Annotated in this window: 41 protein-coding genes; 18 read left to right on the forward strand and 23 right to left on the reverse strand. The window is 69.3% G+C overall.

Annotated elements, in window-relative coordinates; genetic code table 11:
- The first annotated feature begins 130 nt into the window (after positions 1 to 130).
- The gene (locus AC4NMM_RS12115; protein ID WP_096395793.1) at positions 131 to 661 is read left to right on the forward strand and encodes an Lrp/AsnC family transcriptional regulator; all 531 of its coding nucleotides are present in this window, start codon (positions 131 to 133) and stop codon (positions 659 to 661) included.
- Between the two features lie 21 nt (positions 662 to 682).
- Here the strand turns inward: AC4NMM_RS12115 and AC4NMM_RS12120 are convergent, their stop codons facing one another.
- The gene (locus AC4NMM_RS12120) at positions 683 to 1903 is read right to left on the reverse strand and encodes an acyl-CoA dehydrogenase family protein (RefSeq protein WP_096395791.1); all 1221 of its coding nucleotides are present in this window, start codon (positions 1901 to 1903) and stop codon (positions 683 to 685) included.
- Positions 1904 to 2102: 199 nt separating this feature from the next.
- Here AC4NMM_RS12120 and AC4NMM_RS12125 point away from each other — a divergent pair, with 199 nt between their 5' ends.
- Positions 2103 to 3170, forward strand: a complete 1068-nt coding sequence (locus AC4NMM_RS12125) for a phosphotransferase family protein (RefSeq protein ID WP_491924366.1) — start codon at positions 2103 to 2105, stop codon at positions 3168 to 3170.
- A 42-nt stretch (positions 3171 to 3212) separates the two neighbouring features.
- On the opposite strand, the gene AC4NMM_RS12130 is transcribed toward AC4NMM_RS12125, so the two are convergent.
- From AC4NMM_RS12130 to AC4NMM_RS12160, 7 genes are read right to left on the reverse strand one after another with little or no spacing between them, the layout of a single operon-like run.
- Positions 3213 to 4019: an SDR family NAD(P)-dependent oxidoreductase gene (locus tag AC4NMM_RS12130; protein WP_491924367.1), complete on the reverse strand. Its 807-nt coding sequence runs from the start codon at positions 4017 to 4019 to the stop codon at positions 3213 to 3215.
- The gene (locus AC4NMM_RS12135; RefSeq protein ID WP_491924368.1) at positions 4016 to 5665 is read right to left on the reverse strand and encodes a long-chain fatty acid--CoA ligase; all 1650 of its coding nucleotides are present in this window, start codon (positions 5663 to 5665) and stop codon (positions 4016 to 4018) included. The genes AC4NMM_RS12130 and AC4NMM_RS12135 overlap by 4 nt, the downstream gene beginning before the upstream one ends.
- The gene (locus tag AC4NMM_RS12140) at positions 5658 to 6371 is read right to left on the reverse strand and encodes an ABC transporter ATP-binding protein (RefSeq protein WP_096395781.1); all 714 of its coding nucleotides are present in this window, start codon (positions 6369 to 6371) and stop codon (positions 5658 to 5660) included. The genes AC4NMM_RS12135 and AC4NMM_RS12140 overlap by 8 nt, the downstream gene beginning before the upstream one ends.
- Positions 6368 to 7141: an ABC transporter ATP-binding protein gene (locus AC4NMM_RS12145; protein WP_096395779.1), complete on the reverse strand. Its 774-nt coding sequence runs from the start codon at positions 7139 to 7141 to the stop codon at positions 6368 to 6370. The genes AC4NMM_RS12140 and AC4NMM_RS12145 overlap by 4 nt, the downstream gene beginning before the upstream one ends.
- Positions 7138 to 8322 (reverse strand): branched-chain amino acid ABC transporter permease, encoded by a 1185-nt coding sequence (locus AC4NMM_RS12150; RefSeq protein ID WP_491924369.1) that lies wholly within the window; start codon positions 8320 to 8322, stop codon positions 7138 to 7140. Before AC4NMM_RS12150 ends, AC4NMM_RS12145 begins: the two co-directional genes overlap by 4 nt.
- Positions 8319 to 9212, reverse strand: coding sequence for a branched-chain amino acid ABC transporter permease (locus tag AC4NMM_RS12155; RefSeq protein WP_096395775.1), 894 nt, complete (start codon positions 9210 to 9212; stop codon positions 8319 to 8321). The genes AC4NMM_RS12150 and AC4NMM_RS12155 overlap by 4 nt, the downstream gene beginning before the upstream one ends.
- A gap of 15 nt (positions 9213 to 9227) precedes the next feature.
- On the reverse strand, positions 9228 to 10556 hold the full coding sequence (locus AC4NMM_RS12160; RefSeq protein ID WP_096395773.1) for an ABC transporter substrate-binding protein: 1329 nt from the start codon (positions 10554 to 10556) through the stop codon (positions 9228 to 9230).
- A 194-nt stretch (positions 10557 to 10750) separates the two neighbouring features.
- On the opposite strand from AC4NMM_RS12160, the gene AC4NMM_RS12165 reads away from it, so the two are divergent.
- The 3 genes from AC4NMM_RS12165 (at position 10751) to AC4NMM_RS12175 (ending at position 14893) form a co-directional block, all read left to right on the forward strand.
- Positions 10751 to 12112 carry an NAD-dependent succinate-semialdehyde dehydrogenase gene (locus AC4NMM_RS12165; RefSeq protein ID WP_491924370.1) on the forward strand — a complete coding sequence of 454 codons (1362 nt, stop codon included), beginning with the start codon at positions 10751 to 10753 and terminating at the stop codon, positions 12110 to 12112.
- A gap of 51 nt (positions 12113 to 12163) precedes the next feature.
- The gene (gene gpmI / locus AC4NMM_RS12170; protein WP_491924371.1) at positions 12164 to 13687 is read left to right on the forward strand and encodes a 2,3-bisphosphoglycerate-independent phosphoglycerate mutase; all 1524 of its coding nucleotides are present in this window, start codon (positions 12164 to 12166) and stop codon (positions 13685 to 13687) included.
- A gap of 63 nt (positions 13688 to 13750) precedes the next feature.
- Entirely contained in the window at positions 13751 to 14893 is a 1143-nt protein-coding gene (locus tag AC4NMM_RS12175) for a thiolase family protein (RefSeq protein ID WP_491924372.1), read from the forward strand.
- Positions 14894 to 15292: 399 nt separating this feature from the next.
- Here the strand turns inward: AC4NMM_RS12175 and thiL are convergent, their stop codons facing one another.
- A complete protein-coding gene (gene thiL, locus AC4NMM_RS12180; protein WP_096395765.1) occupies positions 15293 to 16204 on the reverse strand; it encodes a thiamine-phosphate kinase in 912 nt (303 codons plus the stop codon).
- A 283-nt stretch (positions 16205 to 16487) separates the two neighbouring features.
- Between thiL and AC4NMM_RS12185 the strand changes: the two genes are divergently transcribed.
- The 4 genes from AC4NMM_RS12185 to AC4NMM_RS12200 are packed head-to-tail and all read left to right on the forward strand — an operon-like array spanning position 16488 to position 19060.
- Positions 16488 to 16868 carry a hypothetical protein gene (locus tag AC4NMM_RS12185; RefSeq protein ID WP_096395763.1) on the forward strand — a complete coding sequence of 127 codons (381 nt, stop codon included), beginning with the start codon at positions 16488 to 16490 and terminating at the stop codon, positions 16866 to 16868.
- Positions 16865 to 17092 carry a hypothetical protein gene (locus AC4NMM_RS12190; protein WP_096395761.1) on the forward strand — a complete coding sequence of 76 codons (228 nt, stop codon included), beginning with the start codon at positions 16865 to 16867 and terminating at the stop codon, positions 17090 to 17092. The genes AC4NMM_RS12185 and AC4NMM_RS12190 overlap by 4 nt, the downstream gene beginning before the upstream one ends.
- Positions 17093 to 17096: 4 nt before the next feature.
- Positions 17097 to 18140 carry an isocitrate lyase gene (gene aceA / locus AC4NMM_RS12195; protein ID WP_096395759.1) on the forward strand — a complete coding sequence of 348 codons (1044 nt, stop codon included), beginning with the start codon at positions 17097 to 17099 and terminating at the stop codon, positions 18138 to 18140.
- Positions 18140 to 19060 carry an HpcH/HpaI aldolase/citrate lyase family protein gene (locus tag AC4NMM_RS12200; RefSeq protein WP_096395757.1) on the forward strand — a complete coding sequence of 307 codons (921 nt, stop codon included), beginning with the start codon at positions 18140 to 18142 and terminating at the stop codon, positions 19058 to 19060. Before aceA ends, AC4NMM_RS12200 begins: the two co-directional genes overlap by 1 nt.
- Positions 19061 to 19124: 64 nt before the next feature.
- Here the strand turns inward: AC4NMM_RS12200 and AC4NMM_RS12205 are convergent, their stop codons facing one another.
- From AC4NMM_RS12205 to AC4NMM_RS12215, 3 genes are all read right to left on the reverse strand, one after another.
- On the reverse strand, positions 19125 to 20474 hold the full coding sequence (locus tag AC4NMM_RS12205; RefSeq protein ID WP_096395755.1) for a CaiB/BaiF CoA transferase family protein: 1350 nt from the start codon (positions 20472 to 20474) through the stop codon (positions 19125 to 19127).
- Positions 20475 to 20585: 111 nt separating this feature from the next.
- Positions 20586 to 20750, reverse strand: a complete 165-nt coding sequence (locus AC4NMM_RS12210; RefSeq protein ID WP_172863971.1) for a DUF7838 family putative zinc beta-ribbon protein — start codon at positions 20748 to 20750, stop codon at positions 20586 to 20588.
- Positions 20751 to 20804: 54 nt separating this feature from the next.
- On the reverse strand, positions 20805 to 21788 hold the full coding sequence (locus AC4NMM_RS12215) for a nucleoside recognition protein (RefSeq protein WP_096395753.1): 984 nt from the start codon (positions 21786 to 21788) through the stop codon (positions 20805 to 20807).
- 171 nt (positions 21789 to 21959) lie between these two features.
- Here AC4NMM_RS12215 and AC4NMM_RS12220 point away from each other — a divergent pair, with 171 nt between their 5' ends.
- The 3 genes from AC4NMM_RS12220 to AC4NMM_RS12230 all read left to right on the forward strand — a co-directional run bounded on the left by AC4NMM_RS12220 (position 21960) and on the right by AC4NMM_RS12230 (position 26407).
- Positions 21960 to 22859, forward strand: coding sequence for an HVO_0234 family beta-propeller protein (locus AC4NMM_RS12220; RefSeq protein WP_491924373.1), 900 nt, complete (start codon positions 21960 to 21962; stop codon positions 22857 to 22859).
- 164 nt (positions 22860 to 23023) lie between these two features.
- Complete coding sequence (locus AC4NMM_RS12225) at positions 23024 to 23695, forward strand: HU family DNA-binding protein (RefSeq protein WP_491924374.1); 672 nt, start codon at positions 23024 to 23026, stop codon at positions 23693 to 23695.
- 210 nt (positions 23696 to 23905) lie between these two features.
- Entirely contained in the window at positions 23906 to 26407 is a 2502-nt protein-coding gene (locus AC4NMM_RS12230; protein WP_491924375.1) for a heavy metal translocating P-type ATPase, read from the forward strand.
- Between the two features lie 72 nt (positions 26408 to 26479).
- Here AC4NMM_RS12230 and AC4NMM_RS12235 read toward each other — a convergent pair whose 3' ends face one another.
- A complete protein-coding gene (locus tag AC4NMM_RS12235) occupies positions 26480 to 27430 on the reverse strand; it encodes an aminopeptidase (RefSeq protein ID WP_491924376.1) in 951 nt (316 codons plus the stop codon).
- 184 nt (positions 27431 to 27614) lie between these two features.
- Here AC4NMM_RS12235 and AC4NMM_RS12240 point away from each other — a divergent pair, with 184 nt between their 5' ends.
- The gene (locus AC4NMM_RS12240; RefSeq protein WP_491924377.1) at positions 27615 to 28682 is read left to right on the forward strand and encodes a type II glyceraldehyde-3-phosphate dehydrogenase; all 1068 of its coding nucleotides are present in this window, start codon (positions 27615 to 27617) and stop codon (positions 28680 to 28682) included.
- A gap of 70 nt (positions 28683 to 28752) precedes the next feature.
- Here the strand turns inward: AC4NMM_RS12240 and AC4NMM_RS12245 are convergent, their stop codons facing one another.
- The 3 genes from AC4NMM_RS12245 to AC4NMM_RS12255 form a co-directional block, all read right to left on the reverse strand.
- Complete coding sequence (locus AC4NMM_RS12245; RefSeq protein WP_172863970.1) at positions 28753 to 28929, reverse strand: hypothetical protein; 177 nt, start codon at positions 28927 to 28929, stop codon at positions 28753 to 28755.
- A 128-nt stretch (positions 28930 to 29057) separates the two neighbouring features.
- Entirely contained in the window at positions 29058 to 29357 is a 300-nt protein-coding gene (locus tag AC4NMM_RS12250) for a WNWW family protein (RefSeq protein WP_096395743.1), read from the reverse strand.
- Positions 29358 to 29471: 114 nt separating this feature from the next.
- Complete coding sequence (locus AC4NMM_RS12255) at positions 29472 to 30464, reverse strand: hypothetical protein (RefSeq protein WP_491924378.1); 993 nt, start codon at positions 30462 to 30464, stop codon at positions 29472 to 29474.
- A gap of 157 nt (positions 30465 to 30621) precedes the next feature.
- On the opposite strand from AC4NMM_RS12255, the gene AC4NMM_RS12260 reads away from it, so the two are divergent.
- Positions 30622 to 31725 carry a TrmB family transcriptional regulator gene (locus tag AC4NMM_RS12260; protein ID WP_172863969.1) on the forward strand — a complete coding sequence of 368 codons (1104 nt, stop codon included), beginning with the start codon at positions 30622 to 30624 and terminating at the stop codon, positions 31723 to 31725.
- A gap of 39 nt (positions 31726 to 31764) precedes the next feature.
- Here AC4NMM_RS12260 and AC4NMM_RS12265 read toward each other — a convergent pair whose 3' ends face one another.
- Positions 31765 to 32703, reverse strand: a complete 939-nt coding sequence (locus AC4NMM_RS12265) for a carbohydrate kinase family protein (protein ID WP_096395737.1) — start codon at positions 32701 to 32703, stop codon at positions 31765 to 31767.
- 219 nt (positions 32704 to 32922) lie between these two features.
- On the opposite strand from AC4NMM_RS12265, the gene AC4NMM_RS12270 reads away from it, so the two are divergent.
- Positions 32923 to 34635: a glycoside hydrolase family 13 protein gene (locus AC4NMM_RS12270; RefSeq protein WP_491924379.1), complete on the forward strand. Its 1713-nt coding sequence runs from the start codon at positions 32923 to 32925 to the stop codon at positions 34633 to 34635.
- Between the two features lie 25 nt (positions 34636 to 34660).
- Here AC4NMM_RS12270 and AC4NMM_RS12275 read toward each other — a convergent pair whose 3' ends face one another.
- From AC4NMM_RS12275 to AC4NMM_RS12290, 4 genes are all read right to left on the reverse strand, one after another.
- The gene (locus AC4NMM_RS12275; protein ID WP_491924380.1) at positions 34661 to 35842 is read right to left on the reverse strand and encodes an ABC transporter ATP-binding protein; all 1182 of its coding nucleotides are present in this window, start codon (positions 35840 to 35842) and stop codon (positions 34661 to 34663) included.
- A gap of 6 nt (positions 35843 to 35848) precedes the next feature.
- On the reverse strand, positions 35849 to 36823 hold the full coding sequence (locus AC4NMM_RS12280) for a carbohydrate ABC transporter permease (RefSeq protein WP_096395731.1): 975 nt from the start codon (positions 36821 to 36823) through the stop codon (positions 35849 to 35851).
- A 1-nt stretch (position 36824) separates the two neighbouring features.
- Complete coding sequence (locus tag AC4NMM_RS12285; RefSeq protein WP_096395729.1) at positions 36825 to 37829, reverse strand: carbohydrate ABC transporter permease; 1005 nt, start codon at positions 37827 to 37829, stop codon at positions 36825 to 36827.
- Positions 37830 to 37977: 148 nt separating this feature from the next.
- Entirely contained in the window at positions 37978 to 39408 is a 1431-nt protein-coding gene (locus AC4NMM_RS12290) for an extracellular solute-binding protein (RefSeq protein WP_157745993.1), read from the reverse strand.
- 316 nt (positions 39409 to 39724) lie between these two features.
- On the opposite strand from AC4NMM_RS12290, the gene AC4NMM_RS12295 reads away from it, so the two are divergent.
- Positions 39725 to 40552: a DUF8054 domain-containing protein gene (locus AC4NMM_RS12295; protein ID WP_096395725.1), complete on the forward strand. Its 828-nt coding sequence runs from the start codon at positions 39725 to 39727 to the stop codon at positions 40550 to 40552.
- 111 nt (positions 40553 to 40663) lie between these two features.
- Complete coding sequence (locus AC4NMM_RS12300; RefSeq protein WP_491924381.1) at positions 40664 to 42034, forward strand: glycoside hydrolase family 68 protein; 1371 nt, start codon at positions 40664 to 40666, stop codon at positions 42032 to 42034.
- Here AC4NMM_RS12300 and AC4NMM_RS12305 read toward each other — a convergent pair.
- Both AC4NMM_RS12305 and AC4NMM_RS12310 read right to left on the reverse strand, forming a co-directional pair.
- The gene (locus AC4NMM_RS12305; protein ID WP_491924382.1) at positions 42028 to 44178 is read right to left on the reverse strand and encodes a GH32 C-terminal domain-containing protein; all 2151 of its coding nucleotides are present in this window, start codon (positions 44176 to 44178) and stop codon (positions 42028 to 42030) included. The genes AC4NMM_RS12300 and AC4NMM_RS12305 overlap by 7 nt on opposite strands.
- A gap of 100 nt (positions 44179 to 44278) precedes the next feature.
- On the reverse strand, positions 44279 to 46774 hold the full coding sequence (locus tag AC4NMM_RS12310) for a heavy metal translocating P-type ATPase (RefSeq protein ID WP_491924383.1): 2496 nt from the start codon (positions 46772 to 46774) through the stop codon (positions 44279 to 44281).
- Between the two features lie 137 nt (positions 46775 to 46911).
- Here AC4NMM_RS12310 and AC4NMM_RS12315 point away from each other — a divergent pair, with 137 nt between their 5' ends.
- Positions 46912 to 47274 carry a DUF5518 domain-containing protein gene (locus AC4NMM_RS12315; RefSeq protein WP_096395717.1) on the forward strand — a complete coding sequence of 121 codons (363 nt, stop codon included), beginning with the start codon at positions 46912 to 46914 and terminating at the stop codon, positions 47272 to 47274.
- Positions 47275 to 47377: the final 103 nt, after the last annotated feature.

The following is a 47377-nucleotide window of genomic DNA, read 5'->3' on the forward strand; positions in this document are numbered from 1 at the left end:
TGAGGCGGTCGTTTTCGGGCATGAATCACTTTGAAAACGTACCGCCTCACCTTTCAATCCTTATCTGAACACCGCCGGCGACGGCGGCCCAAATACTGATTACCGTGACGGCTCCACCCTTACGGAGGGAATGCCCGAGAAACAGCCGCGTCCCGAATGGAACCTCTCCGAGCGGGACACGATCATCCTCCAGGAACTCGCTCGCGACCCGCAGCTCACGTCACGCAGGCTCCGGGACCTCCTCGACGAGGAGTACGACATCGACGTCTCTCACGTCACCGTCAACGAGTCGATCCGGCGAATGCGCGAGGACGGCGTGTTCCGGGAGGCGCTGGTCCCCAATGAGGAGCAGCTCTTCTTCTCGCTTTTCGAGTTCCAGTTCAACCCCGAGGGGTTCGAGGAGAACTGGCGGGACGCGCTCGAACACATCCGGTCAAGCCGCCACACGTTCATGTACTTCCTCTCCGACGGCGACTACCAGTGGAAGACCATCATGATGTTCAAAGACCGCGAACAGGAGTCGAAGTGGATCCACGAGTTCTACAAGGAGTACGGGGAACTCATCACCAACCTCCGTAACTCCGTCGTGACGAACGTCCTCAAGTTCGGGACCGACCCCGAGCTGTTCGAGGTGTTTCAGGAGGAGGGCGACGACGAGTGACCGGCGCCGTCGGTCGCCGGATCAGTCGAATTCGCCGAACCGCGTGACGGCCTCCAGCTCCTCGGTCGGCGGGTCCTCGAACGCGTCCCGCGCGATCGTCCGCCGGTGGACCTCGTCGGCGCCGTCGACGATGCGGAACTGCCGGACGTTCTCGTGGAAGCGCGCGATCGGCAGGTCGTACGCGATCCCGTTGCCGCCGCAGAACTGGAGGGCGTCGTCGATCGCCTCCTGCGTCACGTTCGCCGCGAACGTCTTCGCCATCGCCACCTCGATCCGCGCCTCGTGGCCGTCGGCGATCCGGCCGGCCGCGTGCCGGACCATCGTGCGGGCGGCGTGGAGTTCGGTCCGGCGGTCGGCGATCCGGAACCGCGGCCCCTGCTTCTCCGAGAGCGGCTCGCCGAACCCCTCGCGCTCGGAGAGGTAGGCGGTCGCGATGTCGAGCGCGCGGTCGGCCATCCCGGCGTACCGCATACAGTGGGTGAGCCGGGCCGGCCCGAGCCGCTGCTGGACGAGCGTGAACCCCTCGTTTGCCTCGCCCAGCGTGTTCTCGACCGGGACCCGGACGTTATCGAACCGGATCTCGGCGTGCGTCGTCCCCACTAGCCCCTCGCCGAGGTGCGGGATGTTCCGGACGATCTCGACGCCGTCGGCGTCGGCGGGCACGAGGATCACCGAACAGCCCGCGTACGGGTGCGCCTCCTGATCGGTCCGCGCGAACGTCAGGAACACGTCGGCGTCGAGTCCACCCGTCGTCCACCATTTGTGGCCGTCGATGACCCACTCGTCGCCGTCCCTCTCGGCGGTCGTCTTCAGCATCTTCGGGTCCGAGCCGCCGCCCTGCATCGGCTCGGTCATCGCGAACCCGGAGTCGATCTCCCCGGCCGCGAGCGGGCGGAGCCAGCGCTCCTTCTGCTCCTCGGTGGCCGCGATCTCGAGGGTGTGCATGTTCCCCTCGTCCGGCGCCGCACACCGAAGCGCGGTCGGGCCGAGCAGGCTGCGCCCCGCCTCTTCGAACACGGGGAGCATCTCGCGGAAGCCGAGTCCGAGTCCGCCGTACTCCTCGTCGACCTGCGGGGCGTAGATCCCCTCGTCGCGCGCGGCGTCGCGCAGCGCCTCGATCTCCGTCGGTGGGATCGGTCCCCGACCGAGCCACTCCCGCTCGACCGGGAGCACCGTCTCATCGACGAACTCCCTGACGGCCTCGGCGACCTCCGGTCCGCGTCCGATGTCGTCGTACTCCATACCGATTCTTATTTAGCAATGTAAATAGTGGTTCCGGCTATTCTCCCAAAATTCTATATTACGGGAAACTGATCCCCAATGTACCGAAAAATAGATTTACAATGTTAGTTGAATATGCGATAACCGATAAAAGACGTTCGGGTACAGATCGGTCAGCCGCCGTTGCCTCCGGCCCGCGTCGAACGGAGGACGACCGGCCGTGACCGACGCCGATTACCTCGACAGGCTGGTCGACAACGACGCGCTCGGGACGTACCTCACGGCGGAGTTCGGGCCGGTAGACACGTTCGCCGTCGAGCGACACGCGGAGGGGCACTCGAACGAGACGCTGTTCGTCACGTGGGGCGACCGCGAGCTGGTGATCCGGCGGCCGCCCCCCGGCGAGACGGCCGACACGGCCCACGACGTGCTGCGCGAGTACCGCGTCGTCGACGCGCTCTCCGACACCGGCGTCCCGGTTCCCGCGACGCTGCGCGCCTGTGACGACCCCGCGGTCCTCGGGAGCGACTTCTACGTCATGGAGCGCGCCGACGGCGACGTGCTGCGCGACGCCGAGCCCGAGCGGTTCGCCGACCCGGCCGCGCGCGAGCGGGTCGGGGCCGAACTCGTCGACACGCTCGCGGCGATCCACGCGGCCGACTACGAGGCGGTCGGGCTCGGCGAGTTCGGTCGCCCGGAGGGGTACACGGCCCGGCAGGTCGAGCGCTGGACCGGCCAGCTCGACTGGGCCTTCGAGACGACCGAGGCCGTCAGGGAGGTTCCCGACCTGGTCGCCGTCGGCGAGTGGCTCGCGGACAACGTCCCCGACGACCACCCGGAGACCCTCGTCCACGGCGACTTCAAGCTCGACAACGTGATGTACGGCCCCGGGACCCCACCTGAGGTCGTCGCCGTCTTCGACTGGGAGCTGTCCACGCTCGGCGACCCCCTCGCCGACCTCGGCTGGCTGCTGTTGTTCTGGTACGACGAGGGCGACCCGGACCCGGCGATGCCCGACCTGATGTCGACGTTCACCGCCCGCGAGGGGTACCCGACCCGCGCGGGGCTGATCGACCGGTACGAGTCGGCGACGGGCCGCGAGTTCGCCCACGAGCGGTTCTACCGCGCGCTCGCGGCGTACAAGATGGCCGCGCTCGGCGAGATGTTCCTCGCGCGGCACCTGAACGACGACAGCGACGACCCGCTGTACCCGAAGATGGAGACGCAGGTCCCCGAGCTCGCGGCGCGGACGCTCGCGTACGTCGAAGGCGAGACCGAGCGGCTGTAGGCTCCGCCGACGGCGGTCACTCGGGAGTCCACCGCCGGCGACTTACCGGGCCGTCCAGCCGCCGTCCGCGGCGAGCGTCTCGCCGGTGACGAAGCTCGCCGCGTCGCTCGCGAGGAAGACGACCGGGCCGGCTATCTCCGTCGGCTCGGCGAAGCGGTCGAGCGGCGTCCGGTCGAGGATCGACTGCCGGAGCCGTTCGTTCTCCTGAAGGGTCTCCGTCAGGTCGGTCGCGACGTACCCGGGGGCGACGGCGTTCACCCGAACGTCCGGCGCCCAGTCCATCGCCGCGCTCTTCGTCAGCCCGACGAGCCCGTGCTTCGACGCGACGTACGGGTGCTGTTTCGGGAGGCCGACCTCGCCGGCCACGCTGGCGACGTTGACGACGCTCCCCTCCGCCTCGCGCAGGTGCGGGCCGGCGGCCCGGAGGGTCCGGAACGCGCCCCGCAGGTTCACGTCGAGCACGCCGTCGACCGCGTCGGATTCGATCTCGGTCGGGTCGCCGAGCGCGTCGTCGGGGTTGAACCCGGCGTTGTTGACGAGGACGTCGAGCGAGCCGAACGCCTCGACGGTCTCCTCGACGAGCGCCGCCACGTCGTCGTCGTCGGTCACGTCGGCCGTGACGCCGCGCGCCTCGACGCCCAACTCGCGTGCCTCGTCGGCGACGGCCTCGACCTCCGCGGCCGTCCGCGCCGAGGGGACGACCGTCGCCCCCGCCGCGGCCAGCCCGAGGGTCACGGCGCGGCCGATCCCGCGCCCGCCGCCGGTGACGACGGCGACCTTCCCCGAGAGGTCGGGGAGGGCGTCGGTCGGCGCCAACTCCCCGCCGAGCGGCGCCTCCTCGTCGCTCATTCGCCACCTCCGTCGCCCGGCGCGTACGGCAGCGCCGGGTCCTCGACGGTCTCGCGGAGCGTCTTCTTGTCGAACTTCCCGGTCGCGGTCTTCGGGATCTCCTCGCGGAACCGCACGTCGTCCGGGAGCCACCAGCGCGGGAACTCCGCTTCGAGGAACGACCGGATCGCCGCCACGTCGAGCTCGCGGCCCGCCTTCGGCACGACGAACGCCAGCGGCCGCTCCTGCCAGCGCTCGTGCGGCGCCGCGATCACGACCGCCTCGGCGACGTCGTCGTGCGCCATCAGGGCGTTCTCTAACTCGATGCTGGAGATCCACTCGCCGCCGGACTTGATCACGTCCTTGGCGCGGTCGACGACGTCGACGTACCCGTCCTCGTCGACGGTGACGATGTCGCCGGTGCGGAGCCAGCGCGCGCCCCCGTCCTCGGCCGCGACGAAGTCCGTCTCGTTGGCCTCCGGGCGGTCGTAGTACTCGCCGACGACCGTCGGCCCGCGGACGAGCAGCTCGCCGAACGCCTCGCCGTCCCACGCGATCGGCTCGCCGTCGTCCCCGACGACCCGCATCTCCAGCCCGGGCGAGAGCAGCCCCTGCTTCGCCCGCTTGTCGAGCTCCGCCTCGCGGTCGCCGTCGGCGGTCCCCGAGGCCGGCCGCGAGACCGAGCCGATGCTCATCGTCTCGGTCATCCCCCACGCGTGTTCGATCGTCACGTCGTGTTCGTCCTCGTACCGCCGCATAACTTCCCGGGGCGCGGCGCTGCCGCCGACGACGATGCGTTCGAGCGAGGAGAGGTCGCCGCCGTGCTCGTCCAGGTGGTCGAGCACGTCGATCCACACCGTCGGGACGCCCGCGGTGAGCGTGACGCCCTCCTCTTCGATCAGCTCGACGAGGTCGGCGGGGTCCGGGGACGGCCCCGGATACACCTGCTTCGCGCCCGCCATCGTCACGGCGTACGGGAACTCCCACGAGTTCACGTGGAACATGGGGACGACCGGCATCACCACGTCCTCCTCGGCGATGTCGAGCGCGGCGGGCGTCATCACCATCATCGCGTGGGCGTAGATCATCTTGTGGGTGTACTCGACTCCCTTCGGCTTCCCCGTCGTCCCGGAGGTGTAACACATCCCGGCCGGGTCGTCCTCGGAGAGCGAGGGCCACGATTCCATCGGGTCGGCGTCCGCGATCAGCTCCTCGAACGACGACAGCGGCAGGTCCGCCTCCGTCTCCGGGATCGAGTCGTCCATGACGACGACCTCGCGGACGCCGTCGATCCGGCCCCACAGGCGGTCGAGGACCGCCACCGCGTCGCGGTCGACGATCAGCACGTCGTCCGCGGCGTCGTTAATGATGTACTCCACGTTGTCGTCCTGAAGGAGGAGGTTCACGGTGTGGAGCTGCGCGCCGGAGAGCGGGACCGCGTAGTACGCCTCCAGGTGCCGGTGCGTGTTCCACCCGAGCGTCCCGACGCGGTCGCCGGCCTCGACGCCGAGGTCCGCGAGCGCGGCCGCGAGCCGCCGGACGCGGTCGCCGAAGTCGGCGTAGGTGTAGCGGTCGACCCCGTCGTGAGTGCGCGAGACGACCTCGGTCTCCGGGAACAGCCGCGTCGCCCGCCAGAAGAACGGGCGGAGGGTGAGCTCCTCAGGCATCGGCGGTCCCCACGGAGAGGTACGTCTCGAGGAGGTCCTCTCGGTCCCGGATCTCCTCGACGGTGCCGTCGAAGACGATCTCGCCGGTGTCCATGATGTACCCCCGCTCGGCGAGCTCGAAGGCGAAGTCGACGTTCTGTTCGGTCAGGAGGACGGTGACGTTCTGGTCGACGACCGTCTGGACGATCTCCTTGAGGTCGTCGACGATCACCGGCGCGAGCCCCTCGGTCGGCTCGTCTAAGAGCAGCACGTCGGGCGCCTGAACGAGCGCGCGGGCGACCGACACCATCTGCTGTTCGCCGCCGCTGAGGTTCCGCCCGTCGCTGCCGCGGAGGTCGTCGAGCGCCGGAAACAGGTCATACATCTCCTCGACCGGCCGCGGGTCGTTCGCCAGGTTGTGCGCCAATCGGAGGTTCTCCTGGACGGTCAGGGTGGGGAACACCCGGCGGTCCTCCGGGACGAGCGAGATCCCGCGCCCGTTGATCTCGTCCGACGACAGCCCCGTGATCTCCTCGCCGCGGTACGTGATCGACCCCGAGCGCGGCGGGGACGCGCCGACGATCGAGCGCATCGTCGTCGTCTTCCCCGCGCCGTTGCGTCCGAGCAGCGCCACCACCTCGCCCTCGTCGATATCCAGCGAGACCCCGTGGAGCACGTGGCTGTTCCCGTAGTACGTGTCGATGTCGTCGACCGTGAGTATCGTCATACGCTATCACTCCCCAGATATGCCTCGGTCACCCGCTCGTCCGTCAGCACCTCCGCCGGCGTCCCGTCCGCGAGGATCGACCCCTCGGCGAGCACGACGATCCGGTCGGAGATGTCCGTGACGACGTCCATGTTGTGTTCGGTCACGACGAACGTGGCGTCGAGGTCCGCGTCGAGCTCGCGGATCAGCGAGACGATCTCCGTCACCTCCGTCGGGTTCATCCCCGCGGTGGGCTCGTCCATCAGGAACACGTCCGGCTCGATGGCGAGCGCTAAGGCGATCTCGACGGTCCGTTTCTCCCCGTGGCTCAGCGTGTCGCAGGAGGTGTCCGCGATGTCGGTGAGCCCGGTGAGCTCCAACAGCTCCGCGACGTCGGCCTCGATCGACTCGTCGCCGGTCGCCCGCGAGCGGAAGTCGAGCCGCGCCCCCTCGTGGCTGATCCGGGCGACCCGCACGTTCTCGCGCACGGTGAGCCCCTCGAAGATATTCGTGATCTGGTACGACCGCGAGAGCCCCGCCTGCGCCACCTCGTGCGGCTCCGCGTCGGTGACGTCGGCGAGCTCGTCTCCCTCCCCGCTCCGGAGCCATATCGACCCCGACGTGGGTTCGAGCACGCCCGTCAGGAGGTTGTAGAACGTCGTTTTCCCGGCCCCGTTCGGGCCGATAATGCTGGTGATCTTGTCGTCGTCGATCTCGATGGAGACGTCGTCGACGGCGGTCAGTTCGCCGAACTGCTTCCGGAGGTCTTCGGTCTTGAGGACGGTCGTCACGAGTCGTCACCTCTGTCGGTCCGCGCGTCGCTGTCGCCGCCCGATTCGGCTCCGTCGTCCGTCGCGGTCGTCGCCTGCCCGCCCTCGTCGAGGGCGCCGCCACCGCCACTACCTGCGTCGCCGGCGTCGCCGTCTCCGAACACTCGGTCACGGAGCAGCAGGAGGCCGCCGACGGCGCCCTGCTTGAAGAACAGCACGACGGCGATGAGCAGCGCGCCGAAGAACAGCTCCCAGTACGCTTCGAGCGCCGGGAAGCGGCTGATCGCCCACCGGATGTACAGGAAGATGAACGCGCCGACTATCGGGCCGTAGAAATACGTTGCGCCGCCGATCACGGTCGCGATGACGGCGATCGCGCTCGTCGACCAGTGCGTGAGCCCCGGGGACGCGACGCTCGCGAGCCCCGCGCGCAACACGCCGGCGATCCCGACGACCGCCGCCGAGACGATGAACGTCATCCACCGGTGATGGCCGACGTCGATCCCGAGCGCGGCCGCGCGGTCGGGGCTCTCGCGGATCGCCTTACAGACGGCCCCGAACGGGGAGTTGACCACGCGCCACACCCCGTACGCCGCCGCGACCACGGTGACGGCCGAGATGAGGTAGTAGATCCGTCGGCCGCCGATCCGGAGGCTTACGCCGCCGAGATCGACGGTACCGAGCAGGACGATCACCCCGTCGGTCCCGTTCGTCAGCCCCGCCGGGTCCTGGATGATGAGCGAGTAGCCCAACATCCCGAACGCGAGCGTGATCAGCGCGAAGTAGATCTCCTCCAACCGGACGCTGAGCCACCCGACGGGCACCGCGACGGCGACGACGAGCGCGAGGCCGACGACGCCGCCGAGAACGAACGTGACGAGCGGCGAAATCCCTGTGCCGACGACGTCGGCGATCACCGGGCCGAGGTCCCGCAACACGATCGCGATCCCGTACGCGCCGCCCGCGTAGAACAGGCCGTGACCGAACGAGAGCAGGCCCGTGTAGCCGTACAGCAGGTTGAAGCCGAGCGCGAACAGCGCGACGACGAGGAAGTCGGTGAACAGATAGACTTGGAACGGCGGCGCGAGGGCGACAAGCACCAGCGCGACGGCGCCGAGGAGGCCGAACCGCTCGCGGGTCCATCCCTCGGCGACCGCCGAGCCGAACCGGCTGACCCGGCCGCCCGTGTCGGTCGCGCTCATTCGCCGATCCCCCCGAACAGGCCCTCGGGACGGAGCAGCAGCACGACCACCATCGCGAGGAAGGGGATCGCGATGCTGCCGGCGCTGATGAACTGCGGGCCGAGGCTCTGCATCATGCCGATGAGCATGGCGCCGACGAAGGCGCCGCCCATGGAGCCGAGTCCGCCGATGACGACGACGATGAACGCGTCGATGATCACCTGGTCGCCGAGCGCCGGGCTGGTCGCCTGAATCGGCGCCGAGAGCGCGCCGCCGAGGCCGGCCAGCACGCTCCCGAGGAAGAAGACCCCGGTGTAGAGCCGGGGCACGTCGACGCCGAGCATGGCCGCCATCTCGCGGTCCGAGGAGGTCCCCCGGACCAGCGAGCCGAAGTACGTCCGCGTGATGAACAGCCACAGCGCGACGAGCACACCGACGGCCAGGCCGATGACGACCAGCCGGTACGCGTTGAACGTGCTCCCGCCGAGCGTCACGGAGAAGTTGAACACGTCCGGCGGGTCGATCGAGTACGACCCCGACCCCCAGATGAACCGGACCGCCTCGTGGATCACGAGGACGAACCCGAACGTGACGATGAGCTGGTCGAGGTCCGAGTCGACTCGGTCGTACAGCCGGCGGATCGCCGAGAACTCGATCGCGGCGCCGACGACGCCGACGGCGAGCGCGCCGACCACGACGGCGATCCAGAAGTTGTCGACGACGTTCGAGATGACGGCGAGGGTGACGTACGCGCCGAGCATGTAGAACCCGCCGTGCGCGAAGTTGAGCACGCCCAGCACGCCGAAGATGAGGCTCAGGCCGACGGCGATCAGAAAGAGCCGACTGCCGAGGCTCAGTCCGATGACGACGTCGGAGATACCGATCAGTGGAACGAGTGGTGTGAAACTCATGAAAAGGGGACGGGCTTAGATACCCGTCGGGAGGTCGGAGTCGCCGAGCGCCTCAGACAGCACGTCGGGACCCGCCTCGTATCGGTTCACGGGGTCGAGCACGTTGCTCTCCCACTCGTCGTCGTAGGTGACGGTGCCCCAGATTGACGCGACCGTCGCCTGGTTCGTCTCGCTGAACCGGTAGTCGCCGACGGGGCCCGAGTGCTCCATGCCGGTGAACTCGTCGACGAGCGCGCTGGCGTCCGTCCCTCCGGCCGACTCGATCGCCTCCTTGTACAGGTGGACCGCCCGATACGCGCCCTCTGCGTTGTACGTCGGGAGCGACTCGTACTCCTCGTAGTACGCATCGCGGAACGAGTTGTTCGTCTCGGTGTCGGGGACGAATGGGTCGTACCGAGTGGAGGCGTACTCACCCTCCGGGAGCGGACTGCCGTCGCTCGGGAGGTCCGTCCCCATCCCGACGCTGAACAGCGTGTGGTCGATCTGGTCGAACCAGCCCGCGCTCTCGGCCTGTCCGATGAACGTCGTGAGGTCGGCCCCCCACAGCGGGGTGAGTACCGCGTCGGGGTCGGCGTCGAGGATGGAGCTGATGAATGGCCTGTAGTCGCTCGTCGCCAGCGCCGGGAACTGCTCGGCCGTGAACTCGGCCTCGACGCCGAGCCCGTCGCAGTACGCCTGGAAGTAGTCCCAGGTCTCGTACCCGAACGCGTAGTCCGGGCCGATGGTGGCCCACTCGGTGGCGTCGAGCTCCTGGGCGACGCGCGCGGCCCCGTAGATGTCCTGCGCGAGGCTGTTGGAGTCGCGGAACACGTACTCGTTCCCGACGGAGTCCTCGTGCTCGCCCTGCGGCGAGGTGACGAACGGGGTCGCCGCGTGCGTGATCATGAACGGTATCTGGAGCTGCGAGATCTGCGGCGCGACGGCCTGGGCGACGCCGCTGGAGTCGAGCCCGAACAGCCCGTCGACGTTGTCCTCCTGAACGAGGCTGCGGATCTGCTGGATCGCCGTGTCGGCGCTCGCCTCGGTGTCGCGGACGATCACCTCGACGTCTCGGCCGTCGATGCCGCCGTTGTCGTTGATCTCCGACACCGCGAAGTCGATCCCGCGTTCGGCCTCCTCGCCGTACAGCGACGCGAACCCGGAGAGGATGTACGCGGCCCCGAGCGTCACGGGCCCGCCGTCTCCGCCGCCCCCGCCGGAACAGCCGGCGAGCCCGACGGCCGCGCCCGCGCCGGCGGCCTGAAGGAACCGCCGCCGTCCGACCGGCGACCGGCTTCCCGAACCCGTCTCGGCGGCGTCGCTCCGTTTATACTTGTTTTCGGTATCGCTGTCTTCGGTTACCATTGTTAACAATCGTCCGTGAGTGTCGCTCCCTACATAAATATGCGGGTCTGTAACATACGATAACCTTCCCCGTCGTACTTCCCCGTCCCAAACCCCAGTCCGGGCCCGAATCGGTCGGTCGAACGCGGGGAGGGATCGGCCGCCGTCCGGCGTGACCAATAGTAAAGTGCCTGTACAACGTTGTCATACTTCACATGAACGCGGTAAACCCAGCGACCGGGGCGCAGATCGAAACGTACAACGAACACGACGCGGACGACGTCGAGGCGGCGCTGGAGCGGTCGACCGCGGCGTTCGACGACTGGCGGACGCGTCCGCTCCGGGACCGCGAGCGGCTCCTCGCGAACGCGGCCGACGTACTCAGAGAGAACAAGCGGGAGTACGCCGAGACGATGACCCGGGAGATGGGGAAGCCGATCTCGCAGGCGGTCGGCGAGATCGAGAAGTGCGCGTGGGTCTGCGACCACTACGCGGAACACGCGGGCGCGTACCTCGAGGCGGACCACCACCCGAGCCCGCCGGGCTCGACGGTCAGGACGGAGCACGAACCGCTCGGCCCCGTCCTCGCGGTGATGCCGTGGAACTTCCCGTTCTGGCAGGTGTTCCGCTTCGCCGCGCCGTACCTCACGGCCGGGAACGTCGGCCTCCTCAAGCACGCGTCGAACGTGCCCGGCTGCGCGCTCGCGATCGAGGAGGTGTTCCGCGAGGCCGGCTACCCCGAGGACGTCTTCCAGACGCTTCTGATCCCGTCGGACCTCGTCGACGACCTCCTGACGGACGACCGCGTTCGGGCCGCGACGCTGACCGGGAGCGGGCCGGCCGGGCGCGCGGTCGCCGCGAGCGCCGGCGACCAGCTCAAGAAGACCGTCCTCGAACTCGGCGGGAGCGACCCGTTCGTCGTCCTCGACGACGCCGACGTCGCGGCCGCGGCCGAGACGGGAGCCTGGGCGCGGAACCTGAACGGGGGGCAGTCGTGCATCGCCGCGAAGCGCTTCGTCGTCCACACGGACGTGTACGACGCGTTCCTCGACGCGCTCGTCGACGAGATCGACGCGCTCACCGTCGGCGACCCGACCGTGGAGGCGACCGACGTCGGGCCGCAGGCGCGGGCGGACCTCATGGAGTCGCTCCACGAGCAGGTCACCGCGAGCGTCGACGCGGGCGCGACGCTCGTGACCGGCGGCGAGCCCCTCGACCGAGAGGGGGCGTTCTACCCGCCGACCGTCCTGACCGACGTCCCCGAGGGATGCCCCGTCGACACCGAGGAGACGTTCGGGCCGGTGGCCACGGTGTACGAGGTCGACGGCGAGGAAGCGGCGGTCGAGACGGCCAACGACACCGAGTTCGGGCTCGGAGCGAGCGTCTGGACCGAGGACCGCGACCGCGGCGAGCGCGTGGCGAGCCGCATCGACGCGGGCTGCGTGTACGTGAACCAGCTCGTCAAGTCCGACCCGCGGGTCCCCTTCGGCGGGATCAAGGACTCGGGCTACGGCCGGGAGCTCTCCGAGGCCGGGATCAAGGAGTTCGTCAACCGAAAGACCGTCTGGGTCGAGTGACGGGAGTGACCCCATCGAAGGGTAGTTACCCCCCGGGCGGCACGCTGGGGTATGGAGACGGCACTCGTCATCCTCGACGGCTGGGGGCTCGGCGACCACGACCGCCGCGACGCCGTGAAGGCGGCCGACACGCCGACGTTCGACGCGGCGACGGAGCGCGGGGCCGACGGCCGCCTCGTCGTCCACGGGCGGCGCGTGGGGCTCCCCGAGGGACAGATGGGCAACTCCGAGGTCGGCCACCTCAACATCGGCGCGGGCCGAGTGGTGAAGCAGGCGTACACCCGAATCACGGACGCGCTCGCGGAGGGATCGCTCTCGGACAACGACGCGATCGCCGACGCGCTCGACCACGCGGCCTCGACCGGCGGGAGAGTCCACTTCATGGGGCTCGTGTCCGACGGCGGCGTCCACTCGGACGTGGAACACCTGCTCGCGCTGATCGACGCCGCCGCCGACGCGGGGGTCCCGGCGACGAGCCACGCGTTCACCGACGGGCGCGACACGGCCCCCGAGATCGCCGACGAGTTCCTCGCCGACGTGACCGCGAAGGCCGACGAGCGCGGGACGGGCCACGTCGCGACCGTCACCGGGCGATACCACGCAATGGACCGCGACGAGAACTGGGAGCGCACGCGGAAGGCGTACGACGCGATCGTCGCCCGCGAGGCCCCGAACGAGGCCGACAGCGCGGTCGCGGCCGCCCGCGAGGCCCACGCCCGCGGCGAGACGGACGAGTTCGTCGAGCCGACGCTCGTCGCGGACGAGCCCGCGCTGGCCGACGGCGACGCGGTGGTCTTCTTCAACTTCCGCGCGGATCGCGCCCGCCAGCTGGTCCGGATGCTGACCGGCGTCCGGCCGGAGTGGGGGTTCGACCTCGACCAGCCCGAGATCCGCATGACGACGATGACCGAGTACGACGAGACGTTCGAGTTCCCGGTCGCGTTCCCGCCGGAGATCCCCGCGAACACGATCGGCGAGGTCGTCGCGGACGCCGGCGGCACGCAGCTCCGGATCGCGGAGTCGGAGAAGTACCCCCACGTGACCTACTTCCTCAACGGCGGCCGCGAGGTGGCGTTCCCCGGCGAGATCCGCACCATCGTCGAGAGCCCGGACGTCCCCACCTACGACCAGCAGCCCGAGATGTCCGCGCCCGAGGTGACCGACGAGGCCGTCGAGACGATCGCCGCCGACGACCCCGACCTGCTCGTGTTGAACTACGCGAATCCCGACATGGTGGGCCACACCGGCGACTTCGACGCCGCGGTCGAGGCCGTCGAGGCCGTCGACGGACAGCTCGACCGGCTGCTCTCCGCGGTCGCCGACGCCGGCGCGCACGCGGTCGTCACCGCCGACCACGGCAACGCCGACGACATGGGCACGACCGAAAACCCCCACACCGCCCACACGTTCAACCCCGTGCCGTTCGTCTACCTGACGCCCGACGGCGGCGACGGCGGGAAGCGCGTCCGAGAGGACGGGTCGCTGTGCGACATCGCCCCGACGCTGCTCGACCTGATGGACCGCGACCGACCCGCCGAGATGACCGGCGAGTCGCTGCTCGAGAATAAACGATAAACTTCGGATCGATTCTCGCTCGTTCCACGGCGTTTTAATACGCCGACTGTCGTGTAATTGTTCATGACAGACGAGACCACGCCGGTGATCGCGGCCGCTTACCGAACGCCGCAGGGGAAAGAGGGCGGCGTCTACGCCGACGTCCGCAGCGAGGACCTCTCGACGACGCTCATCGACCACGCGCTCGACGAGACGGGACTGACCAGCGACCACGTCGACGACCTGATGTGGGGCGTCGCGCAGCAGCGCACCGAGCAGGACAACAACGTCGCGCGGGTCATCGCGCTCCTCTCCGACTTGGGCGAGTCGGTGCCCGCCACCTCGATCAACCGGTGGTGCGCCTCCTCGATGCAGGCGGTCATCTCGGCGTCGGACGCGATCGCCGCGGGGAACCGCGAGTGCATCATCGCGGGCGGCGTCGAGAACATGAGCCGCGTCCCGATGGACGGCGACTCCTACGAGCACCTCCACCCCGAGCTCTCGGAGGAGTACAACATCTTCCAGCTGCAGATGGGAATGACCGCCGAGAAGGTCGCCGAGGAGTACGACGTGAGCCGCGAGGCGCAAGACGAGTACGCGGCCCGCAGCCACCAGCGCGCCGCGGAAGCGACCGAGTCCGGCCGCTTCGACGACGAGATCGTCCCCGTCGAGACCGACGACGGCCTCGTCGAGGAGGACGAGGGGATCCGCCCGAACACGACCGCCGAGAAGCTCGCCGACCTCCCGCCCGCGTTCACCGGCGACGGCAGCGTCACCGCGGGGAACTCCTCGCAGATCTCCGACGGCGCGTCGCTGACGGTCGTCACCAGTAAGGCGTTCGCCGAGGAGCACGGCCTCGACGTGCTCGCCGAGGTCGGCACGAACAACGTCGCCGGCGTCGACCCCACGGTCATGGGGATCGGCCCGGTGCCCGCCACCCGCGGGCTCCTCGAACGCGCCGGCACGGAGATCGACGACTACGACCTGGTCGAGCTGAACGAGGCGTTCGCCTCCCAGTGCGAGTACTCGCGGCGCGAGCTCGGCGTCGACGAGGAGATCTACAACGTCAACGGCGGCGCCATCGCGCTCGGCCACCCGCTCGGCGCCTCCGGGGCCCGGCTCCCCGTCACGCTGCTCCACGAGATGCAAAAACGGGACGCCGAGCGCGGCCTCGCGACGCTCTGCGTCGGCTTCGGGCAGGGCGCCGCGATCGAGTTCCTGCGGTAGAGAGCCGCGAGAAACAGTTGATTTCTGCGGTGGCGCGTGCCGGCGAGCGCCCGAAGGGCGCGAGTCGCACGCGCGAGGGAGTCGCGAGCGCTTTTAAGCGCGAGCGACGAGGCTGGGGAGGTGTGAGGCGCGGTTGCGGTGCTGTACGGGGTGGGACTCGAAGGGGCGGTCGCGAACCCGGCGCAGGCGACGCAAGCACCGCAACGAGGGAGCGATAGCGACCGAGTGAGGAGCGCAGCGAGCGTGCGCCGGGTTCGCGACCGGGGCTTCGGCGGTGGTCGTGTGGATCAGTTATTTATAAATTCGACTCTCGTACGGCCGAGCGACCGGGGCTTCGGGGGTGGTCGTCGTCAAACTGTAGTTGATCATTTATAAGCGAACCACTGAGACCTCGGTGACCTATCCGTCCCCGTGCGTGAACCCGCGGTCGGGCAGGGGGTCGCCGTCGGCGAGGACGCGCGGGCCCCCCACATCCGACTCCTCGACCACCCGCCCGATCCGCGTGAGCCCGGCCGGACACGCCTCTTCGACCTCATCAACCTCGTCTTCCGGCACCGCACAGACCAACTCGAAGTCCTCCCCGAAGTGCGCCGCGAGCTCGAACCGCTCCGCCGACCCCTCCGCGACCTCCTCGACCGCGGGGTGAACCGGGACCGCGTCGCGCTCCACCTCGATCCCGACCTCGCTCGCCTCCGCGAGCTGGTGGCACGACCGCGCCAGCCCGTCCGAGGAGTCCATCATCGCGGTCGCGCTGGGGGCCAGCGCCAGCCCCTCCGCCACCCGCGGCGTGAACCGGAACAGCTCGTTGGCGCGCTCGACCGCCTCGCCTGTCTCCCTTTTAAATAGCCGCAGCGCCGCAGCGGACCGCCCCCACTCGCCGGTGACGCAGAGCGCGTCGCCGGGGCGCGCCCCGTCGCGGGTGACGGGGCCGGACTCGGTCACGTCTCCGATCGCGGTGGTCGCCGTCGTGAACTCGACGTGCTCGTCGAGGTCGCCGCCGACGTACTCCGCGTCGACCGCCTCGGAGACGTCGACCGCGCCCGCGACGAACCGATTCAGCGCCTCGCGGTCGAACGCCTCGTCGGCGTAGACGGCGACCGCGGCGCTCGCCGCGGCACCCATCGCGGCCACGTCCGAGAGCGACGCGCCCACCGCGCGCCAGCCGGCGGTGTACCGCGTCGTCCCGGTCGGGAAGTCGGTCCGTTCATGGAGCATGTCCGTCGTGATGACCGTCCCGTCGACGACGGCGGCGTCGTCGCCCGCGTGCGGGAGGTCGGCCGCGAGGGCCCGGAGGGCGTCGCGCTCGTTCACTACCTCACGCTCCGCGCGGCGAGGCCAATAAGCGATCGGTCCGGGTAGCGGGCGCCGTCGACGATCTCGTCTTCACCGCGCTCGACCGTGTCATGTCCCGTGTTGGCATGGAACATTTAAACGGGTAAAATACATTAACGAATATTATCATTATCAATCATTATATTTATTATCCTCCTCCGATTTTCTCCGTTCGCAATGGCAGTACCCGTACACGGACACGCAGCGACCCGACGCACGGACTCGATCACCAGACGACCGCCGCAACCGCCCACACGACCCGATGACGACACCTAACGACACGCCCGACGACACGACCCGACGCACCGACAGCACGACCGACACGGACTCGACGACCCGCTCCGACCGACCGACCGGTTCGAGCTCGACGACTACTTCTCCGCGGCCGATCCCCGGCCGTACCCCCCTCACCGAGGAGGCGGGCGCACCGCTGGTCCCGACGATCACGACCCGGCGAGCGACGGGGACGCGAACGGCCGGCTCGCCGCCGACCGACACCCGGCAGCCGACCGACACCCCGCAGCCGACGGCGACCGACACCCGCCGGCCGACCCGCCCGCCGACGGACGGCGAGCGCGACGCGCCGCTCGTCCCCGACCTGCGTCCCGCCTCGCGGACGCGGACGGACGGGGGATCGCGATGACGGCGAACGCGACGCGCCGCCCCGTCCCCATGGCGGGGACTGGCGACGGCCCGCGACCGGATTCCACGACGTTCGCGTCCGCCGCGCGCACGGACGGCGGACGCCGCGCCGACAGCCGTCCCGCCGACGAGCGCCGCGCCGACCGACGCTCCACCGACGAGCGCCGCGCCGACGGCCGCCGCGCCGCGTCGAACCGCACCGCAGCCGACGACTCCACGCAGTAATCCGATGAATCCCAACGAACTCGACGACGACGTCTTCGACAGAGATATCGACAACCCGGCCGGCCGGAAGCTCCGCGAGCTGTTCGAGGAGCAGGAGTACACGTTCGCGCCCGGGATCTACCACGCGCTCGACGCCCGCCTCGCGGAGATGGCCGGGCTCGACGCGGCCTACATGAGCGGCTACTCGACCGTCCTCGGCCAGTTCGGCTTCCCCGACTTAGAGATGGTCACGATGTCGGAGATGGTCGAGAACGCCAAGCGCATGGTCGAGGCGACGAACCTCCCGGTCATCGCCGACTGCGACACCGGATACGGCGGGGTCCACAACGTCCGGCGCGCGGTCCGCGAGTACGAGAAGGCCGGCGTCGCCGCGATCCACATCGAGGACCAGACCTCGCCGAAGCGCTGCGGCCACATCGCCGGCAAGCAGATCGTCTCCCGGGAGCAGGCCCGCTCGCGCTTCGAGGCCGCCGTCGACGCCAAGCAGAGCGAGGACACCGTCATCATCGCCCGCACCGACGCGTACGGCTCCGCGAACGGCGACTGGGAGGAGCACCTCGAACGCGGCCGGATCTACGCCGACGCCGGCGTCGACCTCGTCTGGCCGGAGATGCCCGACCCCTCGCGCGAGGACGCGGTCGAGTACGCCGAGACGATCCACGAGACGCACCCCGACCTCGACTTAGCCTTCAACTACTCCTCCTCGTTCGAGTGGGGGGCCGAGGAGGACCCGCTCACCTTCGAGGAGCTGGGCGATCTGGGCTACCAGTACATCTTCATCACGCTGTACGGGCTCCACTCGGGCGCCCACGCCGCCTACGAGGACTTCGAGAACATCGCCGAGAACGACGAGGAGGCGCAGTTCGACCTCGAAGAGCGGTACATCGGCCACGAGACCGAGAGCCACCACGAGCTCTCCTTCGTCCCGCGGTACCAGGAGGTCGAGGCCGAGTTCGACCCCGAGGCGCGCAAGCGGCAGGAGGAGTCGGCCGGCTTCACCGAAGACGAGAACGACCCGATCACGGCCTCCGAGGGAGGTGACGACTGATGGGCGGGCCGGAGGACGTCACCCTCCGCCGGAGCCAGCTGGCGACGCCGGGCTCCGACCCGGAGATGATCGAGCGGGCGCCCGACTCCGGTGCCGACGAGGCGTTCCTCGACCTGGAGGACTCCGTCGCGCCCTCGGCGAAGGTCGACGCCCGCGAAAACGTCATCGAGGGGTTGATCGAGTACGACTGGTCCGACACCCGGCCCTGCTACCGGATGAACGGCGTCGACACCAGGTGGTTCTACGACGACGTGATCGAGGTCGTCGGGCGCGCCGGCGAGTACCTCGACACGATCATGGTGCCGATGGCGAACAATCCGGAGACGGTCGCGACCGTCGACAACCTCCTGACGCAGGTCGAGGAGAACAACGACCTGCCGGTCGGCGAGATCGGCCTCCAGGCGCAGATCGAGTCGCCGGAGGCGATGACGAAGGTCGCCGACATCGCCCGCGCCAGCGACCGCCTGGAGTCGCTCGTGTTCGGTCCCGGCGACTACACCGCCAACGTCGGCGCCGCCGGCCTCACCATCGGCTCCGGCGGCGGCTACCCCGGCCACTACTGGCACTACCAGCTCGCGCGCATCGCCCACGCGGCGAAGGCGCAGGGCCTCCAGGTGATCGACGGCCCCTACGCCGAGATCGAGGACGCGGAGGGGTTCCGCGACTCCTGTCGGTGGGCGAGCCAGCTGGGTTGTGACGGCAAGTGGGCGATCCACCCGAGCCAGATCGAGCCCGCCAACGAGACGTTCGCGCCCTCGCCCGAGGAGGCCGAGAAGGCCCGCCGGATCGTCGACGCCTACGCGGAGGCGAAAGAGCAGGGCAAGGGTGCCGTCTCGGTCGACGGCGAGATGGTCGACGAGGCGACCGACAAGATGGCCCGCGGCATCGTCGCGCGCGCCGAGCAGGCCGGGATCCTGTAAGGCCGCCTCGCGCCGCCGCGCGCTCGATTCCCTGTGGGTATCTCCTTTTATTTCGTGCCCGGTTCTACTCCGAGATCGCGCCGCGTTCACGGAGTTCGTCGATGTCGCCGTCGCCGTAGCCGTACTCGCGGAGGACCGACTCCGTGTGTTCGCCGAGCGCGGGCGGGTGACGGCGGACCGTCGTCGGCGTCCGCGAGAAGTGCATCGGCGAGCCGGGGAACCGTACCGTGCCCGCGGTCGGGTGCTCGGCCGCTTCGAGCATCCCGCGCGCCTCGATCTGGGGGTCGGCGAACACCTCGCTCACGTCGCGGACGCGGCTCGCGGGCACGTCGTGGTCGTCCAGCCGCTCGACCGCCTCGTCGGTCGTCATCGCCGCGAACGTCTCCTCCAGCTCGCGGTCGAGCTCCTCGCGGTTCCGGACGCGTCCCTCGTTCTCCTCGAACCGCTCGTCGGCGAGCAGGTCGGGGCGGTCGATCGCCTCGCACAGCGGCGGCCAGAACCGGTCGGACGAGCAGGCGACGACGATGTAATCGTCCGCCGTCTCGTACGCCCGATAGGGGACGATGTTCGGGTGTTTGCTCCCCATCCGGCCCGGCGGCTCGCCGCTGGCGAAGTAGTTCGTCGCCATGTAGCTGGTCCAGGCCGCCTGGCCGTCGAGCAGGCTCACGTCGATCTTCTGGCCGCGTCCGTCGCCGAGTTCGCGCTCCAAGAGCGCCGCGAGGATCGCCTGCGTCGCGTACATGCCGGCGCCGACGTCGGCGAGCGCGACCCCGATCCGGACCGGCGGGCCGCCCTCGACGCCGGTGAACGACATGAACCCGCCCCTAGCCTGCATCATGATGTCGTACGCGGGCTTGTCGCGGTCCGGGCCCCACTCGCCGTAGCCGGAGATGGCGCAGTAGACGAGCTCCGGGTTCTCCTCGACGAGGTCGCCGTAGCCGAGCCCCCACTCCTCCGTCTTGCCGACCCGGAAGTTCTCGACGAGCACGTCGGCCTCGCGGGCGAGGTCGCGGACGACCGCGCGGCCCGCCTCGGTCGTCAGGTCCAGCTGGATCGAGCGCTTGTTGCGGTTGACGCTCACGTAGTAGGCGCTCTCCGCGCCGTCGTCGCTCTCACCACCCTCGCCGTCGCTCTCACCACCCTCGCCGTCGCTCTCACCACCCTCGCCGTCGCTCTCACCACCCTCGTCGTCGCTCTCACTACTCTCGCCGTCGTCGCCCCTGCTGAACGCCGGCGGGACCCACGTCCGCGTCTGGTCGCCCGGGCCGGGCCGTTCGACCTTGATCACCTCCGCGCCGAGGTCGCCGAGCTGCATCGTGCAGAACGGGCCGACGAGGACGCGTGAGAGGTCCAACACGGTGAGTCCGTCGAGCGGGCCCGCGTCGCCCTCGGGGTCTCGCGCCTCACCGACCACGCGGTCTCGCCTCCGCGGACCGTCGCCGTATCCGGTTCATGCGATCCGGCACAGCCGCCGGGGTAGTGAGTGTTGCGGCGCCGTGGCCGCCGAGAGAGAAGGAGCGTCGGCTCAGGCCGAGAGGGTGTCGATACCGTTGATTTCGACGTAGCCGTAGCCGCAGTCGGGGCACCGCCACTTCGTCTTCTCGCCGAGGTGGAGCGTCATCGCCGCGGTCCGGTAGAACGAACGGGTCTCGTCGCAGGCGGGGCAGTCCACGTCCTTTTCGAGCGCCATGCGCGCCGATCGGTCCGGGGCGGTGTTGAACCTACTGATCCGGGCGTCGGGAACTCACCATACCGGCGCGAGCAGCACCGCGACCGTCGCAGAGATGAAGACCAGCTTCAGGCCGGTGTTGACGGCGATCACCTTCGTGCCGAACGACGCGCCCCAGATCCCGTACTGGAAGGGGATCGAGCGCCGGAACGTCGAGACGGCGAACGAGAGGATGCTCCCGATGAGCAGCGACGCGACCGCGGTGCGGGTGGTGAAGGTCCCGACCTCGGTCCCGGCCAGCGTCGCCGCGCCCGCGGTCGTATCGAGCGTGAACACCGCGATGACTGGCACCGCCTCGCCCGGCAGCCCGAGCACGCCCGTGATCGGTTCGGCGACGCTCGTCAGCGCGGCCACGTCGTACGTCGTGACGAGCCAGATGACGAGCGTGTACACGACCGCGAGCCGCGGAACGATCCGTCGGAGGGTACCCCACGACTTCTCGGCGGCGTCGCGGACGCGCTCGCGGTCGGTGCGGTCGTCGGCCTCGGGTCCGGTCGCGTCGACGTCGGCGAGCGCGGAGCGGTCGACGTTCGACTCGGAGAGGAGGAGTCCGCCCGCGATCACGCCGGTGACGGTGATGAGAAGGGCGATACCGGCGCGCGCGCCGACGTAGACGGCGCCCGTCGTGACCCCGAGGATCGGGATCAACACCGGGACGTAGTAGGTGAACACGTGCTGGACGAAGCCGAAGAACGTGTTCATCACCACGGCGACGAGCGTCGCCCGGTCGTCGAGCAGGCCCGCCTCGCGGTACTCCGCCAAGGTGGCGTAGCCCGCGGTCGTCGACGCCGCGGTCGTGAGGATCGCCGTGCCGACCTCGTCCGGGAGGTTCGCCGGGCGCGTGAGCCACCCCGCGATCCCCGCGACGTACCGGACTAACCCGAACGCGACGGCGACGTTGGCGGCGAAGACCCCGCCCGCGATGAACGCCGTGATCCGGGCGAGTCGGGGGACCACGTCCGCGAGCAGCGTCGCGAGGTCGGCGGCGACCGATTGCACGGATCGATGTAGGCGAGGCGCGGTCAAATGGCCGTCGGAACGCGCGGGCGTTCCCGGGGCGTCGGAACGCGCGACGGTGCCCGCCGCGTCCGAACGCGCGACGGTGCCCGTGCCCGGGACAGGAGCGCCAGCGCGCGGGGCTTATGTCCCGCCGTGGAGAACGGCCTCCCGATGGCTCCCGCCGAGGACGACATCTCGATCGACGAAAAGCGCGTGTACGCGGGCAGCGCCGGCCGCACCGACGCCTACGTCGCGACGGGGACCGGAGTGGTCCGCGTCTCGCTGTCGGCCGACAAGATCGGCGCGTTCGACATGGTCGCCCGCGGCCCCATCCACGACGTCGCCGTCCTCGCGCGCGACGAGGGAACGGCCGACCTCGTTGCCGCGGCCACGCCCGAGGGCCTCGCGGTCGCCGCGGTCGGCGACGACCCGGAGTTCGCGCTCGTCGACGACGAGCCGGCGGTCGCGGTCGGGGCGGAAGGGGGACGTGACGGCGGGCTTCTGGTCGCGCGCGAGGACGGCGCGGTCGAGCGCGTCGCGTTCGAGGAGGGCGAGGGGGGCGGCCCGTCGGAGGCGGCCTCGACGACGCGGCTCGGATCCGTCGCGGACCCGCGCGCGGTCGACGGCGCGCTCGTCGCGGCCGCGGACGGGATGTTCCGGGTCGGCGAGAGCGGACTCACGGACGTCGGGCTGGACGACGCCCGCGACGTGGCCGGGAACGGGATGCCGCTCGCGGCCACGGGGAGCGGACTCTACTGGCTCGGCAACGGCTGGATGACGGCGCGGGAGGGCGCCGCGGACGCGGTCGCGGCCGACGGCGACGGCCACGCGATGGCGGTCGTCGACGGCGAGCTGTTGGTTCACTCGGGTGCGAGCGAGTGGGACGACGAGACGTGGTGGGTTGCTGACTTGCCGGTGGACGAAACGGTCGTGGCACTCGGCTACGGCCCCGGCGTGTCGGTCGCAGTCACGGACGCCGGTACGCTCTGCGTCGACGCCGGCGACGGCTGGCGACACCAGGTGGTCGGCGTCCGAGACGTGGAAGGGGTCGCGCTTGCGGTCGTCGAGTAGGTACTGACGAACCGGCGACGAACGCATCCGATGCCGGCAGCCCTCGGGACACGCAGGGAGAAAATATGTTATAAGTGGTATTTACAATATGCTTATACTAGTACGGAGCGATACGGTACTGTGAGTGTGAACAGATGATCAAAAACCAGCTCTCGCGACGAACCGTGCTCCGGAACGGCGCCGTCCTCTCGACGACGTTCGGATTGGCCCTGGCGGTGACCCCAGGGCAGGTAGCGGCGATGAACAAGGCGGAGCTGATCGAGCAGATGGCGAGCGAAGCCGGTCTGTCGAAGGACGAGGCGACGGCGGCGGTCAACGGGTTCATCCACGCGACGACGAAGGGGCTGGAGAACGGCGACAGCGTCGCGCTGAGCGGGTTCGGGGCGTTCCGCCCTCTGAACCGTTCGAAGCGGGGGCGCGACAACGGGTCGGCGGACAGCTCATCCGTCGGCTTCGACGCGTGTCCGGAGTTCGCCGCGGGACTCGACCTGATCCCCGGCGAGGGTGACGAGCGGGGCGCCCGCGCCGGGTCCCGGTGTCGCAACGCGGACGTCTTGATCGACGCCGAGCGCCTCGCCGGCGAGACGCGAGACGGGCGGGAGCGCGGACTGTCTACGGCCGACGCGGAACGGGCGATAGAGGGTTTCACCGTCGCGGCGATGAAGGCGCTGAAGAGGGGCGACAGGCTGTCGCTCGTCGGCTTCGGCTCGTTCAGTATCTCGAAGCGCTCCGCGCGCACGGGCCGCAACCCTCAGACCGGCAAGGAGATACAGATCGCCGCCAAAAACGTCGTGAAGTTCAAGGCTGGCGCCGAGCTCTCCAAGGCAGTCAACTAGCGGAGCCCCGGTCGGCGCGCGTTCGAGACGACCGGAGAGTGACCCGGTACGAGAGAGCGACAGCGACATAACCGCGACCCGCGAACTGGGCTGTACGAGGTATTCCCGTGCGACCGCCTGATCGATTTCGGAACCGAACGGAGAACGTGACACCGCCTCTACTCGGCCGAACCGGCAACTGACTGACAACCGACGCACCGCTGTCGAACTATGTCCGATAACTGTGACCTCTGCGGTCGAGAGATCCAGTCCGCCACGTTCGAGGCCGCCGGCGAGCGGTCGTTCTGTTCGAGCGGCTGTCACGACGTGTACGCGACGCTCGGAGCCGCCGACTCCTCCGACGGCGCCCGGACCGCAACCGCAAGCGAAGTCGACCCGGGAGACGACCCCGCCTCTTCTGACGGGGACCGTTCCCGGACGTTCCTTCGGATCGACGGGATGTACTCTGCGACGTGCGAGGCGTATCTCGAATCGGTCGCCGAGGAGCAGGCGGGAGTGACCGGTGCCGAGGCGAGTTACGTCACGGAGACGATCCGAGTCGTGCACGACCCGGACACCGCTTCGAAGGAGTCGTTGCGTGACGCGTTGAGCACGTTGGGGTACACGGCGTACCTCCGTGAAGACGCCTCCTCAGACGCGAGCGAGGCCGGCGGCGCGACGCGTCGGGCACGGGAGATGGGCGGGATTCGAAAGCGTCGAGACGACCAGCTCCTGGGTATGCGATACTCGGTCGGGTTCCTCTTCGGCGCGTTCCTGCTGGTCCCGTACGTTGCGATCCTCTATCCGGCGCACCTCGCGTCGATTTTCGACTTACAAGCGCTCGCGATATTCGAGGGCGCGTTTCAGTTGACCAGCCAGGGGGCGTTCGTGTTCCTCCGTCTGTATTTCGTGATGACCGGGATCATCCTCGTCTTCACCGGCCTCCCGGTGTTGCGCGGCGCGTATATCAGTCTCAAGATGTGGCGCCCGAACACCGACCTGCTGGTCGCGATCACCGCGGTCAGCGCGTACGCTTACAGCACGGCCGCCGTCGTCCTCGGACGAAACGACATTTTCTACGACCTCGCGATCGTCGTCACGGCCGCGGTCACGGCGGTGGCGTTCTACGAGTCGACGATCAAGCAGCGCGCGCTCGATCGACTCACCGAACTCACGATATCGCAGGTCGAGCGCGCGCGAACGTACAGTGCCGGTGAGACTGCGGAGGTTCGCGTGGAGGACCTCAACCCGGGAGACGTGGTGCTCGTTCGACGGGGCGAACGGGTCCCCGTCGACGGCGAACTGGTCGAAGACGGCTGTACGATCGACGAAGCGATCGTGACCGGCGAGTCGCTTCCGGTGCCGAAACGCGCCGGCGACGAGGTTATCGGGGGGTCGATCGTCACGGACGGCGCCGCCCTCGTCCGCGTCGGTCCCGACGTGACGAGCAGCATCGATCGGATAACGACCGCCGTCTGGGACCTCCAGAGCGCGACGCACGGCGTCCAGCGTCACGCCGACCGACTCGCGACGTACGCTGTTCTTCTCGTCGTCGGGGTCGCCATCGCGGTCGGCGGTACCGGTGTCGTCGCGTTCGGCATGGCCGTCTCGAACGGGGCCCTCCTCGCACTGTTGATCCTTCTCGCCGGTTCGCCGTGGGGTCTCGGGCTCGCGACGCCGCTCTCGGTCGCGAAGAGCCTGTCCAGCGCGCTCGACCGGGGGATCATCATCTTCGACGAGACGGTGTTCGAACGGCTCCGAGACGTCGACACAGTCGTCTTCGACAAGACGGGGACCCTCACGACGGGGGAGATGGAAGTGATCGAAGCCGATGCTCCCGCGGAACTCCTCGACGCCGTCGCGGCGCTTGAGCAGCGAGCGTCACACCCGGCCGCGAACGCGATCACGGCGGCGTTCGCAGACGAGAGCATGACCGATGGAGGCGTCGACGACCGATCGAACGCAGCCGGAGACGACGACGAGGCGAACGGTACCGGTCGGGTACGCGAGTTCACGAACCATCGGTCCGGTATCGAGGGAACGATCGACGGGAGTCGGTATCTCGTCGGAAATCACGACCTCTTCACGGAACGGGGTTGGACCGTGAACGACGACATCAGGTCACAGGTCACCGAGGCTCGGTGCTTCGGTCAACTCCCGGTGATCGTCGGCCGCGACGGGGCGGCAGAGGGGCTGATCGTCGTGGGAGACGAGTCGCGGAACGGCTGGGACGACACGGTCTCTCGCCTCGGTGCGCGAGACATGGACGTCGTCGTCCTAACCGGAGACGACGAGGAAGCGACGGACCTCTTTAAGCAACACGAGGACGTGACCCACGTTTTCGCCTCGGTTCCGCCAGAGGGAAAGACGGCGACGATCCGGCGGCTCAAATCGGACGGGCAGGTCGCGATGGTCGGGGACGGAACCAACGACGCCCCGGCCCTCGCGGCCGCCGACCTGGGTATCTCGCTGGGCGGCGGGACGGCATTAGCCGCCGACGCGGCCGACGTCGCGATCGTCGACGACGACATCCGCTCCGTCGAAACCGCTTTCGACCTCGCGGGTGCGGCTCGCCGGCGCGTGAAACAGAACAATCTCCTTGCGTTCGCTTACAACGGAATCGCTCTCGCGGCGTTAGCCGCCGGGTTCTTCACCCCGCTTTCGGCGGCGGTGGCGGTTATTGCCGGCGGCGGGCTGGTCGCCGCGAACGCTCGACGGGCGTTGCTCGGGTAACGGGTCACGCCACGAGTCCACCACCGGCCGTCGATATCGACGGAATCCGCGGTCCCCGTTGGTCCGAGCGCCCTACGCGCTCGGGAGGTCGACCGGTTCGCCGTCCGCGTGGACGGTCGGGTTCCGGATGATGCCGTCGAGATGGAGCGGGGCGTCGGTCTCGCCGCCGATCCCGGCGTTATCGCCGATCGCGATGTGAACGGTCCCGCCCGCCTTCTCGTCTAAGAGGACCGAGCCGACCAGTTCCTCGACGCCGCCGTTGGTCCCGATGCCGAGCTCCGCGAGGTTGTAGGCGGCGTCGCCGACCTCCTCGGCGGCCGCCTCCACGTCGGCCCGGATCTCGTCGTCGCCGATCTCGGTCACGACCCCGTCCTCGACCTCGAACGAGAGGGTCTGCCCCTCGTCGAGCAGGCCGTGAGGCATCATCGTCCCGTCGACGACGAAGGTCCCGGTCGCGGTCTCGGGGGCGACGAACACCTCGCCCGCGGGCAGGTTCGAGAAGTCGCCCGGCTCGCGGACCATCCCGGTGTCGGCGAGCCACTCGCGGTCGCCGATCCCGAAGGCGATGTCGGTGCCGGCGGAGGCGGTGACCCGGACCTCGTCGGCGCTGTCGACCTGCGCGAGCACGCCGTCGCAGGCGGCGTCGATGGCGGCGTAGTCTGCGTCGAGCCCGGTCGTGAACACGTCCTCCGTGATCCCCGGAAGCGTCGCGCCGCGCGCGCCGGCCTCGCAGGCCGCGCCGCGTGCGCGGGTGTGACTCAGGCTCTTCGTCGTCGGCGCGAGGAAGACGTCCGCCTCCCGCATCGCGGCCGCGACCGGCGCCGGCGGCTCCGTCCCGTGCTGTTCGGCCGGCGGGTACCGTAGGACCGTCGCGTCGTCGGTGACGGCGCTCGCGGCCGCGTAGAGCGCCTCGCCGATCGACTCGCGCTCGTCGTCGGTGACCACGACGACCGACTCGTCGGGGGCGACGTTCAGACACTGTTCGACCGCGGTCGCCGCGGCGTCGGAGAGGTCGGCTGCCATGCCCGCGTCTCCGTTCGGCCGGGCGTTAGGCCTTGCCATCGACGATTTTACTCTGTTCCGTAATTGAATTATTTACGTCCGGTGGCGATCGGCGTCGAATTAACCGATCGATTACTCGTGGGGTAGTTAATTTCAATTTGCTGTTCTCGAAAAGATTATGTCGGTGCCCGAGCGACGGGCGCACATGATACGCGTGGGCGTCAACGGGTACGGCACGATCGGGAAGCGGGTCGCGGACGCCGTCGCGGCCCAGTCCGACATGGAGCTCGTCGGCGTGACCAAGGCCTCGCCGGACTACGGCGTCGAGGCGGCGGCCCGCCGCGGCTACGACCTGTACGCGGCCGTCGAGGACCGCGCCGACGAGTTCGCGGCCGCCGGCGTCAACCTCGCCGGGACCCTCGGCGACCTGCTCGACGCCGTCGACGTCGTCGTCGACTGCGCGCCCTCAGGGATCGGCGAGCGCAACGCGCCCGTCTACGAGGCGCACGACACGAAGGCGATCTTCCAGGGCGGCGAGGACGCAGCGGTCGCCGAGGCCTCGTTCAACGCCCGCGGCCGGTTCGAGAGCGCCCGCGGTGCCGATACCGCCCGCGTGGTCTCCTGCAACACGACCGCTCTCTCGCGGCTGCTCGCGCCGCTCGACGAGACCTACGGCGTCGAGAAGGCGCGCGTCACGCTCGTGCGCCGCGGCGGCGATCCGAACGAGACCGACCGGGGCCCGATAAACGACGTCGTCCCGGACCCGGCGACGGTCCCCTCCCACCACGGCCCGGACGTGAACGAGATCCTCCCCGACGTGACCGTCGACACCGCGGCGCTGAAGGCGCCGGTAACCGGGATGCACACCCACAGCGTCAACGTCACCTTGGCGACCGACCCCGACCCGGCGGCCGTCCGCGACCTGCTCGCCGACGAGAGCCGGATCTTCCTCGTCCCCGAGGGCGCCGGCATCGACGGGGCCGGCGCGCTGAAGGAGTACGCCGCCGACGCGGGGCGCCCGCGCGGCGACCTCTGGGAGAACTGCGTCTGGGAGGAGTCGATAAGCGTGACCGGCCGGGACCTGTACCTCTTCCAGAACGTCCACCAGGAGGCCGACGTGGTCCCCGAGAACGTGGACGCGATCCGCGCGATGGCGAGCGACGTCGACGCGGCCGAGTCGGTCGCGCGCACGAACGAGACGCTCGGCGTCGGCCTCGACAGCCGGCTCGGGGACGGCGAACTGGCCCGCGCGGAGCTGCCGGCCGACGACTGACGGGCGCGGCCGCTCCTCCGTTCGCCTCCTCTCCTTTCCTCCGCGCCTCGCTACCGCCCCGAGGCGACGGTCACTCGTTCGGTCGCGTGACGAGGAACGTCCGCCCGCCCCGGCGTTCGAGGTGAACCTCGCTGCCGTCGACGCGGTTCGCACGGATCCGGTCCGGGAGCCGATCGGTTCGACAGTCGGTGACGTCCACGCGCGTCGGCGTCGCGTACCGGGGTCGGTCGGCGGTGACTGCGCTCATACCTCACCGTCGGACCGCAACGCCCCTATAAGCGAGCCATCCGCGGAGTGAAAGTGAAAGTGGACGCCTTCGAATCGCTGGCGGGCGATCCGAACGCGGACGGCCGGAGGCCTTGTTCAGACCTCGCCCTACCGGCGGAGCCCCGTCGCCTCGTCGTCCTCGACGAACCGCACCGTGAAGTAGTCGTAACCGCCGTAGGCGGCGTCGAGCGCGCCCATCCACCAGTTCCACCGCTCGACGAGCGAGGAGCCGTCCGGCGCGTCCTCCAAGTGTCCGATCACCCCCGTCACGGTCAGCCCGTGGCCGCGGTCCTCGGAGGGCCGTCCGGAGTCGACGAGGTCGCGGGCCGACCGCGAGACGGCGCGCCGCTCGGCCTCGGTCCCGCCGAACTCGTCTTCGAGCGCGCGTTCCAGACGCTGTCTGTCCATGCTCACGCTACGTGCCGCGAGTATATCAGTCGCGTGGTAGGGGGTGGCACGTCCGGTGGCGCCGATGGGGTTCGACCGGACGTTCCGCCGCCCGCCGGCGGGCGCGCAGCCGACTCACAGTCGCGCCGCCAGCGCGAGGAACAGCAGCGAGAACGGCGCCGTGAGCAGCGCCAGCGCCAGTCCGCCGGCCCCCTCGCCGGCCGCGACGGCCATCAGCACGCCGACGACGAGCGAGAACGACCCCAGCGCCGCGAGGGTGAGACGCTCGGGGACGCTCGCGCGGTCCGGCCCGTCGCTCTCCGCCAGCGCCGCGTCGAGCGCCGACTCGACCTCGTCGGCGCGCTCGACCGGAACGAACAGCCACGGCGTCGACCGGAACCACGCGTTCCCGCGGTACGCGAGCAGGAACAGCGTCGTCCACCGGAGGTCGATCCGCCGCGTCCGGACCGCGGCCCCGAGGTCGTCGCTCCGGGTCCGGTCGTGGCTCGGGTACGTCCGCTCGATCGTCGACTCGGCCGGGTCGAGCCGAACGACCACGCCCGACGACTGGACGACGGCCGGCACGAACCAGACGAGCCAGAACAGCGGCCAGAGGGCGGGGAGGAAGTCGGACGGCAGCGCCAGCGCCGCGGCGACGACGGCACCGAGGCCGGCGAGCGTCCACCCCGGGCTGAGGGCGTCCGCGGCCTCCCGCAGGCGAGAGCCGGTCAGCTCGCCGACCGAGGTCTCGCGGTACCAGACGTACAGCGAGGGGAGGGTGGCGACCGCGAGCGCGAACAGGAACCCGACGCCGACCGCGGCCTCGGTGAGGCCGACGCTCGGGAGCGCGAGTTCGCCGGCGGCGGCGCCCGCGAGCGCGGCGACCGCGACGGCGCCGATCGAGACGAGGACCGCGCCGACGACCCCGGCCGTCGCGCCGGCCGCGAGCGAACGGAGGCGGTCGTGGCGGACCGGCCCCCACTCGATCGGGTCGCGTTCGGCGGGCGCCTCGGAGTCGCGGGGGAGTTCGGACACCTCGGCCGCGCCGCGGCCGTCGTCGACCGTCGAGACGCCGTCGGCGGCGTCGACGTCGTCGACGGCGGGGGGCTCTCGACTCTCGGAGGGCATACGCGCCGAATCGTTCCGGGATGGCAAAAGAGTGCGGCCGAGCGCGGTGCGGCATGACGAGCCCCGGATCCCGACGGTCGCTCGCGGTGCGCGCCACCCACCCTTCCGGTCGCTTCGGGGACGATGATACTTATTGGCTACCCGCGTAGAGGGAGGTATGGATGCGGACTCCCTGACGGAGACGCTCGAAAACGCCGGCCTGTCACCGTACCAAGCGGCAGTGTACGTCGCGCTCCTCGATCTACGGACCGCGACGGCGACCGAGATCGCCAACGAGAGCGACATCCCGACGCCGCGCGTGTACGACGTGATCGACGCCTTGGCCGAGCGCGGATACGTCGAGAAATACGAGCAGGGGACGATCAAAGTGCGGGCACACAGCCCCGCGAAGGTACTCGAGGACCTCGAAAGCAGGATCGATCAGTTGGAATCGGCGACCGCCGAAATAGAGGATCGGTGGGAACAGCCGCCGCTCGAAAAGTCCACCGCCAGCATCGTGAAGCAGTTCCAGACGGTTCTCGACCGCGCGCGGCTGTTCATCGAACAGGCGGAAACCCGCGTGTACGTCTCCGTGACGGCCGAGCAACTCGAGAAGCTTCGCGACCCCCTCGAGCGGGCTCACGAGCGCGGCGTCGCCGTGTACATTCTCGTCAACACGGATTCGACCCAAGACCGGCCGACGGTCGACTCGATAGCCGGGATCTGTCGAGAGGCGCGATACCGCGGCCTCCCGGCGCCGTTCGTCGCGTCCGTCGACCGCCAGAGCGCCTGCTTCTCACACCATCCGGACGCGGTCAACCAGACCGGGGTCCTCGTCAACGACGAGGAGTACACCTTCGTCTTCCACTGGTTCTTCATGACGTGTCTCTGGGAACACGGGACGCCGATATACTCGGAGGGGCAGGAAACGCTCCCCATCGAGTACGTCGACATCCGTCAGTTGGTGCGCGAAGCGCGGCCCCTCTTCGAGTCGGAGGCGACCGTGACCGTCCGCGTCGAGGGGACCGACGTCTCCACCGGCGAACCGCGGACGATCGCGGGGACAGTCGAAGAGGTCCAGTCGCACGTGGGCGACAGGGAGTCGGACACGCAGGTCGCCGGACAGGTACTGATGGTCGTCGACACCGGCACCGACCGGGTCAGCGTCGGCGGCTGGAACGCCGTGGTCGAGGACGTCGAGGCGACGCGGATCGTCATCACCGACGTCGCGGACGTCGACGAGTACCCGTCGCTGCGGGCGGGGACGGAACCGGCCAAGTGACCGCGGACGGAAGCGAGCCGGGACACCGCCCGGGTCGGATCACTCCCCGTCGCGCAGCTCCGCGACGGCCTCCCGGTCGGGAAGCGCGGCCATCGCACCGCGGCGCTTCGTCGACGCGGCGGCGACGGCGTTGGCGAACCCGAGGATACCGTCCGGGTCGTCGCCGTCGACGAGCCCCGCGATCGCCCCGGCGGAGAATGCGTCACCGGCGCCGGTCGTGTCGACGACGTCCTCGATCTCGTATCCGGGGTGGTGCCACTCGCCGGCGCCCCACCGCGAGCCCTCGTCGGTGACCAGCCGCGCGCCGGCGCTGCCCTCGGTCAGGAAAACCGCGTCCGGTCCGGCGGCGAGAACCTCCGCGGTCGTCGTCGGGAGCCCGGCTCCCTCGAGGTCCTCGCGGGTGACTTTGAGGACGTCCGTCTCGGAGAGCATCCGCTCGACCGTGGGCCCCGGATCCGTCTCCCACAGCTCGGGGCGGACGTTCGGGTCGAAGAAGACGCGGCAGTCTCGGTCGCGGGCCCGCTCGACGAGGTCGAACGTCGCCGATCGCGCCGGCTCGACGGTCAGCGTGACGCCCCCCACGACGACGACCTCGACCGATTCGAGGACATCGTCGCCGACGACGCTCGTGTCGAGGCGCCTGTCCGCCGTCTCCGAGCGGTAGAAGGTGAACTCGCGGTCGGCGTCCTCGCCGTGCGAGACGAACGCCAGCGCCGTCCCGCTGTCCGGAACCTCCGTAACGAAGTCGTCCGGAACGCCCTCGCGGTCGAGCACCTGCGCGAGATGCGAACCGAACGGGTCGTCGGCGAGCGCGGTACAGAACCACGGCGTCCGGTCGAGCCGCGCCAGCCCGACCGCCACGTTGGCCGGCGCGCCGCCCGCTCGCTTGGAGAACGACTCCACGTCCGCGAGCGGTCCGGGGCGGTCAGGAATGAAATCGATCAGGGTCTCGCCGGCGACAAGGACTTCACGCGTCATGCGCCACCATACTCGGAATCAGGAGTATGAAAACAATAAAAATTCGGGCACGGTCGCGATCGGGACGGTCCGGGGGTGCTCCCCCGGGACCAGTACGTTTTTACAAATATACTCAGATATGAGTTGTATGATTTCCCCCCGACGTCGCACCGTCGACCACACGCCGGTTTCGCGCGAGGAGCGATCCACACCGAGTCATCGCGACGCGTCTCCCCGCCAATGACCTCCGGAGGGGACGCCGCGGACCCGGATCGGTCCTGGTGGAAGGAGAGCGTCGTCTACCAGATCTACCCGCGGAGCTTCAACGATTCCGACGGCGACGGGATCGGCGACCTCCGTGGGATCACGCAGAAGGCCGACTACCTCGACGAGCTGGGAATCGACGTCGTCTGGCTCTGTCCGGTGTACGACTCGCCGCAGGAGGACAACGGCTACGACATTCGGGACTACCGCGCGATCGACCCCGAGTTCGGCACGATGGCCGACTGGGAAGCGCTTCGAGACGCGCTTCACGACCGCGACATCCGCCTCGTGATGGACCTCGTCGTCAACCACACTTCCGCGGAACACGAGTGGTTCCGGCGGTCGCGACGCGAGGAAGCGGGGTACGAGGACTACTACCACTGGCGCGAGGGGCCGCCCGCCGAGCCGCCGAACAACTGGGAGTCGTTCTTCGGCGGCTCGGCGTGGAGCTACGACGACGAGCGCGGCGCGTGGTACCTTCACCTCTTCCACGAGAACCAGCCGGACCTGAACTGGCGGAACCCTCGGGTCCGCGAGTCCGTCACGGAGCTGATCCGGTGGTGGCTGGACAAGGACGTCGACGGCTTCCGGATGGACGCCCTGAACCTCCTCTCGAAGCCGGCGGGGTATCCCGACGGCGACCCCGAGGCCGACGTCGTCGGGGAGGAACAGTTCTTCAACGGGCCGCGTCTGGAGGAGTATCTCAGCGAGATCGTCGAGACGACGTCCGGCCGCGACGCGATGACCGTCGCCGAGATGTCGCACACGGACGTCGACACCGCGGCGAGCTACCTCGGCGACGACGGGATCGGACTGGGGATGCTCTTCCAGTCGGCGCACATGGAGGTCGACGCCGGCCCGGACGGAATCTGGGACCCGAGCGGCCCGCGGGAGTTCGACCTGCCGACGTTCAAGCGCGTGATGGACCGCTGGCAGGAGGGGCTGCGGGGTCGCGGATGGAACGCCGTCTTCCTCGGGAACCACGACCAGCCGCGGATCGTCTCCCGGTTCGGCGACGACGGCGAGTACCGGCGGGAGAGCGCGACGCTCCTGGCGACGTTCCTGCTGACGCTGAGCGGCACGCCGTACGTGTATCAAGGCGACGAGATCGGGATGACGAACGCCGAGTTCGAGGGCCTCGACGAGATCGACGACGTCGAGACGATCGGGGCGGTCGAGGCGCTCACCCGCCGCGACGGCGTCGACTCCTTCGCGGACGTCGCGCACCTCGTGAACTACTGGAGCCGGGACCACGCCCGGACGCCGATGCAGTGGTCCGACGAGGCGCACGCCGGCTTCACGGACGGCGACCCGTGGTTCCCGGTGAACGACAACTACGGCGAGATCAACGTCGAGAAAGAGCGGAGCCGCGAGGACTCCGTCTGGCACTACTACCGCCGACTGATCGAGCTCAGACACGAGGCGGACGCCCTCGTGTACGGCGAGTACGACCTCCTCCTGCCGGACCACCCCAGCATCTACGCGTACACGCGGACGCTCGGCGACGAGCGCCTGTTGGTCGTGCTCAACTGGTCCGACGCCGCCGCGACCTTCGAACCGGAAGCGATCGAACGGGAGGCGATCGAACCGGCCGACATCGAGACCCTCGGGGGGAACTACGACGAGTCGCCGACCGACCCGATCGGAAGTACGTTCCGGCCGTACGAGGCCGCCGTGTACCGGCTCTGAAAATTGGTGGTGACGGGCGATCGGCTCAGTCGGCCTGGACCCCGTCGTCGCCGGCTTCGATGTCCGCACCGGAGACGACGCCGTGCGAGATCGCGTCGCCGGTCTGGTCGTCGAACAGGTGGATCCGGGCCCGGTCGAAGACGATGTCGACGCTCTCCTCCTCGCCGATGTCGGTCGCGGGGTCCACGCTCATCAGCAGCCCCTGGCGCTCCTCGAAGTCGGCGTCCTCCTCGTCGAACGATTCGAGGATCGGCTTCAGGTAGACGAATATCTCGTCGCCCATCGGTTCGAGCACGTCGGTCTCGACCGAGAACGTCCGAGTCGGGTCCTCGGCCTCGGCGCTGTTGCCCTCGAGGTAGATGTCCTCCGGGCGGATCCCGACCTCCACCGGGTCGTCGGCCCCCAAGCCGTCGACCGCCGCGGTGTCGAAGGAGACGGAGTAGCCGTTCGCTTCGAGCGAGCCGTCGCCGGCGGTCGCGTCGAAGAAGTTCATCGAGGGCGAGCCGATGAAGCCGGCGACGAACCGGTTCGCGGGCTGGTTGTAGCAGGTCAGCGGCGCGGCGATCTGCTGGAGCTCCCCCTTGTTGAGCACCGCGATCCGGTCGGACATCGTCATCGCCTCCGCCTGGTTGTGCGTGACGTAGATGATCGTCGTGTCCAGCTGCTTGTGGAGCCGCTGGAGCTCGGTCCGCATGTTGACGCGCAGCTTGGCGTCCAAGTTCGCCAGCGGCTCGTCCATCAGGAACACGTCCGGGTCGCGGACGATGGCCCGCGCGATCGCGACGCGCTGGCGCTGCCCGCCGGACATCTCGCTCGGCATCCGGTCTAACATCCCCTGGAGCCGAACGACCCGAGCGGCCTCGTCGACCCGCTCGTCCATCTCCTCTTTGGGGAAGTCCCGCAGCCGGAGCCCGAAGGAGATGTTGTCGTACACGTCCATGTGCGGGAACAGCGCGATGTTCTGGAACACCATCGCGATGCCGCGATCCTTCGGCGGGAGGTTCGTCACCTCGCGGTCGCCGATCAGGATCTCGCCCGACGTCGGCTTGGTGAGGCCCGCGACCGTTTCGAGCGTCGTGGACTTCCCGCAGCCCGACGGACCGACGAGACAGATGAACTCGCCGTCCTTCAGGTCGAGGTTCATGTTGTCGACCGCCGTTACGTCGTCGTACTGTTTCGTGACGTCTGTGAGTTTAACTCGTGCCATATGGTATCACTCCTTGAGGGCTCCCTGCGTGAGGCCGCTGATGATCTTGTCCTGTGCGACGACGACGAGGATCGCGACCGGGACGATCGCGATCAGGCTCGCCGCCGCCTGGAGGTCGTACCGGACGGTGTACTGCGTCTGGAACGCGAGGACGCCGTCGACCACCGGCGCCCACTCCGCGGCGCTGTTGCCGGTCATCAGGTACGAGAAGAAGAACTCGGTGTACACGGTGATGAAGGTGAGAATCCCGGCGGTCGCGACGCCCGGCGCCGACAGCGGCATGATCACCCGGAACAGCGCACCGATCCGCGTCGTCCCCTCGACTCTGGCGGCCTCTTCGAGCCCGTCCGGAATCTGCCCGTAGAACGTGGTCAGGATGAAGATCGCCAGCGGCATCGTGAACGCGCTGAGCGGCGTGACGACCGCGCCCGGCGTCCCGTACAGCTCCACCGGGAGGGTGAACAGCCCCAGCATCGGGACCTGCTGGTTGAACGCCCGAAACAGCGGGATGAAAAGCGTCGCCGGCGGGAAGAAGCTGAGCACAAGCAGCGAGAACAAAAGCGGCGTCTTCCCCCGGAACTCCAGGCGGCCGAACGCGTACCCGGCGAGGCTCCCGACGAGGAGCACGAACAGCGTCACCGTGAACGCGTAAAAGAGGCTGTTGAACATGAACCGCGCGAACGGGATCTGCTGGAACACCTGCACGAACGCCGTGAGGTCGATCGTCGTCGGGAACAGCGGGATGTCGGTCTGTCCGGGCGGCGCCATCGCGACGTTGAACAGCCAGTACAGCGGGAACAGCGACGTGGTCAACAGCACCCCGCCGAGGAACACTAACATTACGGCGTACGCCTTCTCCGGGTGCTTGATCCAGTCGTCTGCCCACCGCGCGACGCGGGACTTGTTCTCCTCGTCGTCGGCGTCGTCGCCCGATTCGTCGAACACTTCCGCGTCCTCGTGGTCACGTGCGTCGATGCTCATGTCAGGCTAACCCCAGGCTCTGGTTGCTCTGTTTGATGAACAGGAGGTACACCATGATGAACAGGCCCACCACGATGGCGATCAGGACGCTCACGGCGGCCGCGGAACCGTACAGCGTCGACGACCCGAACATCATCTGCGTGACGAGGCAGGTCATCGACGGGACGGTCGAACAGCCGACGGTGGTCGACTCGATGATGCCGTACACCCGGAGCGCGCCCATCGTCCGGAACAGCATGGCGACCATCAACACCGGGAACACCAGCGGGAACGTGATGTAACGGAACCGCTGCCACCGGGAGGCGCCCATCACGTCGGCCACCTCGTAGAGGTCCTGGTTGACGCTCTCTAACCCCGCCAAGATTAGCAGGGCCATGAACGCCGACGTCTTCCAGATGTCCGCCACCGTCACGATGACGAAGCTGTCGAAGGTCGTGTTGAGGGGGAGACTGGAGAAGATCCCGAGCTGCTGGAGCGGCTCTGTCAAAAGCCCGTAGCCGGGGCGGAACAGCAGGAAGAAGATCATCCCCTGAATGACGATCGGGATCGCCCACGGCAGGATGATGAGCAGCCGAACGAGCCGCCGCCCCTTGTACTCGGCCTTCATCAGCATGGCGTAGAGGAACCCGAGCAGCGTCTCGCCCGTGACGCTCAACACGGCGAACAGGATCGTCATGAACAGCGCCTGTTCCAGGATCGGCGTCTCGAACGAGGGGTCGACGAACGCCGCCGGCGCCAGCGCGTTGGTGTTCGTGAGCAGCGCGACGTAGTTCTGAACCCCGACGAACTCCCCCAACCTCCCGCCGGTGATCACGTCGGCGAAGAACGACATCCTGACCGCCGACGCCAGCGGCCAGAACGCGAACAACAGCAGGACCACGAAGGCCGGGGTCAAGAGCAGGTACGCGTACGCCTGCTCGCTCAGGTTCTCCGTCCACGTCCCGAGTCGCGTCAGGACCCCGCCGGATCCGCCCGACACCTCCGGTCTCCCCTGTTCAACTGCCATCCCGACTAACACCTCCCTGTGCCGTTGCCCGCTGTTGTGGTACGAGCATCGCCCGCGTGTTTCTCGTGCGAATAGTTATCATTATTGTCTACGTTCTATGTGTGCTCGGTCTCTGAGTCCCCTCGAACCGGGGGCGATCCCTGTCCAGTTATCCGGCCTGCTCCTCAATGGCTGAGATCTGCTCTTGCATCGCCGTCGCCGCCTCTTGCGGGCTCTTCTCCTGACGGAGCGCCGCGTTGACCTCGGTTGCGATGATGCTACGCTGACTCGGCCACACCGACGTCGTCGGGCGCGGGATCAGGTTCTCCGCCGAGTACTGGAGCGCCTCGAAGTACGGGCCGTACGTGTCGCTCTGCTCGACGTAGCTGTACAGCTCCGGCTTCGGCGGCATGAAGTTCGCCGTGTCGAACTGGTACTCGAGGACGGAGTCCTCCCACCACGCCTTGATCACTTCCTTCGCCGACGCCATGTTGTCGGTGTAGGGGTTCATCGACATGATCCAGCCGCCCTGCGCGTGCCAGGACCCGTTCGGTCCCTGCGGGAGCGGCATCACGCCGAGCTCCATGTCCGTCCCCTCGAAGTCGGTCAGGGCGCCGCCGATGGAGTAGGTCCAGTTGCGCTGGGTGACCGCGCTGCCGTCCTCGAAGAGGCTCTTCGTGTCCGGCTCGGACCAGCCGGCCACCTCCTGCGGCGAGATGCTCTGGATGTCCATCGGGGCGCTGCCCGTGCCGTGGATGGTGTCGACCGCGGCCTCGATCCCGTCGACGGACTCCTCCGTGTCGAGGGTGACCGGACGGTCGCCGATCGGCCCGAAGAGGTTGTCCTGCCCGCCGAAGAAGGCACCGCCCATGCTCGTGAGGTACTCGTTGAACGTACAGCACGCCAGCCCGGCGTAGTTGTTCCCCTGCCAGAGGTGGCCGTACTCGACGTCGGCACCGTCCATGGCCTCCGAGACGATCTGGGAGAACTCCCCCCACGTCGGCGGGTCTCCGCGCCACGTGTCGAAGTCCGAGTCGCCGTAGCCCGCGTCCCGAAGCAGGTCCTTCCGGTACGTGATGGTCGGGAAGTCGGGGAACACCGGAACCGAGTACAGGTCGCCCGTCTCGGGATGGGTCCCCGTGTTGATCATCGACTGGACGCCCTCCTCTCTGACCCGGGAGATGAACTCGTCGTCCATCTCCTCTTCGAGGTTGACCAGGTCGCCGCGGACGATGAACGGGAGCGTCCACCCGTTGTCCGTCAACACCAGGTCGGGGTCGGACTCCTCCGCGTTGATCGCGGTCCGGAGCTGCTGTTGCTTGCTGCCCGTGTCCTGTGGCGGCCGGGTCATCTCGATCGTGATCGAGTCCGGCACTCCCGCCTCGTGGAGGACTTCCGGGAAGCCGGCGTCCACGAACTGGGGCCCCGAGAAGACCGTGACTGTGCCGCCGATCTCGCCGTCACCCGACGAGCCAGTCGTGGTTCCGTCCCCACCGTCTCCGCCGCCCGAACAGCCCGCGAGGCCGGCCGCTCCCACCGCGCCCGTCGCCGCGAGGTACTGTCGCCGCGAGACGCCCTTCGGTGTGGTATCGTCTGACATCACATGGCCATAAGGAATAATCATTAATATAGTTACTGTGGATTACAACGGGTGTTGTGAAAATCAGATCGCAGAGGGCGGTGCCGACGCTCGGGCGTCTCGGCCCGCGGCACGCCCCCTCGACGGGCGTGTCGCCGTTCCCGCGGCGGACCCGGCGGATGTCGGCGTAGTCGGTCTGAGTCGGCCGAGCGACAAACGTTACGCCGGCGAGCGACATCCCCGTCTGGAGCCCTCACGCGGCCGACCGGTGGCTCCGACCGTCGGTGGAGGACCGGCGGCGGAACGTTGATGCCCCGGTAGCGAGTACCCCGTCGGGATGGGTTCGTCGTTCGTCTCCGAGTTCCGGCGGTCGGACCACACCGGCGAAAACCGCTGTTGGCCGTGTACGGTCGTCAACGTCGGCCTCGTCGGTGCCGCCGGCGCGGCGCTGGGAGCCGCCGTCACCCCGACGGTCGGCGCCGCCGCCGCGGTTGGCGGCTTGGCGCTGGTCTGGCTTCGAGGGTACTTGATTCCGGGGACCCCCCGGTTCGCCCCGCCGTTGGTCGCCGCCGTCCCGGGCGGGGCGGCCCTCTTCGACGAGCCGCCGGAGGGTGCCGACGACCCCCCGAACGGCGGCGGATCGCTGGGGGCCGAAAGCGGCCCCGCCGATCCGGCGGAGTTGCTCGACCGGCTCGTCGAGAGCGGCGTCCTCGAAGCCGGCGACGACACCGTCGCTCCCACCGCGGCGTTCGACGAGCGGTGGCACGCGGAGATGGACCGACTCCGCGAGGATACCACGGAAGAGCTGGCTCGCGCCGCGCTCGCGATCTCTCCGGCGACCGAGGCGCGGGCGATAGACGACGAGTGGGTCGCGCTCGGTCCCGAGGGCGGGGGCGTGACGGACGAGACCTGGCTCAGCCGCCCGGTGGCGATCGCCGAGATCGCCGGCTACCGGGCGACCGAACCGCACCTCGACGACGACGAGGCTCGGCTGGCGGCGGCGCAGACGAACCGGCTGTTCCTCGACGAGTGTCCGGACTGCGGGGCCGCCTTGGAACGGGGCACGGACATGTCGTGTTGCGGCGGCCACACCGGCGCCGGCGACGAGCCGTCCGAGACGCTCGTCTGTCCGGACTGCGAGGCCCGGCTCTACACGTTCGAGTGACTCCGGGGCTGCGTCGCGGCCGCACGCGGCGAGATGGGAGCGACGCGCGGCCCGCACGGTTCGGACCGGGAACAATAAGTGAATTTACTACCGACGGGAGTGTAACTGAACATGAGCGAGAGAACCCCCGACAGCCGACGGAGCACTGAGGGCTGGCTCCCGCCGCGGTGGACGAGATCGCAGGCCGGCCGGATCGAACGCACGCCCGACACCGTCGCACCGGTCATCGAGCCGCCGCCTGAGGACCCCGCCGACGACCTCCACATCTGGGACACGTGGTTGCTCCGCGATCGACACGGAGAGATCGCCGAAATCGACGGCTGGCGGGTGCTCTTCTCACTGACCGCCTCCGAGGAACTACTCCCCGGAAAGCGCCACGACGTCGCGGAGATCCGGTTTTTCTACTCCCGGAACGGCACCGAGTGGCACGGCGGCGAGCCCGTGTTCGAGGCCGACGCGCTCGGCCAGCGCCAGTGGGCCGGCTCCGCGCTGTACGACGACGGCGAGCTGTACCTGTACTACACCGCCGCAGGCGACGAGTCGGCAGACGACCTGAACTACACGCAGCGCATCGCGGTCGGCCACGGCGGCCGGTTCGAGGCCGACGAGGAGGGGGTGTGGAGCGAGGGGCCCTGGAGCCACGAGACCATCCTCGAACCGGACGGGGAGTGGTACGAGAACGAGGGCCAGTCTCGGGGGATGATCTACACGTTCCGCGACCCCTGGTTCTTCGAGGATCCCGAGACGGGCGAGACGAACCTCCTGTTCGAGGCGAACACGCCGGTCCCCGTCGACAGCGACCGGTGCGACGGCGACGAGGCCCAAACGGAGTTCAACGGCTGCGTCGGCGTCGCCACGTCCCCGAGCGGCGACCCGCTCGACTGGGAGCTCGAACCGCCGCTCCTGGACGGCGTCTGCGTCAACCAGGAGCTCGAACGCCCCCACGTCGTCCCCCGAGACGGCCGATACTACCTCTTCTTTTCGAGCCACATGCACACCTTTTCGCCCGGCCTCCACGGTTTCGACGGCCTCTACGGGTTCGCCGCGGACTCGCTCCGAGGGGAGTACGAGCCGCTGAACGGATCCGGGTTGGTCGTGACCAACCCGGCGAGCGTCCCCTTCCAAGCGTACTCCTGGATGGCGTTTCCGTACCGGGACGAGATACTCGTTCAGAGCTTCTACAACTACCGCGAGTTCGACGGCGACTCGCTCGACGGCATCGCGGACCTCTCGGAGGCCGAGCAGCGGCGCCGGTTCGGCGGGACGCTGAGTCCGACGCTTCGGCTCGACGTCACCGACGATCGGACGCGAATCCACGGCACGCTCGCGCACTGGCACATCCCCACGTCGGAAGAGGGCCTCCCGGACACCGACGAGTATCAGCCGCCCGAGGAGGTCGGCTCGGACGACGGCTACGTCGACCTGTTGGACGCCCGAATGGACCGCCACCGGACCGTCGGGTACCCGGGGAGCAACTACTGAGGCTCCGCGTCGGGCGCCGCGGAGGGCGATCCCGTCACGGGCGTGATCGCGGATTCGAGTTCCCAGACGTCGAACTCGGCGACCGTCGCTCGCCCGTCTTCGGCCGTCACCGACAGTCCGGTGCTCTCCTCGGCGGGATACACCCGGCTGGTCAGGCAGTGTCGGTCGTTGGCGAACAGTTCGATCACCGATCCGTCGAGGAACGCCCGGAGCGACAGGGGTCCGTCGTACGGCGGTACGGGCATCCGTTGGACGTCGAGCCCCCCGACTCCTTCGCGGCTCGACTCCGACCGGTCGACGGTCAGTTCGCCCTCGCGCGTGTAGCGGATCGCCGTCCGCTCGTCTCGGTCGGCCGATTCGAACACCGACAGCTCGAACGCCGAGGCGTCCGCCAGCGACACCTCCAGGTCGATCTCCAGCGTCCGGCCGCTCGCGGCGAGCGCGTGGCGGCGCTCGTCGAGGACGTCCGGGACCGCGGTTGACAGTCGGTCCCGTCGGAGCTGATCCACCTCGGCGGCGGGTCGCTGCCGGAGGTGTCCGTCGTCGCCGAGCGACAGCACCCGCGGGAGCGACAGCGCCCCGGACCACCCTGCGTCCCACTGGGCGCTCGTCTCCCGCGTCTCCGGAAGCCACCCCCACGTCAGGTAGCGGTCACCGTCCCGGAGCGACTGCGGCGCGTAGAAGTCGCCGGCGTCCAGCACGCCTCGGTGAGCGGCGTCGAACTCGCCGTCGTTGAGGTCCCCGATGAAGTACACCACGTCCTCGTAGTTGGAGACGTGGAGGAGCGACCGCTCGCCGAGCTCCAACAGCTCCGGGCACTCCCAGACGGCGCCGTGTCCGTCGTCTCCCGTCAGCAGCGGCCCCTCGTACTCCCACTCGCGGAGGTCCGAAGACGCGTACAGGAGGGCCGTCCCGCCTCGGTCGGAGATACCGCTTCCGATGAGCTGATACCACGTGTCGCCGTCCCGCCAGATCGCGTGATCGCGGAACTCTATCTCCCAGTCCTCCGTGGACAGGAGGTCGAGATCGGACGGCGGCTCCTCGATCACGGGATTTCCCGCGTCCTTGTCCCACTCGCGGAGGGCCGGATCCCCGCTCGTGGCGAGACACGGGAGCTGCCAGCGGCCGTCGCCGCCCGTGTAGAGGATCGTCGGCGTTCCCTCGTCGTCGACCGCACATCCCGACCAGCAGCCGTCGCGGTCGGGACCGTCCGGGGACGGCGAGAGCGCGATCGGCTCGTCGGTCCAGTGGAGGAGGTCGTCGCTGACGGCGTGGCCCCAGTGGATCGCGTTGTGAAACGGCCCCGCGGGGTTGTACTGGTAAAACAGGTGGTACCGCCCGTCCCACCGGATCAGGCCGTTCGGGTCGTTCAGCCAGTTCGCCGGCGGGGTGAAGTGATAGCGCGGCCGCGTCGGGTCGTCGGCGAACGCCGCTCGCATCGCCGTCAACTCGTCGGCCGTCTTCGGACGACCGGGCTGGTCGCCGCCGTCGACCGCCGACAGACAGCCGGAGATTAGCTCCGAGCGCGCGTCGGCGATCGGCTCGGCCGCGGGTTCGTCGAACGCCACCGGCGCACCGACGCCGATGACGCCGCCGCCGCGGTCCCACGAGACCACGGTCATCTCGTTCGGGACGTCCCGGTCGCCGCGGACGGTCGACGCGAGCACTTCGCCGTGCGAAGGCACTACGCTCTCGTAGTGGGCCGTCGGAACCGCCCCTCGATCGCAGGTCGGGATACGAATCGAATCGAACGCCGTTACCGCCGGGTGGTCGTCGTAGAGCGTCCGCCAGAACACGCCGGTCGGTTCGGCGACGCTCTCGGTCCCGACCACGTCCGGCGCCACCGGATCGACCCCGATGTCGTCGACGACGGCTATCGCTCGGAGCGTGAGCAACAGCCCGCCGCCGTCTGCGAGAAAGGCGTCGAAGGCGTCCCCGGTACCCTCCGAGAGGACGCCGCCTTCGATCGGCGCGTCGCGGTGCCACCACAGCACGTCGCACTCGTCCGTGACGTCGCCGACCTCGGCGGGAGAGACCCGCACGGCCTCGACCGACCGTGTCTCCAGCCACGATAGCGCCGCCCGCTGTTCGTCCGACGGCGCGCCGTCACAGACGAACCCGACTCGTGTCTCGCGGCCAATCATAGCAAAGAGAACTGGCTCCCGAGTAAAAGTCGTATCGTCTCCGGTCAACGCGGCCCCGTCGGCGCCGATCGCCCGTTGCGAGCCGGGTCGTCGCCCGACCCTACGCCGCCTCCGCGTTCGATTCGGCGGCCTCCGCGTTCGACTCTGCGGCCGCTGCGTCCGCGGTCGGCGGCTCGGCGGGCTCGACGTTGCCGAGCCGAAGCGCGTTGCCGGTGACGCCGAGGCTCATCCCCATGTCGCCGACGACCACGGCCATCGCGACGCTCACGTAGCCGAGCGGGGCGCCCGCGGCGAGCAGCGCCTTCACGCCGAGCGAGGCGCCGATGTTCGTCCGGATGGTCGAGCTCGCGCGCGAGGAGAGGTCGACCACGTACGGGAGCCGCGTCAGGTCGTCGGCCATCAGCGCCACGTCGGCGGTCTCGATGGCGGTGTCGGTGCCGGCGGCGCCCATCGCGATCCCGACGTCCGCGGCCGCGAGCGCCGGCGCGTCGTTGATCCCGTCGCCGACCATCGCGACGCCGCCCTCGGTCTCGGCGCCCAGCTCGCGCACCGCGTCGACCTTCTCCTCGGGGAGCAGCGCCGCGCGCACCTCGTCGACGCCGACGCGCTCGCCGATCGCCCGAGCGGTCCGCTCGTTGTCGCCGGTGAGCATCGCGACGCGGTCGATCCCGAGCTCGTGGAGCCGGTCCACGACCCACGCCGCCTCCGGACGGACGGTGTCCGCGACCGCGACGACGCCCTCCAGCTCCGTCTCGGTCCCCACGAGGACGACCGTCTTCCCCTCGGCCTGGAGCCGCGGGATCGTCTCGCTCGCCAGGTCGAGGTACCGACCGTGGTCGCAGGGCTCGGGCTCGGTGACGCTCGCGCCCGTATCGTCGGTGCCGTCGCCGTCCGCGTCGCGCTCTCGGACGATCCCGCCGTCCGAGCGGACGTGGGCGTGGCTCAGGTCGAAGCCGAGGTCCTCGAACAGCGAGGGCTTGCCGGCGTAGTGCGTCTCGCCGTCGAGTTCGGCGCGCACGCCCTCGCCGGTCAGCGCCTCGAAGCCGGTGACCTCGACGTCGTCGGTCACGTCGTCGTCCGTCGCGCCCTCGCCGTCGGTCACGCCCCCGTCGCCGGGATCGGCACCGGTCTCCTCGCCACGCGCGACGATCGCCGCCGCGACGGGATGTTCGCTCCGCCGCTCGATGGCGGTCGCGCACGCGAGTACGTCGTCGACGTCGCGGTCGCCGAGGGGGACGACGTCCGTCACCGACAGCTCGCCGCGCGTGAGCGTCCCGGTCTTGTCGAGCGCGACGGCGTCGACGTCGCCGGCGGCCTCCAGGTGCTCGCCGCCCTTGATGAGGACGCCGTTGCGCGCGGCCGCGGTCACGCCGGAGACGACGCTGACGGGCGTCGAGATGACGAACGCGCAGGGACACGCGACGACGAGCAGGGTGAGCCCGCGGACGAACCACGTCTCCGCGCCGCCGCCGACGAGGAGCGGGCCGAGCGCCGCGGTGGCGACCGCCCCGACCACGACGATCGGGGTGTAGACGCCCGCGAAGCGGTCGACGAACCGCTCGGCGCGCGTCTCCTCGCCGTTCGCGGCCTCGACCAGCTCGACGACCCTCGCGATGGTCGACTCCTCGGCGGGCGCGGTGGCCTCCACTTCGAGGTAGCCCGCCTCGTTGATCGAGCCGGCGTACACCTCGTCGCCGGGCTCCTTCTCCGCGGGGACGGACTCGCCGGTGATCGGCGACTCGTCGACCGTGCCGGAGCCCTTCCTCACGACCCCGTCGAGGGGGACGCGCTCGCCGGGGCGCACCGCGAGTCGCTCGCCCGTCGCGACGCTCTCGGCGGGCACCGTCTCCTCGTCGCCGTCGCGGATCACGACAGCCTCGTCGGGCGACAGCTCCATCAGCTCGCGGAGGGAGGTGCGCGCCCGGTCGATGGAGTAGCGTTCGAGCAGCTCGGCGACCGAGAACAGCACCGCCAGCGTCGCCGCCTCGAACGGGAGGTCGACGAGCAGCGCGGCGACGACGCCGACGCTCATCAGCAGGTCGATGTCGAGGCTCAGGCCGCGCAGCGAGTAGAGTCCGTTCCACAGGATCGGCGGGCCGGCGGCGGCGATCGCGAGCAGGAACGCGATCGACGCGCCGGTGACGGCCCACGGCCCGAGGAAGCCGACGCCGCTGATAGTGGCGAACGTCGGGTCGAGCCCCGGGAGCAGCCACTCCAAGGCGAGCCCGACCGCGAGGAAGGCGCCGCCGACCGCGGTCGCGACCGCGCGGGGGCTCGTGAACAGGTCGTCGGCGACGCCGTCGGACTCGGCGTCCGCGACCGCGTAGCCGGCGCCCTCGACCGCGGCCGTCAGCGCCTCGACGTCCGTCACGTCGGGGTCGTACGTGAGGACGACGACGCCCGTCGTCGGGCGGGTGTCGACCGAGAGAACCCCCTCGCGGTCGAGCGCGCCCTCGACCTTCCCCGCGCACGACGAGCAGTCCATGTCCGGCACGGCGAGCCGGAGCTGCGCGCCGCCGAGGTCGTCGGTCGTCTCGCCGCCGGGCGGATCCGTCGCCCCGTCGTCGGGACCGTTCGATTCGCGTGAGTCGCTCATTGTCCGACCGTATCCGCCGCATCATTATTAATCCAACTGCCATTCTCACGGGCTATTTTATAAGAGATTATTAAAATAGGATTCTGAGATAGTAAACCATCCGCGAGTATTTATCCGTCCGTGGGCTACTCGCGGGCATGACTGACTGGCGCGCCGTCGGTTACGGATTCGTCGTGATGCTGATCGCCGGGGTGTTGGCGACGGCGGTCCCGGTCGTCGGGCACGCGGCCGCCGGGCTCGTCGGCGGGTTCGTCGCGGGCTACCTCGCCGGCGGCGGCCTGCTCTCCGGCTTCTGGCACGGGCTACTCGCGGGGTCGGTGAGCGGGATCGTCGTCACCCTCGCGCTCGCCGCGTTCGGGGGCCTCGTCGGCCTCGTGGGCGGCCCGATCGGGAGCCTGCTCGGCGGCGCCGGCGTGTTCGTGGTCGGCTTGTTCCTCACGTTCCTGTTCGCGGTCGACTCGGCGCTCGCGGGCGCCATCGGCGGCGTGGTCGGAGAATAGCCGCTGTTTTCGCGAGAGTACCATTTTTAAGCGAGTCAGAAGAGGCAGCCTTCCACACTGGCGTGCGCTCCTCGCGGGCCACAGGCCCGCTCGGAGGCGCACG

This window comes from Halorubrum sp. SD41 (assembly GCF_058630335.1).

What these genes read in the sequence shown, in the direction of transcription:
- AC4NMM_RS12280 (WP_096395731.1), bottom strand. Translation starts at nt 36,823, where the DNA reads ATGAGCATCGACGCACGTGACCACGAGGACGCGGAAGTGTTCGACGAA.
- AC4NMM_RS12255 (WP_491924378.1), bottom strand. Translation starts at nt 30,464, where the DNA reads ATGCCCTCCGAGAGTCGAGAGCCCCCCGCCGTCGACGACGTCGACGCC.
- AC4NMM_RS12175 (WP_491924372.1), top strand. Translation starts at nt 13,751, where the DNA reads ATGACAGACGAGACCACGCCGGTGATCGCGGCCGCTTACCGAACGCCG.
- AC4NMM_RS12220 (WP_491924373.1), top strand. Translation starts at nt 21,960, where the DNA reads ATGGCTCCCGCCGAGGACGACATCTCGATCGACGAAAAGCGCGTGTAC.
- AC4NMM_RS12235 (WP_491924376.1), bottom strand. Translation starts at nt 27,430, where the DNA reads ATGGCAGCCGACCTCTCCGACGCCGCGGCGACCGCGGTCGAACAGTGT.
- AC4NMM_RS12290 (WP_157745993.1), bottom strand. Translation starts at nt 39,408, where the DNA reads ATGTCAGACGATACCACACCGAAGGGCGTCTCGCGGCGACAGTACCTC.
- AC4NMM_RS12285 (WP_096395729.1), bottom strand. Translation starts at nt 37,829, where the DNA reads ATGGCAGTTGAACAGGGGAGACCGGAGGTGTCGGGCGGATCCGGCGGG.
- gpmI (WP_491924371.1), top strand. Translation starts at nt 12,164, where the DNA reads ATGGAGACGGCACTCGTCATCCTCGACGGCTGGGGGCTCGGCGACCAC.
- AC4NMM_RS12135 (WP_491924368.1), bottom strand. Translation starts at nt 5,665, where the DNA reads ATGCCTGAGGAGCTCACCCTCCGCCCGTTCTTCTGGCGGGCGACGCGG.
- AC4NMM_RS12160 (WP_096395773.1), bottom strand. Translation starts at nt 10,556, where the DNA reads ATGGTAACCGAAGACAGCGATACCGAAAACAAGTATAAACGGAGCGAC.
- AC4NMM_RS12265 (WP_096395737.1), bottom strand. Translation starts at nt 32,703, where the DNA reads ATGACGCGTGAAGTCCTTGTCGCCGGCGAGACCCTGATCGATTTCATT.
- AC4NMM_RS12250 (WP_096395743.1), bottom strand. Translation starts at nt 29,357, where the DNA reads ATGGACAGACAGCGTCTGGAACGCGCGCTCGAAGACGAGTTCGGCGGG.
- aceA (WP_096395759.1), top strand. Translation starts at nt 17,097, where the DNA reads ATGAATCCCAACGAACTCGACGACGACGTCTTCGACAGAGATATCGAC.
- AC4NMM_RS12150 (WP_491924369.1), bottom strand. Translation starts at nt 8,322, where the DNA reads ATGAGCGCGACCGACACGGGCGGCCGGGTCAGCCGGTTCGGCTCGGCG.
- AC4NMM_RS12270 (WP_491924379.1), top strand. Translation starts at nt 32,923, where the DNA reads ATGACCTCCGGAGGGGACGCCGCGGACCCGGATCGGTCCTGGTGGAAG.
- AC4NMM_RS12300 (WP_491924381.1), top strand. Translation starts at nt 40,664, where the DNA reads ATGAGCGAGAGAACCCCCGACAGCCGACGGAGCACTGAGGGCTGGCTC.
- AC4NMM_RS12140 (WP_096395781.1), bottom strand. Translation starts at nt 6,371, where the DNA reads ATGACGATACTCACGGTCGACGACATCGACACGTACTACGGGAACAGC.
- AC4NMM_RS12310 (WP_491924383.1), bottom strand. Translation starts at nt 46,774, where the DNA reads ATGAGCGACTCACGCGAATCGAACGGTCCCGACGACGGGGCGACGGAT.
- AC4NMM_RS12245 (WP_172863970.1), bottom strand. Translation starts at nt 28,929, where the DNA reads ATGAGCGCAGTCACCGCCGACCGACCCCGGTACGCGACGCCGACGCGC.
- AC4NMM_RS12200 (WP_096395757.1), top strand. Translation starts at nt 18,140, where the DNA reads ATGGGCGGGCCGGAGGACGTCACCCTCCGCCGGAGCCAGCTGGCGACG.
- AC4NMM_RS12115 (WP_096395793.1), top strand. Translation starts at nt 131, where the DNA reads ATGCCCGAGAAACAGCCGCGTCCCGAATGGAACCTCTCCGAGCGGGAC.
- AC4NMM_RS12230 (WP_491924375.1), top strand. Translation starts at nt 23,906, where the DNA reads ATGTCCGATAACTGTGACCTCTGCGGTCGAGAGATCCAGTCCGCCACG.
- AC4NMM_RS12185 (WP_096395763.1), top strand. Translation starts at nt 16,488, where the DNA reads ATGACGACACCTAACGACACGCCCGACGACACGACCCGACGCACCGAC.
- AC4NMM_RS12210 (WP_172863971.1), bottom strand. Translation starts at nt 20,750, where the DNA reads ATGGCGCTCGAAAAGGACGTGGACTGCCCCGCCTGCGACGAGACCCGT.
- AC4NMM_RS12130 (WP_491924367.1), bottom strand. Translation starts at nt 4,019, where the DNA reads ATGAGCGACGAGGAGGCGCCGCTCGGCGGGGAGTTGGCGCCGACCGAC.
- AC4NMM_RS12315 (WP_096395717.1), top strand. Translation starts at nt 46,912, where the DNA reads ATGACTGACTGGCGCGCCGTCGGTTACGGATTCGTCGTGATGCTGATC.
- AC4NMM_RS12260 (WP_172863969.1), top strand. Translation starts at nt 30,622, where the DNA reads ATGGATGCGGACTCCCTGACGGAGACGCTCGAAAACGCCGGCCTGTCA.
- AC4NMM_RS12120 (WP_096395791.1), bottom strand. Translation starts at nt 1,903, where the DNA reads ATGGAGTACGACGACATCGGACGCGGACCGGAGGTCGCCGAGGCCGTC.
- AC4NMM_RS12165 (WP_491924370.1), top strand. Translation starts at nt 10,751, where the DNA reads ATGAACGCGGTAAACCCAGCGACCGGGGCGCAGATCGAAACGTACAAC.
- AC4NMM_RS12240 (WP_491924377.1), top strand. Translation starts at nt 27,615, where the DNA reads ATGATACGCGTGGGCGTCAACGGGTACGGCACGATCGGGAAGCGGGTC.
- AC4NMM_RS12190 (WP_096395761.1), top strand. Translation starts at nt 16,865, where the DNA reads ATGACGGCGAACGCGACGCGCCGCCCCGTCCCCATGGCGGGGACTGGC.
- AC4NMM_RS12155 (WP_096395775.1), bottom strand. Translation starts at nt 9,212, where the DNA reads ATGAGTTTCACACCACTCGTTCCACTGATCGGTATCTCCGACGTCGTC.
- AC4NMM_RS12305 (WP_491924382.1), bottom strand. Translation starts at nt 44,178, where the DNA reads ATGATTGGCCGCGAGACACGAGTCGGGTTCGTCTGTGACGGCGCGCCG.
- AC4NMM_RS12275 (WP_491924380.1), bottom strand. Translation starts at nt 35,842, where the DNA reads ATGGCACGAGTTAAACTCACAGACGTCACGAAACAGTACGACGACGTA.
- AC4NMM_RS12295 (WP_096395725.1), top strand. Translation starts at nt 39,725, where the DNA reads ATGGGTTCGTCGTTCGTCTCCGAGTTCCGGCGGTCGGACCACACCGGC.